Annotated in this window: 38 protein-coding genes; 28 read left to right on the top strand and 10 right to left on the bottom strand. The window is 69.0% G+C overall.

Annotation, left to right across the window (positions count from 1 at the left end; translation table 11 throughout):
* The first annotated feature begins 233 nt into the window (after window positions 1–233).
* The 14 genes from GRC12_RS10190 (at window position 234) to GRC12_RS10125 (ending at window position 13,511) form a co-directional block, all read left to right on the top strand.
* Window positions 234–1,259, top strand: a complete 1,026-nt coding sequence (locus GRC12_RS10190; protein ID WP_208778871.1) for a sigma-70 family RNA polymerase sigma factor — start codon at window positions 234–236, stop codon at window positions 1,257–1,259.
* Window positions 1,260–1,457: 198 nt separating this feature from the next.
* Window positions 1,458–2,399, top strand: a complete 942-nt coding sequence (locus tag GRC12_RS10185) for an ABC transporter ATP-binding protein (RefSeq protein ID WP_208778870.1) — start codon at window positions 1,458–1,460, stop codon at window positions 2,397–2,399.
* Entirely contained in the window at window positions 2,396–3,166 is a 771-nt protein-coding gene (locus GRC12_RS10180; protein ID WP_208778869.1) for an MlaE family ABC transporter permease, read from the top strand. Before GRC12_RS10185 ends, GRC12_RS10180 begins: the two co-directional genes overlap by 4 nt.
* 3 nt (window positions 3,167–3,169) lie before the next feature.
* A complete protein-coding gene (locus GRC12_RS10175) occupies window positions 3,170–3,973 on the top strand; it encodes an MlaE family ABC transporter permease (protein ID WP_208778868.1) in 804 nt (267 codons plus the stop codon).
* A 5-nt stretch (window positions 3,974–3,978) separates the two neighbouring features.
* Entirely contained in the window at window positions 3,979–5,211 is a 1,233-nt protein-coding gene (locus tag GRC12_RS10170; protein WP_208778867.1) for an MCE family protein, read from the top strand.
* The gene (locus tag GRC12_RS10165; protein WP_208778866.1) at window positions 5,208–6,245 is read left to right on the top strand and encodes an MCE family protein; all 1,038 of its coding nucleotides are present in this window, start codon (window positions 5,208–5,210) and stop codon (window positions 6,243–6,245) included. The genes GRC12_RS10170 and GRC12_RS10165 overlap by 4 nt, the downstream gene beginning before the upstream one ends.
* 203 nt (window positions 6,246–6,448) lie before the next feature.
* Window positions 6,449–7,489 (top strand): MCE family protein, encoded by a 1,041-nt coding sequence (locus GRC12_RS10160; protein ID WP_244372557.1) that lies wholly within the window; start codon window positions 6,449–6,451, stop codon window positions 7,487–7,489.
* Complete coding sequence (locus GRC12_RS10155) at window positions 7,486–8,604, top strand: MCE family protein (RefSeq protein ID WP_439959877.1); 1,119 nt, start codon at window positions 7,486–7,488, stop codon at window positions 8,602–8,604. The genes GRC12_RS10160 and GRC12_RS10155 overlap by 4 nt, the downstream gene beginning before the upstream one ends.
* Window positions 8,601–9,887 (top strand): MCE family protein, encoded by a 1,287-nt coding sequence (locus GRC12_RS10150; RefSeq protein WP_208778864.1) that lies wholly within the window; start codon window positions 8,601–8,603, stop codon window positions 9,885–9,887. Before GRC12_RS10155 ends, GRC12_RS10150 begins: the two co-directional genes overlap by 4 nt.
* Window positions 9,884–11,161 carry an MCE family protein gene (locus GRC12_RS10145; protein WP_208778863.1) on the top strand — a complete coding sequence of 426 codons (1,278 nt, stop codon included), beginning with the start codon at window positions 9,884–9,886 and terminating at the stop codon, window positions 11,159–11,161. Before GRC12_RS10150 ends, GRC12_RS10145 begins: the two co-directional genes overlap by 4 nt.
* On the top strand, window positions 11,134–11,658 hold the full coding sequence (locus tag GRC12_RS10140) for a hypothetical protein (protein WP_208778862.1): 525 nt from the start codon (window positions 11,134–11,136) through the stop codon (window positions 11,656–11,658). Before GRC12_RS10145 ends, GRC12_RS10140 begins: the two co-directional genes overlap by 28 nt.
* A 41-nt stretch (window positions 11,659–11,699) precedes the next feature.
* A complete protein-coding gene (locus GRC12_RS10135) occupies window positions 11,700–12,386 on the top strand; it encodes a hypothetical protein (protein ID WP_208778861.1) in 687 nt (228 codons plus the stop codon).
* A gap of 239 nt (window positions 12,387–12,625) precedes the next feature.
* Window positions 12,626–13,252, top strand: coding sequence for an IS110 family transposase (locus GRC12_RS10130; RefSeq protein ID WP_308286520.1), 627 nt, complete (start codon window positions 12,626–12,628; stop codon window positions 13,250–13,252).
* On the top strand, window positions 13,236–13,511 hold the full coding sequence (locus GRC12_RS10125; protein ID WP_244372562.1) for a transposase: 276 nt from the start codon (window positions 13,236–13,238) through the stop codon (window positions 13,509–13,511). Before GRC12_RS10130 ends, GRC12_RS10125 begins: the two co-directional genes overlap by 17 nt.
* Window positions 13,512–14,245: 734 nt before the next feature.
* On the opposite strand, the gene GRC12_RS10115 is transcribed toward GRC12_RS10125, so the two are convergent.
* The 3 genes from GRC12_RS10115 to GRC12_RS10105 all read right to left on the bottom strand — a co-directional run bounded on the left by GRC12_RS10115 (window position 14,246) and on the right by GRC12_RS10105 (window position 16,845).
* Entirely contained in the window at window positions 14,246–14,686 is a 441-nt protein-coding gene (locus tag GRC12_RS10115) for a VOC family protein (RefSeq protein ID WP_208778857.1), read from the bottom strand.
* Window positions 14,687–14,900: 214 nt separating this feature from the next.
* Complete coding sequence (locus tag GRC12_RS10110; RefSeq protein WP_208778856.1) at window positions 14,901–16,322, bottom strand: MFS transporter; 1,422 nt, start codon at window positions 16,320–16,322, stop codon at window positions 14,901–14,903.
* Between the two features lie 49 nt (window positions 16,323–16,371).
* Window positions 16,372–16,845, bottom strand: coding sequence for a MarR family winged helix-turn-helix transcriptional regulator (locus GRC12_RS10105; protein ID WP_208778855.1), 474 nt, complete (start codon window positions 16,843–16,845; stop codon window positions 16,372–16,374).
* 562 nt (window positions 16,846–17,407) lie between these two features.
* Here GRC12_RS10105 and GRC12_RS10100 point away from each other — a divergent pair.
* Window positions 17,408–17,947, top strand: a complete 540-nt coding sequence (locus tag GRC12_RS10100; protein ID WP_208778854.1) for a hypothetical protein — start codon at window positions 17,408–17,410, stop codon at window positions 17,945–17,947.
* 188 nt (window positions 17,948–18,135) lie between these two features.
* Here the strand turns inward: GRC12_RS10100 and GRC12_RS10095 are convergent, their stop codons facing one another.
* Entirely contained in the window at window positions 18,136–19,128 is a 993-nt protein-coding gene (locus GRC12_RS10095; RefSeq protein WP_244372560.1) for a 4,5-dihydroxyphthalate decarboxylase, read from the bottom strand.
* Between the two features lie 96 nt (window positions 19,129–19,224).
* Here GRC12_RS10095 and GRC12_RS10090 point away from each other — a divergent pair, with 96 nt between their 5' ends.
* The gene (locus GRC12_RS10090) at window positions 19,225–19,866 is read left to right on the top strand and encodes a TetR/AcrR family transcriptional regulator (RefSeq protein WP_208778853.1); all 642 of its coding nucleotides are present in this window, start codon (window positions 19,225–19,227) and stop codon (window positions 19,864–19,866) included.
* A gap of 228 nt (window positions 19,867–20,094) precedes the next feature.
* On the opposite strand, the gene GRC12_RS10085 is transcribed toward GRC12_RS10090, so the two are convergent.
* Window positions 20,095–20,721, bottom strand: a complete 627-nt coding sequence (locus tag GRC12_RS10085) for a TetR/AcrR family transcriptional regulator (RefSeq protein WP_208778852.1) — start codon at window positions 20,719–20,721, stop codon at window positions 20,095–20,097.
* 75 nt (window positions 20,722–20,796) lie between these two features.
* Between GRC12_RS10085 and GRC12_RS10080 the strand changes: the two genes are divergently transcribed.
* A complete protein-coding gene (locus GRC12_RS10080) occupies window positions 20,797–21,816 on the top strand; it encodes an NAD-dependent epimerase/dehydratase family protein (protein ID WP_208778851.1) in 1,020 nt (339 codons plus the stop codon).
* Window positions 21,817–22,001: 185 nt separating this feature from the next.
* On the opposite strand, the gene GRC12_RS10075 is transcribed toward GRC12_RS10080, so the two are convergent.
* Complete coding sequence (locus tag GRC12_RS10075; protein ID WP_208778850.1) at window positions 22,002–22,832, bottom strand: transglutaminase-like domain-containing protein; 831 nt, start codon at window positions 22,830–22,832, stop codon at window positions 22,002–22,004.
* A 215-nt stretch (window positions 22,833–23,047) separates the two neighbouring features.
* On the opposite strand from GRC12_RS10075, the gene GRC12_RS10070 reads away from it, so the two are divergent.
* The 3 genes from GRC12_RS10070 (at window position 23,048) to GRC12_RS10060 (ending at window position 25,343) form a co-directional block, all read left to right on the top strand.
* Entirely contained in the window at window positions 23,048–23,497 is a 450-nt protein-coding gene (locus GRC12_RS10070; protein ID WP_208778849.1) for a hypothetical protein, read from the top strand.
* A gap of 399 nt (window positions 23,498–23,896) precedes the next feature.
* A complete protein-coding gene (locus tag GRC12_RS10065) occupies window positions 23,897–24,976 on the top strand; it encodes a TRAP transporter substrate-binding protein (protein ID WP_208778848.1) in 1,080 nt (359 codons plus the stop codon).
* 142 nt (window positions 24,977–25,118) lie between these two features.
* Entirely contained in the window at window positions 25,119–25,343 is a 225-nt protein-coding gene (locus GRC12_RS10060; protein WP_208778847.1) for a hypothetical protein, read from the top strand.
* Window positions 25,344–25,533: 190 nt separating this feature from the next.
* On the opposite strand, the gene GRC12_RS10055 is transcribed toward GRC12_RS10060, so the two are convergent.
* Entirely contained in the window at window positions 25,534–26,169 is a 636-nt protein-coding gene (locus GRC12_RS10055; protein WP_208778846.1) for a TetR/AcrR family transcriptional regulator, read from the bottom strand.
* A gap of 239 nt (window positions 26,170–26,408) precedes the next feature.
* On the opposite strand from GRC12_RS10055, the gene GRC12_RS10050 reads away from it, so the two are divergent.
* The 6 genes from GRC12_RS10050 (at window position 26,409) to GRC12_RS10025 (ending at window position 35,718) form a co-directional block, all read left to right on the top strand.
* Entirely contained in the window at window positions 26,409–27,212 is an 804-nt protein-coding gene (locus GRC12_RS10050; RefSeq protein WP_208778845.1) for an SDR family NAD(P)-dependent oxidoreductase, read from the top strand.
* 42 nt (window positions 27,213–27,254) lie between these two features.
* A complete protein-coding gene (locus GRC12_RS10045) occupies window positions 27,255–28,376 on the top strand; it encodes a DUF5938 domain-containing protein (RefSeq protein ID WP_208778844.1) in 1,122 nt (373 codons plus the stop codon).
* 11 nt (window positions 28,377–28,387) lie between these two features.
* The gene (locus GRC12_RS10040) at window positions 28,388–29,932 is read left to right on the top strand and encodes an acyl-CoA synthetase (protein WP_208778843.1); all 1,545 of its coding nucleotides are present in this window, start codon (window positions 28,388–28,390) and stop codon (window positions 29,930–29,932) included.
* Window positions 29,933–30,153: 221 nt separating this feature from the next.
* The gene (locus GRC12_RS45455) at window positions 30,154–30,429 is read left to right on the top strand and encodes a hypothetical protein (protein WP_244372556.1); all 276 of its coding nucleotides are present in this window, start codon (window positions 30,154–30,156) and stop codon (window positions 30,427–30,429) included.
* Between the two features lie 127 nt (window positions 30,430–30,556).
* Window positions 30,557–31,501: an SDR family NAD(P)-dependent oxidoreductase gene (locus GRC12_RS10030; RefSeq protein WP_244372555.1), complete on the top strand. Its 945-nt coding sequence runs from the start codon at window positions 30,557–30,559 to the stop codon at window positions 31,499–31,501.
* Between the two features lie 329 nt (window positions 31,502–31,830).
* Window positions 31,831–35,718, top strand: a complete 3,888-nt coding sequence (locus tag GRC12_RS10025; RefSeq protein WP_208778842.1) for a carboxypeptidase regulatory-like domain-containing protein — start codon at window positions 31,831–31,833, stop codon at window positions 35,716–35,718.
* A gap of 351 nt (window positions 35,719–36,069) precedes the next feature.
* Here the strand turns inward: GRC12_RS10025 and GRC12_RS10020 are convergent, their stop codons facing one another.
* Window positions 36,070–40,203 carry a carboxypeptidase regulatory-like domain-containing protein gene (locus GRC12_RS10020; protein WP_208778841.1) on the bottom strand — a complete coding sequence of 1,378 codons (4,134 nt, stop codon included), beginning with the start codon at window positions 40,201–40,203 and terminating at the stop codon, window positions 36,070–36,072.
* Between the two features lie 494 nt (window positions 40,204–40,697).
* Between GRC12_RS10020 and GRC12_RS10015 the strand changes: the two genes are divergently transcribed.
* Window positions 40,698–41,732, top strand: a complete 1,035-nt coding sequence (locus tag GRC12_RS10015) for a helix-turn-helix transcriptional regulator (protein ID WP_208778840.1) — start codon at window positions 40,698–40,700, stop codon at window positions 41,730–41,732.
* An 820-nt stretch (window positions 41,733–42,552) separates the two neighbouring features.
* On the top strand, window positions 42,553–43,209 hold the full coding sequence (locus tag GRC12_RS10010; RefSeq protein ID WP_208778839.1) for a hypothetical protein: 657 nt from the start codon (window positions 42,553–42,555) through the stop codon (window positions 43,207–43,209).
* Window positions 43,210–43,533: 324 nt separating this feature from the next.
* On the opposite strand, the gene GRC12_RS10005 is transcribed toward GRC12_RS10010, so the two are convergent.
* A complete protein-coding gene (locus GRC12_RS10005) occupies window positions 43,534–44,097 on the bottom strand; it encodes a DinB family protein (RefSeq protein ID WP_208778838.1) in 564 nt (187 codons plus the stop codon).
* Between the two features lie 343 nt (window positions 44,098–44,440).
* On the bottom strand, window positions 44,441–44,785 hold the full coding sequence (locus GRC12_RS10000; RefSeq protein ID WP_208778837.1) for a MerR family transcriptional regulator: 345 nt from the start codon (window positions 44,783–44,785) through the stop codon (window positions 44,441–44,443).
* Window positions 44,786–44,858: the final 73 nt, after the last annotated feature.

Genomic DNA, 44,858 nt, shown 5'->3' with positions numbered 1-44,858 from the left:
CGCCGACCCCCTCCAACTCCCGCCCGGCGAGCGGGAGTACGGCGGAACCACTCGCCCCCGTACCCACCCCGAGTATCGACCTCCCCGTCGGTGACGTGCTCCCCAGCACCGGCCTGTGACCAGTAACAGCGCGGATTCGATGGCCTCCTCCCCCTCCACAACCGCGGCTACCCGGCGGTAATGTCGCAACCCGCCGGATCGGGACACCGGCGAGTGAGCGCGAAGGGGCCCTCATGGCGACGGAGATGCCTGCGGAGACGGACGCCACCGACGAGCGTTGGCGGCGCATGTGGAGCCACCGCGAGCAGTTGCTCAAGGTGGCTCGGCGCAGGTCGATGAGCCAGGAGGACGCGGAGGACGCCGTGCACGACGCGATGTTGCGTGCGGCGGAGCGGCCGGATCTCGATGAGGAGCGGCTCGGTGCGTGGCTGACGACGGTGACGATGCGGCTGTGTGTCGACCGGTACCGGCAGGTCAACCGCGAGGCCGAGGTCCGCGTCAGCCCGAGGTTGGTCGCGCCGGGTCCGGTGCCGGTGGAGGAGGCGGTGTGCGACCGGGCGGAGGCGAAGTGGCTTGCGGTGCGCAGCGGTGAGCTGCCCGACCGGCAGGCGGAGGCGCTGTGGCTGAAGTCGGAGGACCTGGACGTCGGCCAGGTCGCCGTGAAGATGGGACTGAGCTACCGCACCGTTGAGTCTCTGCTCGCCCGGGCCCGCCGAACCCTGCGCAACTCCCTGGCCGCGACCCTCGGCTTTGTGCTCTTCCTGCTCGGCCGCGGGCGCCTCAAGGCCGGCGGCAAGGCACAGGCTGTAGCGGTCGCCTCGACGGCGGCGACGCTGGCGGTGGCGGGGTTCGTGCTGCCGTACACACTGGACGGCGGCGGCACCACGAAGGCTCCGCATCCGTCGGTGACTCCCGGCGCGGCGGCCGTGCGGACCGACAGGACCGACAGGACGGGCACGGGCCGGGCCCAGCCGTCACCGGCCTCCTCGGCCACGTCGCCCCCTCCCCCGGCGGCCGGGTCCCCAAGCGACGGAACGCAGGTGGTACCGCTGTCGGTCACGCCTCTGCCGCAGGTCTCGGCGCCGACGGTCCCGAAGGTGCCGGGGATACCCAGCGTGCCGAGGGTGTCTGGACTGCCGAAGGTGACACAACTCCCCGACCTGCCCACCACGCCGGTCGAGTCCGCTGTCCCCTCCCTCGCGGTGCCGTCCGTCTCACTGCCGACCTCCGCCCTGAGCACGCTCCCATCGGTCCCATAACCCCCCTCACATAGGGCGCAGGCCCGCTCGAGCGGTCCCGTGGGCCACCTGGACCCACCCGCGGAGCCCCCTAGGACCACCACCAAACTCCGCCCCGCGGACCCACCTGAAAAAAATTCCGCTCCCGAGCGACGGACCGCCCGCCCCTCCCCGTAGAGCAGATGTCGGAGCAGCTCCACGGGCCGAGAGGTGGACCGGATGGGTGTCGAGATCTGTGTGGAAGGGCTGACCAAGTCCTTCGGTCACCAGGTCATCTGGCAGGACGTGTCGCTGACGCTGCCCGCCGGGGAGGTGTCCGTCATGCTCGGCCCCTCCGGCACGGGCAAGTCGGTGTTCCTCAAGACGCTCGTCGGGCTCCTGAAGCCGGACCGCGGCAGCGTGCGCATCGCGGGACGGGACATCACGAAGCTTCGCGAGCACGAGTTGTACGAGGTGCGGAAGCTGTTCGGCGTGCTGTTCCAGGACGGCGCACTGTTCGGCTCGATGAACCTCTACGACAACATCGCGTTCCCGCTGCGCGAGCACACCCGCAAGTCCGAGAGCGAGATCCGGCGCATCGTGCTGGAGAAGATGGACATGGTCGGGTTGATCGGGTCGGAGCTGAAACTGCCCGGCGAGATATCCGGCGGGATGCGCAAACGGGCCGGGCTCGCACGCGCCCTCGTCCTCGACCCCGAGATCATCCTCTTCGACGAGCCCGACTCCGGCCTCGATCCCGTCCGAGTCGCCTATCTCAACCAGCTCATCGTCGACCTCAACGCGCAGATCGACGCGACCTTCCTGATCGTCACCCACGACATCGCCTCTGCCCGCCAGGTCCCCGACAACATCGGCCTGTTGTTCCGGCGCGAGCTGGTCATGTTCGGGCCGCGGGAAGAGCTGCTGACCAGTGACGAGCCGGTCGTGCGGCAGTTCCTGAACGGGCGTATGCAGGGCCCGATCGGCATGGCGGAGGAGAAGGACGCCGCCCAGGTCGAGCAAGAGCTGGCCCAACTGGGCAACGGCACACAGACTCCCGGCAGCCAGGCTCTGACTCCCCGCCTGCTGCCGGGCCCAGGCATCCTGCGACCGCCCCGCTGGGACGCGATCGCCGAGCGGGAAGCGGAGTTGCGACGGCGGAAGGCGGTGGCGGACCTATGAAACTGTCACCGACCGGTGCGCTGCGGCAGTCGGGGAACCTGTTCGCGATGGCACTGGACGTCGTCCGGACGATGCCCCGACGGCCGTTCCAGGCACGGGAGTTCATCCAGCAGGCCTGGTTCATCGCGAGCGTCACCATCCTGCCGACCGCCCTTGTCTCCATCCCCTTCGGCGCCGTCATCGCGCTGCAGATCGGCAGTCTGACGCGGCAGCTCGGCGCCCAGTCCTTCTCGGGCGCCGCCTCGGTCCTCGCCGTTCTGCGCGAGGCCTCGCCGATCGTCACCGCGCTGCTGATCGCCGGTGCGGGCGGCACGGCGATCTGCGCGGACCTCGGGGCACGGAAGATCCGCGAGGAGATCGACGCGATGCAGGTCCTCGGTATCGACCCCGTCCACCGGCTGGTCGTGCCGCGGGTGCTGGCGTCCATGGTGGTCGCCGTCCTGCTCAACGGTCTGGTGTCCGTGGTCGGCGTCGCCGGCGGCTACTTCTTCAACGTCGTTCTCCAGAACGGCACGCCGGGCGCCTACCTCGCCTCCTTCACCACCCTCGCCCAGCTCTCCGACCTGTGGGCGGCCGAGATCAAGGCACTCGTCTTCGGGGCGATCGCGGCGATCGTCGCCTCGTACAAGGGACTTACCGCGAAGGGCGGCCCGAAGGGTGTGGGCGACGCCGTGAACCAGTCCGTGGTGATCACCTTCATGTTGCTGTTCGTGACGAACTTCGTGATGACCGCGGTGTACTTCCAAGTCGTCCCGCAGAGGGGCTGAGGCATGGCGCTGTTCGACACTCTCGAGGCACTGGGGCGCCAGCTCTCCTTCTACGGCCGCTCATTGGCCTGGACGGGCCGGACGCTGCGGCGCTACAGGAAGGAGATCCTGCGGCTGCTCGCCGAGGTGAGCTTCGGCCGCGGCGCCCTCGCGGTCGTGGGCGGCACGGTCGGCGTCATCGCGTTCCTGTCGTTCTTCACCGGAACGGAGGTGGGCCTGCAGGGCTACGCCGCGCTGAACCAGCTGGGCACCTCCAACTTCGTGGCGTTCCTGTCGGCGTACTTCAACACCCGGGAGATCGCACCCCTGGTGGCCGGACTCGCGCTCTCCGCGACCGTCGGCGCGGGTTTCACCGCCCAGCTCGGCGCGATGCGAATCAGCGAGGAGACCGACGCCCTGGAGGTCATGGGCGTGCCCTCGCTGCCGTTCCTGGTGACCACGCGGATGATCGCCGGCTTCGTCGCCGTGATCCCGCTGTACGTGATCGGCCTGCTGTCCTCGTACCTCGCCGCCCGCACCATCACCACCGGCTACTACGGCCAGTCGGCGGGCACCTACGACCACTACTTCTCCCAGTACCTCCCGCCGGTCGACGTCCTGTGGTCCTTCGGCAAGGTGCTCGTCTTCGCCGTCGTGATCATCCTCGTGCACTGCTTCTACGGCTACTACGCGAGCGGCGGCCCGGCGGGCGTCGGCGTCGCGGTGGGCCGCGCGGTGCGGACCTCGATCGTGGCGATCAACGTCCTCGACTTCTTCCTGTCGCTCGCGATCTGGGGCGCCAACACGACCGTACGGATTGCGGGGTGAGCCGAATGAGGGTACTGAGACTGCGGTTGTACGGCCTGGTGTTCCTTGCCGTCCTCGCCCTGCTGCTGTCGCTGTCCGTCGCGGTGTACCAGCAGGCGTTCACCCCGGTCGTGCGGATCAAGCTGGAGGCCGACAGCCTCGGCAACCAACTCGACCCGCGCGCCGACGTCAAGCTGCGCGGCCTGCTGGTCGGCGAGGTGCGCTCGGTGCGCGCCGACGGGACGAAGGCGACGCTCGACATCGCGCTCAAGCCCCAGTACGTCGCCGACATCCCCTCCGACGTGCGGGCACGCCTGCTGCCGAAGACGCTGTTCGGCGAGAAGTACGTCGACCTGGTCGCGCCCGCGCACACCTCGGCCCGGCCTATTCGCGCCGGCGACGTCATCCCCCAGGACCGCACCCGCGTCGGCATCGAGGTGCAGCAGCTGATGAACGACCTGCTGCCGCTGCTGCGGACCGTGCAGCCCGGCAAGCTCAACGCCACGCTCTCCGCCTTCGCCACCGCCCTCGAGGGCCGCGGCGACCGGATCGGCGACAACCTCACCCGCGTGGAGGCCTATCTGCACCGCCTCAATCCCCATCTGCCGTCCCTCACCGAGGACTTCGCCCGTCTGGCCGACGTCGCCGAGGTGTACGGCGATGCGGCCCCCGACTTGATGGAGATCCTGCGCGACACCCTCACCACCAGCCGCACCCTGGTCGAGGAGCGGGACCGGCTCGCGAGCGCGCTCACCACGACGGCGACGGTCGCGGACACCGCGGACGGCTTCCTCGACGCGAACGGCGACCGGCTGATCACCCTCGGCCGGGTCTCCCGCCCCACCCTGGAGCTCTTCGCCCGCTACTCCCCCGAGTACCCGTGCCTCCTGGCCGGCCTGGCCCACGAGGAACAGGCCTCCGATCAGGCCTTCCAAGGCGGCAGGATGCACATCACGCTCGAAGTCGTACGGCAGCAGGGCGCCTACCAGCCCGGGGAGGAGCCGCACTACGGCGAGCACTCGGGGCCGAACTGCCGTGATCTGCCCAGCCCGCAGGTGCCGTCCCCCGGAACGCACCTCAACGACGGCTCGAAACAAGGGACTTCGTCCCTGCCCGGCGTCTCCGCCACCCGGGCCGAGCAGCGGGCCGTCGGATCGCTGGTGTCGCCGGTGATGGGCGTGCCGGCCGACGAGGTGCCGCCGGTCGCGACGCTGCTGTTCGGGCCGATGGCGCGGGGGACGGCGGTGAGTGTGGCATGAGGACCACCCCGGCCCGGCAGACCACGGCTGCCCTCGTCAAGTTCAGCGTCTTCGCGCTGGTCACGATCGCGGCGACGGCCCTGCTGGCCGCCACCATCGTCAACGTCTCCTTCACTCCCGAGCACACCTACCGTGCCGTCTTCAGCGATGTCACCGGCCTGGAGAAGGGCGACGACATCCGGGTCGCCGGGGTGCGGGTCGGCGAGGTCGAGGGCATCCGGATCAAGGACCGGACGCTGGCGGAGATCACCTTCACCGTCGGCGCGGAGCGGCCGCTGCTCACCAGCACCCATGCGGTCATCCGCTACCGCAACCTGGTCGGACAGCGGTACGTCGCCCTGACCGAGGGCGCGGGCGACGGCGCCCGGCTGAGGCCCGGGGCCACCATCCCGCTGAAGCGCACGCAGCCCGCGCTGGACCTCAACGCCCTGCTGAACGGCTTCAAACCGCTGTTCGCCGCGCTCAGCCCGCAGGACGTCAACCAGCTCGCCACCGAGATCATCAAGACGCTGCAGGGCGAGGGCGGGACCGTCAACAGCCTTCTGGTGCACACGGCTTCACTCACCACGACACTCGCCGACCGCGACAAGCTGATCGGCTCGGTGATCGACAACCTCAACACCGTGCTGGGGACTCTGGACAAGCGCGGCACCCGCTTCTCCGGGCTGCTCAAGCAGCTGCGGCGGGTGATCTCCGGACTGTCCGCCGACCGCAAGCCGATCGGCAAGTCGCTGGTGAACATCGGCGACCTGACGGACGCCACCTCGGGGCTGCTGACGGACGCGCGGCCGCCGCTGAAGGACGACATCGCCCAACTGACCGGTCTCACCGGGACGTTGAACGACAACGAGAAGACCGTGGAGGGCGTGCTGAAGCGGCTGCCGAACAAGCTCAACGCACTGACGGGGACCGCGTCGTACGGCTCGTGGTTCAACTTCTATCTCTGTGACTTCGACGGCCGGATCGTGCTGCCGAAGACGAAGCAGGTACTGAGCCCCGACATGCACGTGGCGAAGGCGAGGTGCGGATCGTGACGCGCAAGCAGCGCCCCGAACCCCTGATGAAGGTCCGCATCGACCCGCCGAAGCTGCCGACCTTGCGGCTCCCCCGTCGGGCACCTCGCCGCAGCACACCGGAACCTCTGATGAGAGTTCGAATCGACCCGCCTAAGCTGCCCAGGCCACGGCTTCCCCGGCGAGCACCACGCCCCGGCAAGCCGCAGCCGAAGCCTCAGCCGATGATGAAGGTCCGCATCGAGCCGCCCAGGCTCCCGCGCATCCGGCTCCGGCGCCCCCGCCTGATCCCCTTCCGCGAGCACAACCCGGTGGTCATCGGTGCCGTGGGCCTCACCGTCCTCGCGCTGCTGACGGTGGCCGCGTTCAACGCCGACAGCCTCCCCTTCATCGGTGGCGGAAAGACGTACAGCGCGGCCTTCTCGGAAGCCGGCGGTCTCAAACCCGGCGACGAGGTGCGGATCGCCGGGGTGAAGGTCGGCAGGGTCGAGGACGTCGACCTGGACGGCGACCACGTCAAGGTGACCTTCAAGGTCAAGGGTGACCCGGCTTTCGGCACGCAGACCGGTGCGTCGATCCGGGTCAAGACGATCCTCGGCGCGAAGTACCTGGCCCTGCAGCCGAAGGGGCCGGGCCGGTTGAGCCCCGGCAGCGAGATCCCGCTGCGGCGCACGGTGGCGGCCTACGACGTCGTGCAGGCCTTCAGCGACCTCACCACCACCTCGGAGAAGGTCGACACCGAGCAGCTGGCGAAGGCCCTGGACACCATCTCCGCCACCTTCCAGGACTCGCCCGCTGAGGTACGCGCCTCCATCAAGGGCCTGTCGCGGATCTCCCGCACGGTGGCCTCGCGCGATAAGGCCCTCGGTGAACTCCTCGACCACGCCAACGGCACCACCGGTGTACTGGCCGACCGCTCCAAGGACTTCATCGCCCTCGTCAAGGACGGCAACAGCCTGTTCAAGGAGATCAGCAAGCGCCGTACGGCGATCCACAAGCTGCTGAAGACCTCGGCCACGCTCGGCATCGAGCTCTCCGGTCTGGTCGACGACAACGACAAGGAGATCGGGCCCGCCCTCAGGGGCCTGAACCGCGTGGTGCAGATGCTCGAACGCAACCAGTCCAGCCTGGACCGCAGCGTGAAGCTGCTCGCGCCCTACGTCCGGGTCTTCACCAACACCCTCGGAAACGGCCGCTGGTTCGACTCCTACGTTCAGAACCTCGTCGCCGCTCCGGTGGTCCCCAAGACGGGAGGCGGGCAGTGAGGAGGAACCTGGCTCTGGTCACCGTAGTGGCGCTGATCGCCGCGCTCACCTACGCACTGTGGCCTCGCCCGGGGAAGATCCACGTCACCGCGTACTTCCCGCGCACCATCGGCATCTACCCCGGCTCGGACGTCCGTGTCCTCGGTGTGCGCATCGGCGAGGTCGAGAAGATCACTCCCGAGGGCGGCCGGGTGCGCGTCGAGTTCGAGTACGACGAAGGGCGCAAGGTCCCCGCCGACGCGAAGGCCGCGATCATCAACTCCTCGGTGGTCAGCGACCGTTACGTACAACTGCTGCCGGTGTACCGGAAGGGCCCGGTCCTGCGCGACGGCGCCGTCATCCCTGCGAAGCGCACCGCCGTACCCGTGGAACTGGACCGCGTCTTCGACAGCCTGCACACCACGGCGGACGCCCTCGGTCCCAAGGGCGCCAACAAGGACGGCTCCCTGTCGCGGCTGCTCGGGGTCAGTGCCGACAACCTCGACGGGCAGGGCGAGAACCTCAACCAGACGGTCCAGGACCTCTCGCAGGCGGTCACCACACTGTCCGACGGCCGCAGGGACCTGTTCGGCACGGTACGGAACCTGCAGGTGTTCACGGCGGCACTGGCGGCTGACGACAAGAGCGTGCGCTCGTTCAACACCAGCCTCGCCACGGTCGCCGAGCAGCTCTCGGGCGAGCGCAAGGACCTCGCGGCGGCGCTCGCGAACCTCGCCACGGCGCTGGGTGACGTGTCCGCTTTCGTGAAGAAGAACAAGAAGTCGCTGACCTCGGACGTGAAGGGCCTCAGCAAGGTGACCAAGGTGCTCATCACCCAACGCGCCGCGCTGAACGAGCTGTTGACGGTCGCACCCGTCGGTCTGTCCAACCTGAACAACGCCTACAACCCGTCCTCCGGCACCCTCGACACCCGCAACAACGCCCAGCAGGCCCAGGATCCGGCCTCGCTCCTGTGCTCCCTGCTCAGGACGACGGGCGACGAAGGCGGCAAGAACCCCGACTGCAAGGAGTTGACGAAACTCTTCGACTCCCTGCCCGAACTTCCCACGCAGGGCAGCGCGGTGACGGGGACGACCGACAGGACGCTCGGCGGGATCCTGGGGGCGAGCGCATGAGCATACGACGCACGGCGGGAACCGTGACCTGGGCGGCGGTCGGCTCGCTGCTGCTGTCCGGCTGCGAGTTCAACGGCTGGTACGACGTCCCGCTGCCCGGCGGTGCCGCCGCCGACGGGCACGCGTACCACGTCACCGTCGATTTCCGCGACGTCCTGGACCTGGTGCCGCAGTCGGCGGTGAAGGTCGACGACGTGACCGTGGGCGCGGTAGAGAAAGTGCAGCTGGACGGCTGGCACGCGCGCGTACGGCTGAGGGTCGCCGACTCGGTGAAGCTGCCCGCCAACGCGGTCGCGGAACTGCGGCAGACCAGCCTGCTCGGCGAGAAGTACGTGGCACTCGCCGCCCCGACTGGCACGCCCCCCGTGGGCCGGCTGCGCGACGGCGACCGCATCCCGCTGTCCCGCAGCGGCCGCAACCCGGAGGTCGAGGAGGTGCTGTCCGCGCTGTCCGCGCTGCTCAACGGCGGTGGGGTGGCCCAGCTCAAGACGATCACCGTGGAGTTGAACAAGGCCCTGGACGGCCGGGAGAACCGGGTCAGGTCGCTGCTGAAGGAGCTGAACACGTTCGTCGGCGGACTGGACGAGCAGAAGGCGGACATCGTCCGCGCGATCAAGGCCGTTGACCGGCTCGCGGCGCGGCTCGGCAGGGAGAAGGAGACCATTGCCGAGGCCGTCGACACGATGCCGCCCGCGCTGAAGGTCCTGGCCGGCGAGCGGCGCAACCTGACGAAGATGCTCACCGCCCTGTCGAAGCTCGGCGAGACCGGCACCAAGGTGGTCGAGGCCTCGCACGACGACACGATCGCGAACCTCAGGAGCCTCCGGCCGATCCTGCAGCAGCTGAACAAGGCGGGCAGCGACCTGCCCAACTCCCTGGAGTTGCTGACCACTTACCCCTTCCCGCGCAACGCCACGGAGGCGGTCAAGGGTGACTACGTCAACCTCCACCTCACCGCGGACCTCGACCTCGCGGACCTGTACGGGAACGTGGCGGGCGGCCACTCCGGCGGGGGCAAGGGCGGTTCGCAGCCGCCGGACACGCCGGACGTGCCGGATCTCCCGGACGTCCCGGACGTCCCGGACGTCCCTCACCTGCCGAGCGTCCCCACACCGACCGCGCTGCCGAGCGCGCCAAGCCTGCCGACCCCCTCGGCCTCCTCGGGCGGCGGCGACGTGCTGTGCCCGCCCGTGTGCACAAGCGCCTACTCCACCGGCGCCCGCGCACCCGAGGGGATCGACCTCGCGCTCGCCGAGCTGATGCTGAAGGGGGTCCAGCCGTGATCACCCGTACCGTCAAGGCACAGTTGCTCGCCTTCGCGGCCGTCACCGCTGTCGGGGTGTCGTACGTCGGCGCCCAGTACACCGGCCTGCTGGACAGCCTCCTGGACCGCGGCTACACCGTGCGGGCCGACTTCGCCGACTCCGGGGGCATCTTCCCGGGCGCCGAGGTCACCTACCGCGGTGTGCCGGTGGGCCGCGTGGGCTCGCTGGGACTGACGGGCGACGACGGCGTGTCGGTCGCCCTCGACATCAGGGGCGGCGCGCCGCGCATCCCGGCGGACACCCTCGCCGTGGTCGCCAACCGCTCGGCGGTGGGTGAGCAGTACGTCGACCTGCAGCCGCGCACTTCGCACGGCCCGTACCTCCTCGACGGCAGCGCGATCCCGCGGGGCAGCACCCGGGTGCCACTGCCCACCACCGACCTCGTCCTCAGCCTGGACCGGCTGGTGAACTCCGTCGGCAAGAACGATCTCCGGGTCACCGTCGACGAGTTGGGCAAGGCCTTCAACGGCACCGGCCCCGACCTGAGCCGGCTGGTGGACTCCGGCAACGCGCTCGTCGAGTCCGCGTCCGGCTCGCTGCCCCAGACGATCTCGCTGATCGAGGACTCCCGGAAGGTCCTCAAGACGCAGGCCGACCAGGGCTCGTCGATCAAGTCGTTCGCGCACGACCTGGCGCTGCTCACCCAGCAGTTGAAGTCAAGCGACGGGGACGTGCGCAAGCTGATCGGCAATGCCACGCCGGCCGCGCAGGAGGTCAACTCCCTGCTGAAGTCGACCGGTCCGCAGCTTTCGGTCCTGCTGGCCAACCTGATCAGCGGCGGCCAGGTCACACTGGCCCACCTGCCCGGCGTCGAGCAGGCACTCGTCACCTTCCCGGCGTTGGTCTCGGGCAGCTACACGGTCGTGCCGGGCGACGGAACCTTCCACTTCGGCCTGGTGGTGAACGCCGACGACCCGGCGCCGTGCACCCAGGGATACGGCACGGCCCGGCGGGATCCCTCGGACACCGGTGCGCGCGCGGCGAACACCGACGCGCGCTGCACCGCTCCGCGCGGCGGCAAGACCTCGGTACGGGGCGCGCAGAACGCCCCCGGCGCACGCTCAGCTTCGGGCGGCTCGAACCAGGCGGCGTACGTCACGCCGTACGACCCGGAGACCGGCACCGCGACCGGCCCGGACGGGAAGCCCGTCGAGATCGGCTCGACGGGCGGACAGCAGACGGTGTTCGGAAAGGAGTCGTGGCAATGGTTGCTCGTCGGTCCTATGGCCTGACCGTGAAGGAACTCGGCGCGAACGGGAAGGCACTCACGGTCGGTCTCGTCGTGGCGACCCTCCTGACCACGGCAACCGCGCTCTGGCTGAGTCTGCGCCTCTACGACCAGCACGACAAGGACATGCGGCGCCAGGACATCCTGTCTGCCGCCCGCCAGTCCGCGCTGAACTTCACCACGCTCGACTACCGGCACTACGACCGGGACAGCGCCAACGTGCTCAAGGGCGCCACCGGCGCCTTCAAGAAGCAGTTCAGCGCGCAGACCCAGGACCTGACCAAGCTCGTCGCCGAGAACAGGTCGGTCTCCGAGGGGCAGGTCTTCGACGCCGGCATCGTCCGCTCCGACGCGCACTCGGCCCGCGTCCTGGTGGTCGCCGACAGCAAGGTCACCAACACGGCCGTGCCCAAGGGGGAGGCACGCACCTATCGGCTGCAGCTCGACCTGGTCCACCGGGACGGGCGCTGGCTGACCTCCGACGTCGAGTTCGTGGGCTGACCCGCACCACCGGTCACGCACCACCAGTGAGGAGTATGACGATGGCGAACCCGACAGCCCGCAGCCGGGCGATGAACGCGGCCGCCCGTGCGGCGGCCAAGCGCACCCGGCGGGTCGAGGACCCGAAGCAGCCCGAGGAACCCCTCACCGGGCGCACCCTGACGATCGACCCGCCGGCCCCGGACGGCTGGGAGGACCCGCCGGAGCCGTCACCCGAAGACCTGCCGGACGAGGCGCCGGCCCGCCCGTCCCGGCGGTGGCTGCTCACCGCGGTGCTCGGCGCCCTCCTGGTCATGGGCCTGGTCGCGGTCTCGGTGCTCGGCTGGCGGTACGGGCAGGAGCGGCGTGCCGAGAGCGCCCGGGAGCAGGCTCTGACGGCCGCGCGCAAGGCGGCGCCGGTCGTGCTGTCGTACGACTACCGGCATCTGGACCGCGACTTCACCCGGGCGCGTGATCTGCTGACCGGGCACTTCCGGGAGGAGTACGGGAAGACGACGGCGAGTGTGGTCGGCCCGACGGCGAAGAAGTACCACGGGGTGGTGAAGGCGTCGGTCACCGCGGCCTCCGTCGTCTCGGCGGCACCGGACAAGGTCACCGTCCTGCTCTTCGTCAACCAGGTCACGCAGAGCACCCAGGTCTCGGGCTCGCGCCTGGACCTGAACCGGGTGCGGATGACGATGAGCCGTACCCCCGACGGCTGGAAGGTGATCGCCGTGGACGCGCTCTGATCAGCCTCATCGGCCCGCCCGTTATGTTTCCGCGGTCCTGCAAGAGGGCCGCTGGCCTCCGGGCCCGGCATGACTGGTCCCCCCTCTGTCGAAGGCATGACCTGGGGGGTCGGGTCACCGGGTCCGAGGGGCGCCGTTGGAGACGCTGATGAGAGCCTCTGTGTGTCAAGCGGTCGTCGTGAGGGCCTTGTTGCCGGTCGCGTTTGAGGGTGCGATAGACCACGTTCGAGAGGCGCCGTTTGAGGGCCCTCCGTGCCTCCGCCGGTGTCTTGCCCTCGGCGATCTCGCGCAGCCGCGGCTGGATCTTGCACGGAGCCGCCCTTGGCCGCTTCCTACGCGCACACGGCGTGACAGTGATCAAGGTGAACCAGCCGGGCGAGGCCACCCGACGCCGCCGCGGCAAGACTGACGCGATCGATGCCGAAGCAGCCGCCCGAGCGGTGTTGTCCGGCCGGGCGACCGCCACAGCGAAACACGGTGATGGCCCCGTCGAAGCCCTACGGCTGCTACGCATGGCCAAGACCTCTGCGGTCAAGTCCCGAACCCAGGCGCTCAACCAGCTCAAGGCCGCACTCGTCACCGCCGACCCCGGCCTGCGCGAATCGCTGACCGGGCTGAGCCTTCCCAAGCTGATCCGCACGTGCCTCCAACTGCCCGACGCACAGGCGGACTCCGCGTCGGATACCGCTGCGTTCACCATGCGGCGGCTCGCCCGGCGAGTCGGGCAACTCGCCGATGAGATCGCTGAACTCCAGCAGCTCATCGCCAGGACGCTCAGGCACCGAGCTGGCCGAGCTCCTCGACGCCTACGGCGTGGGACCGAACACCGCCGCCACCTTGCTCATCGCGATGGGCGACAACCCTGAACGGCTGCACAGCGAAGCAGCGTTAGCCGCCCTCTGCAGCGTCAGTCCCGTTGAAGCCTCGTCGGGCAAGACCCAGCGCCGACGACTCAACCGGGGCGGCGACCGCCGGGCGAACTCTGCCTCTACACGATCGTGCTCGCCCGCCTGCGCTGGGAAGCCCGAAGCCGCACCTACGTGGAACGACGCATCAAAGAAGGCAAGACCAGACGCGAAGCCATCCGTTGTCTCAAACGCTACGTCGCCCGGGAGCTCCACCTGATCATCATTCGCTCCCACCCAGCAGAGCCCCGCGCCCATCGCAGCTTGACGATCCATAGGGGCATCAAGCGCGGCTAGGTCTTCCTCGGCACTGCCACTGCGGCGGCCCTGATCATCTGGCGCCGTACATGATCGGCCGGACCTAGTCACGGGGTTCCGCGAGAAGGTCGTCCACCACATGACATCGAATTGTGGGGAGCTGCTCAGCGACCGCCTCACTCATCATGGCTTCCCCTTCGGGGTCCACGTCTGGGCACCCCTCGCGAGTCGCGGCATCCGGCCACCGTGCGTACGCCACCCAGGTGCCGTCATCGGCCTGATGAAGACGTGATCCGTAGCTGCCGCAGTGCTTGTGCATCGCGCGTGTCACGCGATGCCAACCAGCTGCGAACTGCTGCTCCTTGCCTTCGTGCAGACGCCACCGGTAGATCACCGCAAACATGACACGACCTCCCCCTTTGACCTCCGTGCCTCCGGAATCCGGTGGGCGTGCCCTGCATACCCACCCACTCCAGATCGGAACTGTACATGTGAGCCTATTGAGAGGGGGCGGTCTCTGACGATCGCAACACGGCCACCACCGCAGCCGGCGGTTATGGCTCTGGACATGATCGGCCGGACAAGTCGCCGGCCCACCTGAGCCGGGCCCCGTTCGTCGCCCGGCTTGTGCTGCCCTCCGCGAAGGGTGCCGCCATCTGTACCGCGGTCCCGCGGTGCACGGATCCCCGCCACCGTTCAGCTGAGCTGCTCGGCGAGTCCGACGATGATGCCCTCGGGGCCGCGGACGTAGCAGAGCCGGTAGCTGTCCTCGTACTGGGCGATCTCGCCGACGAGTTCGGCGCCGTGCCGGCGCAGGCGGGCCACGGTGTCCTCGATGTCGTCGACGGCGAACATGACGCGGTGCGTGCCCACAATGTTGTGCGGCCGGTTGCGCGGTCCGGCGCTGATCGCCGCGGGGCTGTGGTACTTGGCCAGCTCGAGCCGGCCGTGACCGTCCGGGGTGCGGACCATCGCGATGTCACAGCGGACGCCGTCGAGTCCGGTGCACTGGTCGGCGAAGCGACCCCCGACTTCCGCCCTGCCCTCCAGCTCCATGCCGAGTTCCACGAAGAACGCGATGGCGGCGTCCATGTCCTCGACGACGATGCCCACGTTGTCCATGCGCTGAATGGCCATGGCGCATTTCTCCTTCTCCTCGTGCGGCCGGTGCTGGCCGCTGATGTCCCGGGGACGGAGCCGGTGCCACGTTCTCGACATCCCGCGCCACACATCTGAAGCGAGCGGCCTTCACCACCCCCATTCCGTTGACGCACGCCCACGGTTCGGTGGCACATGACAACCCCTGGAGCTGTGCTGGATTCCGCGAGGCAGGTGCTGTACATGGCCGCTGTCAGCATCGGGGGCGCGGGGACAGCGAACGATCGGCGATCGTGATGATGACCAGGGCGGCGCTGATGCCGACCATGGTCCAGGCGATCTGGTGGAGTCCGTGGTCGGTGACGTGCGTGTGGAACACGATGCCGGTGATGGCCGAGGAGGCGATCGAGCCCATGTACGCGAAGGTGCGCAGCAGACCCGAGGCGCTGCCGAGTTGTTGAGCGGGAGCCCGGTCGTACAGGGCGGTCTGGTTGCCGGCTGAAGAGGCGCCCATCGAGATGCCGAACACAATGGTGATGGCAACGAACAGGCCGATCCAGGAGGAGGAGGTCAACAGGAGAACGCCGGCCGATCCTGCCGCGCACAGCAGCGCGGCGGCGATCAGTGGTCCTCGTACGAGATTGCGCCGCGACACCGGAGAGATGACCACCGCGGACACGAGGGTCATGGGCAGCAGGAGCAGCCCGGATGCGCTCTCGGACAGGCCACGTACGGCCTCGGCCCATTGCGTGAGCCCGTACAGCACGATGTACACGCACAGCATCGCCAGGCCGAAACGCAGATAAGTCCGGGTCAGAGACCGGTTGGCCGCGAGCAGGCGCACGTCGAGGAACGGGGTGGCGGCACGCATCTCCCAAACCGCGAGCGCCGCTCCCGCTGCCACCGCGATGCCCAGCAGATACCAGTGGACGACGGGCAGGTCGTAGAGGAAAAGCAGCAGTGCGGTCATCATCGCACCGAAACCGAGGATGCCCGGCACGTCGAGGGCGGAGGCGACGCCACGCAGGGTGTGGTCGCGGCCTGTGGGGCTGTCACGGGGGATCCAGGCCAGTGTCGCGGCCAGGGCGACCAGTGCTACCGGCACATTCAGGAAGAACACCGACCGCCAGGTCAGGGCACCGACCAGGAGACCGCCGACGGGCAGTCCCAGCGACGCCGTGGCGGTGCCGGCTATCTGAAGTGCGCCGAGGACGTTGCCGGGCGGTTCGTCGAGACCGGCATCGTGGGCTCGGCGGCGGATCAGCAGCATCGCCGTCGGGTAGGCGCAGGAGGTGCCGAGACCGATCAGGATCCTGCTGATGAGCAGGGTGATCAGCTCCTGCGCGAGGCCGCCCACCGTGCCGCCGGCCGCCACCAGCACACTCCCGGTCAGAAAGACCCGCCGCGGACCGAACACCTGGGCGGCCTTGCCGGCCGTGGGCTGGGCGATAGCGCTGGCCAGATACAGTGCGGTCACCAGAGCTGCGGTCTGGCCGATCCGGACGTGCAGGCCGGCGGCGATCGGCACCAGCGCGGTAGCGATCAGTGAGCTGTTGATCGGATTCAGCGCCGAGCCGATCAACAACGGCGCAGTGAACCGCCAGGAGAACGGCCGCACAGCACCGCCCGCCTCGCTCCGGGCGCTTGCGACGACATCGGACTCCGGCTCATTCACGGCACGCCCTCCGTTCCTCGGGATGACGCTCGATGATCACGGGCGCTGGTCAGAACAGGTCGGCCAGCCGCTCGATCAGCGGCGCCGCCGCGTCGAGAGTTGCGATCTCTTCGGCAGTGAAGGACGTCGCCATCGCCGCGGCCATCCGGTCGGCGACGGCGCTGCGCTCGGAACTCAGCACGGCCCGGCCGGCCTCGGTGACCGTGAGCAGCCAGCGACGCCCGTCAGCGGGATCAGCGGTACGGGCCACCAGCCCACGGACTTCCAGGACCGCGACGGTGGCGCCCATCGCCTGAGGAGTGATCTGCTCACGCCTGGCCAGTTCCGCAGTGGTGACCGGACCCAGCCGTTCGAGCCGCGAGAGTGCCGTCAGCTGTGGGCCCGTCAAGTCGCCCTCACTCAGCGCTTCATGACTGCGGCGCCTGAACGTGCCGATGCTGATCCGCAGCCGCGTGGCCACCCCGATCAGCGCGGGGTCCGGCTCAAGGGTTTCGGCGCGTTCGTCCGATGCTCGCGGGTCCATATTAGAATACTAGCCTTGCAAGTTTGACTTTGCAAGACTAGCCTTCCAATAGGTCAGGGGGGAACGCGGTGCTGCCGCTACCACTGGCGTTCGATATCCGATGCTCAATCGAACGGCAAGTGGGATCAGCAGCACCTTCCATGCCCCTTGAGCTGCGCAAATTGGAGACGCAGAGCCTTCAAACGGATCGTTGACCGTTTGCAGGCCGACCTGGCCGTCATCGCAACAGTGCCGGTGCGCCGCCTGCGCCTTCCCCTATGCCGGTGCATCAGATTCTGGGAGCATTTACGCCGATCCAGGCGCCGGATCAAAATGGGGGTCTGTCGTGAAATCCGCTGTCAAGCTCTTCGCGGTCCCGCTCTCCGCAGTCCTCGTCGCCGGCTGCGGCGGCGCCAGCGGCTCGGGCAACTCCGGCGGTCCATCCAGGACTCCGGCGGCCACGGCCACCGCATCGGCGGGGATCCCGGGCTGCGCCCCGGAGTGCCTCTCGGGGGGTTCGGATCCCGGAAGCCTGCCTGCGGGCCCGCATCGGACGTCGCACTTCTTCAACGGGCAGCTGACGGTGACCTTCACAGGACGGTGGGAGAGCCATGAGGACCAACCCGTCGAGTTCTCCGTGGCGCCGGACGGCAATTGGGATCTGCACCGGGTCCTGTTCTGGTCCGACCTCATCCCGGTGGGTAAGGACCACATACGTGCTGCCGGAGTGTCCAGCACCGCGTCGGGGCTGGTGGCGTGGCTCAGCACCCGCCCGAACCTACAGGTCTCCAAACCCCGGAGCGGCAGGATCGGCAGCGACGCTCTCCCTGCGCAGGTGGTCGACATCGCGATCTCCAGCAAGGCGGTGAATGAGGTCTCCGACTGCCCAGTGCGGGCCTGCGTAGACTTTCTGACCTGGCCGAATTCTGGAGACAACGTCTATGGCCTCGCCGAGCCCGCGGTGCTACGGCTCCTTCTGTCCGACGTCAGATACGGAGGCAAGAGCCACCTGTTCGCCATCGGGATCGAGGGGAGGGACCAGGCCGACCTCAAGGTCTTCCTCCCCGACGCGGAGCACCTAATCGCCAGCGCCGCCGCCCCGGTCACCCCGGCACCCTCTTGACGCGCCGTCCCGACGGCCGCCGCCCCAGAGCGGCCCGGCCGCTCTCGCGGCAACCGCCCGAAGGTAGCCCCGCGGCCGTTCCGCTGGCCGTCCATTGACGACCAACCGAACGCGAAAACGGATCATTGCCACACTTCACAACACCGTGGCATGCGGAAGGAGGATGGGACGCAGCTTCTGACTCTGGCTCAGGTGTCGAGGAAGTCGGGGACGACGATGTCGCGGCTGGTCAGCAGGCGCTTGGAGAGGCCCTGCTCGTGGTGGTAGCGCAGGAAGGTGTCGACCGCCCTGCGGTTCGCGCGCAGGCCGTAGGGCCACCAGTCCTCGCCGAGCAGGCCGCGGTTGTGTTCGAACAGGCTGCTGAACCAGGGGGTCACCAGGCTCATGTGCTGCTTCGGGGCGTCCTCGAGGTATTTGCGTTGGGCCAGTTCCTTGGCCTCGACGAAGGCCCGGTAGACCGAGCGCAGATCCTCCGGCCGGTGCACCAGGTCCTTGCGGACTGCGACGATGTGCATCGGGGGGAAGATCCCGGTGCGCCGGTAGTAGTCGCGCTCGACGTTCTCGTAGTCGGGGAAGAGCCGGGCGATCTTCGTCGATCCGCGCACCATGGCCTGGGGCACGTCGACCGAGATGAGCGCGTCGATCTCTCCGGACTCGAGCATGGCACCCAGGCTCTGGCCGTCGCCGGCGTGCCGCACCCGCACGCCGTCCGGCACCGGCTGCGGCAGCCAGTCGAACGCAGGCAGGGGATGGTTGGTGCCGCCGATGACCCAGCGGCACTGCTCGACGCCCACGCCGTACTCGTCCGACAGGATGCCCTTGGCCCAGACGCCGGCGTCGTGTCCGAAGAGCGCGAACTCGCCAAGTGTCTTGCCGGCGAGGTCCTGCGGCTTGTCGATCCCCGCCTCGGTGTTCACGAAGACGGCGGAGTGGCGGAAGTTGCGGTTCGGGAAGATTGGCAGCGCCATGAACGGCGCATCGTCCCCCTCGAAGGTGCGCAGGAAGTAGGTCAGGCCGAGTTCCGCTATGTCGTAGCGGCCTTCGAGCATGTGCCGGAAGACGTCCGAGACCAGGGGCTCCGTCTCAAGGGTGGCGTCCACCCCGTCGATCTGCACGCGGCCGTCGAAGAGTGCCTCGGTGTGCTCGTAGCGGTAGGCGCCGATGGTCAGCTCGGTGCTCATCACGATCCCCACTTTGGTGAATGACCTTTCATTTTTACGATGGGCCCGCTACGGTCCCCTTGTCAAGATGAAAGATCATTCACTTTGAGGAGGGTCATGCCCCGCATCACCCCCGAACGCCGGGAAGCCAGGCGTGCGCAGATCATCGCGGCTGCGCGCCGGTGTTTCGCACGGGGCGGCTTCCACCAGACCTCGATGCCCGACATCGCCGCGGCAGCCGGCGTCTCCGCGGGAGCCCCCTACCGCTACTTCGCGAACAAGGAGGAGATCATCCTGGCCATCGCCGCAGACACCTTCCGGCTGATCTTCGAACCGATGCAGCAAGTGGCCGCGGCCGCCGACGCCCCCAGCCCGGGCCACCTCGTCGCCGCCTCGCTTCAGGCCCTGAATGCCGAGACCCTCACGGACGCCGCAGGACAGGCGGTACCGGTCGAGGAACTTCTGCAGTGCGTCGTGCAGACCTGGCCAGAACTGCTGCGCAACGACCACCTTCACACCCGCGCCCTGGAAGGCTTCGAAACAGTCCGCCGAAGCATCGCCGACGCCCTGCACCGCGGACAAGCGGCCGGCGCCGCTCCCACCGCGGACCCGGACAACGGCGCACGCGCCGTGATCGCCCTGCTCCACGGATACCTGCTCCAGCGCGTGGCCTTCGGCCTCACCGACACGCCAGGATTCAACGACGCCTTCCAGGCGCTGCTCGAGGCACCCGAACGCCCGGACACCACCCTCCAGTGAACGCCCCAGGCCCTACCGGCACATCCGCCGCACCCGCGGAAGCCGCACCCCCGCACCCGCCGGCACCATGATGGCCCACGCCTCCGTGGCGTCCCGCACACAGGCAACGGACGGCAGAACGAGATCAACACCCCAGCCGGGCCCCGGCCTGGGCAGTGACAGTAGCTGTAGCAGTAGCAGTGGCAGTGGCAGTGGCAGTGGCAAGATCACCACCACGACCTTGTCGGTCTACCGGTCACGGTCGGCCGGGGTCACATCGAGCAGCCGCAGCATCGCGGGCAGCAGGTCGCTCGCCAACGGATCCGAGGCGTCTTCGTCGATCGCGCCCTCCAGCGCGAGGCTTGTATAGCCGTGCACGAGTGACCACACCGCGTAGCTCGGTACCAGCGCGGGGTTCGCACTGTCCGGTCGTTGCGCATCCTGGCCGCGCAGGCCACGGTCCAGGGCGCGCAGCGCCCGGTGCTTCTGCTCGACCAGGTCAGGGTCGTTGAAGTCGAACTGGGTCATGCGCCACATGAGGTCGAACAGCGGGCGGTTGTCCCGGGCGAAGGCAACATATTCGGCCGCCAGCGCCGCGACGCGTTCCCCCACATCACGCCCGACGACATCCACCGCCTCCAGCCGCTCACACAGCTGGCGGTAGGCGCGCGTGGCGAGCGCGCCCAGCAGCCCGCGCGCGTCGCCGAAGTGGTGCTTGGGAGCAGACTGCGACACTCCCGCCCGCCGCGCGGCCTCGCGCATGCTGAACCCGGCGACACCGCTCTCGGACAGCACCTCCAGCGCGCTGTCGAGCAGCGCCGCGCGCAGATTGCCGTGGTGGTAGCGATCGCCGGCCCTCGGCCCCTCGGTCGTCATCGCCCTATCTTGACAGTGAGCAGACCCGCCGTAAACTGCTCACTGTCAAGATAGGGCGGATGGGTGGGATTAGGTATGACAGATACGGTCCTTGTCACGGGTGTCTCGGGGTTCATCGGCGCCCATACAGCGGCAGCACTTCTGCGTCGCGGATACGCGGTCCGCGGATCGGTGCGCTCACCGGCCCGCGCCGCCGAGGTGCGCGCCGCGATGGCACAGGCAGGCGCGGACGACACATCGTTGGAGATCCTGCAGCTCGATCTGCTCTCGGACGAGGGATGGGCGGCAGCGACCGCGGGCTGCCGGTTCGTCCTGCACGTCGCTTCCCCCTTCGTCACGACGAAGCAGAACGACCCGCAGGACGTGATCCGCCCCGCCGTACAGGGCACGACGCGGGCCATCGACGCGGCCCTCGACGCAGACGTGGAACGCGTGGTCGTCACCTCGTCTCTCGCGGCCGTGCAGTACGCCCCGGCGCGCCGCAATCACCTCTTCACGGCATCCGACTGGACCCCACCCGACCGCCGCCGCCTCGGTGCCTACGTGGTTTCGAAGGTCCGGGCCGAGCGCGCGGCGTGGGACATCGCCGAGCGACGCGGCGCGCGCAACCGGCTCGCCGTCATCAACCCGGGCGCGGTCATCGGCCCCCTCCTGTCCGACGACCCCGGAACCTCGGTCTCGGCGATCCAGCAGATCATGGCCGGCGCGCTGCCCATGGTCCCGGACCTGCGCCTGCCATGGGTCCACGTGCGAGACGTCGCCGACGCGCACATCGAGGCCATGACCTCCGAAACGGCGGGCGCCCATCGTACGATCGTCGCGACCGACCCGTCCTCGCTCATCGACGTCGCCGCGGTGCTCCGCGAGAGGCTCCCCCAGGCCAGCCGGAAGATCCCCACACGCGCGATGCCGACATGGCTCACCTGGGCCGCGAGCGTGTTTGAACCCCAGCTGCGCGACAACCGGTGGCTCATCGGCTCGGCCCAGCGCTTCGATCACGCGCCCGCCCAGGCGCTCCTGGCCCGCCCCCTCCACCCGATCCCCGATACCATCGAGGAAACCGGCCGCAGCCTCGCCGAACGCGGACTCATCTGAAGCCGCCCCGGAACCACGAGACGTGCCGAGCACCCAGGCCCGGGTGACGACGTCGCATCACCTCTTACCGGCGGGGGCGTTCACCAGCCCGCGCCACCCAGGTCAGCGCTCTCCGCAAGAGCGCCGACCGCAAGCGGCTGGACGGCGAGAGCGCCCGACGCCCGGCCGCCAGTCCCCGTATCCAGTCATCCGACCATGTCATGGGGCACGGCCAGGTCGTCCCGGGCGAACAGGCTGGTCAGGACCATCGGATCGTCCTGGGAGCAGGCGTCGGCGACCTCGTCGATCAGCCGGTCGTACTCGCTCCCCGTCTTGCCCTGATAGGCATCGGTCATGCGGCCCCATTCGTCCCAAGGCAGCATTTCCCTCTTGCAGAGCGCCGCGAGATCACGAACAGCGTTGCCGCTGATCTCGGCCGGTCCCCAGGCGAAATCGACACCTGCCACCCCGAACTTCTGGCCGTCGACCAAGCCTTGGCGATACTGAACCCACGCCTCGCCGCCGGTCAGGAACTCGCCCACAGCGAGATCCTCGGGACGCTCGACATACGTCGTGCCAAGGTGTTCGGTGTCGACGCGCACCCAGCGCCGCTGGTCGGTGTCCCAGTACTCGGTGATCCAGTGGTCGACGCCGCAGCCCTCCAGGAAGTAGGTCCCGAAGCCGCACCGGGCCCGCGAGGCGATACCCCTAGCCCGCAGGAATGCGCAGGCAATGGTGGCGAAGTGTCGGCAGGTTCCGACCACCCGTGAGTCAGGGCTGCGGGCCTGCCGCAGCGGGGCCGGGTCCAGGGCGATCAGGACGGCGATCAGCTCGCTGACCGGCCGAATGTTCTTCTCCGCGAGCCGCGCCTCACCGATCCCTGATGCGGCGGCGTCCACAGGCTGAATGACCAGGCCCTGCGCGGCGGCGCAGATGCCAACGGGATCATCCGGCAGGCTCTCAATGAACTGCAACTGCGTCGCGTCCAGGCTCGTGAAGGGTCCGGGCTGGGAGTAGTCGAGCACGTCGTCGGCCATAACCGAGCATGGTATGCGGCGGGTCTGACACTGATGCTGACACTCAGCTCCCGAGCAGCCCTCAGCCGGTCTACGGTTCTGCTGGAACGCGCCGGCATTTCGTGCCGCTGAGCACGCTCAAGCGTTCCCGGAACCCACCGTGGCGCCAGGTCGGTGACTACTGGAAGGTCGTCAGGATCCGCCCGTGAACGTGCGTGAACGAGCGAGGACGCGAGGTGACCATGACCCAATCAGCGACATCCTTCTTCGAAGAAGTGCGAGTGGTCTACGCGGAAACAGCCGCTGCTGCGGGGCTGACCGGCCCAACTGAGACCGAGCGCATCCTGCCGGTCTCCAGGTACAAGGGCGGCGGAGTGGAGTATGCCGTCTCGCTCGATGTCAGAGAGGGCGCGGTGGAGTGCGATGTCAGCTTCACGACGGATGCACTCTCCTTCACGGTGGACATCGAACCGCTGGCCATCGCAGCCGGAATCGTGGACAAGCGTGGCGGTATCTCATACAGCGCCCGGAATCTGAAGCAACTACACAAATCCCTTCTGGACCAGGCCTATTACGTCCGACGTGTTCATCCGCTCCTGACCGCCGACGCCGCCACGACCGAGGACCTGATGCGGCGTGCCCGTGCCCGCGAGTGGCACAGGCACCGCTCCACGCCGTCGCGGTAGGCCGACGTCCAGTTCGTGGCGTCGTCGGTGTACGACCCCTTCGTGGCTGCGCCGGAGCCGTCCAGTGGACCCTGCCCGTTGATTTCGAGCCGAGCCAGTCATCACCGGCTATGGGCCAAAGCCGTCGGCTGGACAGACCCGCTCCAACAGCAGGCGGGCGCAGAACTCGCGCCCGTCGGCCGATCAGACCGAAGAGTCGTGCACGCAGGCTTGGGCAACAGGCGCGTCGTCGGACTTCCGGGGGCGAGGGTCATCCCTTTAGGGGTGTTCCAGGCCACAGGGATGCGTGCGAGGTCCCCGGCCCCTACCGTCGAAGCAGGCGAACCATGAGCACGGGCCGTGCGCTGCGCCTGTTCACTCATCGGCTGTGAGCGGCCATCGAGAAGGAAGCGTGACGCCATGCGTTCCCGACGTACGACGGTAGGTGCCGCACTCAGCGCCGCCGTCGGGCTGATGCTGCTCACCGTCGGCTGTTCAGGCACAGGGAGCACGGGGAAACCCGCCGGCACCACACAGGGCAGCGGCACGGGTGGGACGGTCACGCTGTCGCTGGCGACGCCGATGGGCGCGAGCGACGAGTTCCGCGCCTTCCTCCAGAACGTCAGGACGCTGTCCCACGACTCGATCCAGATCTCCGCTGAGTTCAACGCCCACCATGAGGAGGGACCGGACTTTGAGGAACAACTATTCAATGACGTGCAGTCCGGACGGGTAGACCTGGCCGCCCTCGGCAGCCGGGTCTTCGACATCCGTCGGGCTCCGGCTCTGGGTGTCCTGACAGCGCCCCTGCTGATCAACAGCTTCGCCGCGGAGGAGAAGGTCCTCGGGGCACCGGTCGCCGAGCGCATGATCCGCGAGGTCGACGGCGGCGGTCTCACTGGCGTGGGCCTGCTCCCGGGCAGCCTGCGCCGCCCCTTCGGCGCCGGGACACCACTGCTGGGTCCGGACGACTACAAGGGACGCACGATCGGCATCCAGGAGTCCAAGGTCGCCGACTCCACCCTTCGCGCCCTCGGAGCAAAACCGCAATGGTTCGGCGCAGGCAGCTCGGTCGCCGCCTTCGACGGATTCGAGCAGCAACTCGTCTCTGTCAACGGCAGCCGCTACGACGAAGCGGGGATGATCGGCACCGCCAACGTCGTTCTGTGGCCACGTCCCATCGTCCTGGTCGCCAACACCAAGGTCATCGAGCGCCTCGGCAAGGACGAGCGCAAACTGCTGCAGGACGCGGCGCGAGAGGCAGTGCACGGCGCCGGCGCAGACTTGCGCGAACAGGAGCACCGGGCCTTGGAGAGCCTCTGCGCCCGGGGCCAGAAGTTCGCCACCGCGAACCCGGCCCAATTGACCGCACTGCGCAAGGCGGTGCAGCCGGTGTACGACCAGCTTTCCCGTGACCGGCGGACCAAGGAGTATCTCGAAACCGTCACCGCCCTTGTGCGGGACGTACCGGCCGAGCCGCCCGTATCCTGCAAGGACTAACGTGTGAAGCTTCCCCGTGATCGTGGACACGTGGAGACTGGGACCTGAGGTCGCCGACCCCTTTTGCCTGGCAAACGCCCGCGTGCAGGACGTTCTCCTGCTCCGGGGCGCGACGATTCGCGGCCCGAGGGGAACTCTCCAGGTGTCCGAACTCACGGTCTACGGAGGCCTGTACATGGGTCGTGCTTTGCCTGCAGGGACGGTCAACCTCCGCAGTGCCTCGATCGGCCGCATCGACGCCACCCTCACCGCCCGGGCCTGGACGCGGGCGACTACGCACCTGCACCTGGGCTGCGCCCGGATCGGAGGCTCGCTCCTGCTCGACGGCGCCCAACTGACAGCCCCGACGACAACCCGACCGCGGTGAGGGCCATAGCTTGTCGAAGTCGATGCGGCTGCCTCTGCGGATGCCGTCGACGGTGGTCACCACCGCCGTGGACGCATCCAGCATCCTGACATCGGTCGGCTTGACGACAATGCGCGTGCCCTTGGCTGCATGTCGCCTTGACGACGACACCTGGACCAGTGCTGACCCGTTTGCTGTCGCGCACGCCGGACTACGAGTGGGTGAGAAAGCGCTGCAGGAGTTGCTTCACGCTCGTCTGAAGATTCGCCGGGGCGGTGTCGTCACCGTTCAGAAACCTGAGCAGCGCCTGCTGGAACAGTCCGTCGAAGAGCGCGTACGCGGCCGCGGGGGGCACCGCTACGGGTGAGCCGGCGAGTTCCGCGTGGTGACTGACGATGCGCCAGATCATCTGTTCCAGGCTCTGGTCGATCTCGAGGACGTCGGCGCGGAACGATTCCTCGAACAGGCTCTGGTTGCGCAGGTCGTACCACAGCCGATGCATCGTGGCGTCCTCGCGCAACGTGCCGGCCATCGCCGCGCCGAAGCCGTCCCTGAGCTCCTCGGCCGAGCCGGCGGTGACGACGATCCGGTCGTAGCGGGTGACGCACTCCGCCTTGTACTGCCGTACGCAGTAGGTGATGAGCTCCACCTTGTCGCGGAAGTAGTAGTGCAGGACGCCGTGGGAGAACTCGGAATTCTGGGCGATCTCCCGCAGACTCGTGCGGGCATAGCCGAGCTCGGACAGCGTCCGCAGTGCGGATGTGGCGAGCTGTGCTCGCCGCTCGGCGAACTTGTCGACCTGGCGCCGCGAGATCCGCTCCTGGTTCTTGCCCACGACCTGGGTCACAGCTCGTCTCCCCGCCTGCCTCGGCCCTTCGGTGCACCCGATCGTACGGGCGTCCGCACCAGGTTAGCGCGGTCCACGGGAAGGCTCGGCAAAAATCTTGACAGTCGTCCAAGAAAGTCTTGACGACTGTCAAGAATTCTTGGACGCTGACGCTGCGTCCCCCTGGTCCGGGCGTCTGGCCTGCGGCTGAGCGTGCGGCGCTGTCACGCAGTGCAGTCATCTCAATGAGGAGATGTTCCATGAGTGTGTATGACCTGACCGGACGCAAAGCCCTGGTGACGGGTGGTGCTCGCGGACTGGGTGCCGGGATGGCCCAGGCGCTGGCCCGGGCCGGCGCAGCCGTCGTCATCGGCGACGTCCAGGAGGAAGTGGGCAAAGCGACGGCCGAGGCGCTGAGGGAGTCCGGGGCCACCGCCGGGTTCGTCTCCCTCGACGTGACTGAGGACGCGAGCTGGGAATCGGCCGTCTCGCAGACGGTCGCCGAGCTGGGCGGCCTGGACATCGTCGTCAACAACGCCGGGGTCGAGATCTCCGGTCTGGTCGTCGACCTCGACCCGGCCGAGGTGCGCCGGATGCTGGAGGTCAACGTCCTCGGGACGGCGCTGGGCATCAAGCACGCGTTCCGCGCGATGCGGCCCGGCGGCCCGGCCGGCGGCGGCGGTGCGGTCGTCAACATCGCGTCGGTCGCCGCCACCATTCCGTTCCCCGGCATCGCGGGCTACTCCGCGACGAAGTCGGCGGTCGACCGGCTCACCCGGGTGGCCGCGCTGGAGTCCGGAAAGCTCGGCTACGGCGTACGCGTCAACTGCGTCTACCCCGGACTGGTGCCGACCGAAATGGGCGCCAAGCTCGCGGCCGACATGGTGACCCTCGGCCTGTGGCCCAGCGCGGAGGCGGCCGTCGGCGACGTCATCGGCCTGACCCCGCTCGGCCGGCTCGGCGAGGTCGGCGACATGGCGGACGCGGTGGTCTTCCTCGCCTCCGACGGCGCCCGCTTCATCACCGGCGCCGGACTGCCGGTCGACGGCGGCATGGGCATGTGACCGTCCCCTGGATCCCACCCTCCTGCGAAAGGACGTATGACCATGAGCACTGACAAGCCCGTCGTCGTCTACGGCGCCTCCGGCTACACCGGCCGCCTCGTGTGCGAGTACCTGCGCGAGTACAACGTCCCCTTCATCGCCGCCGGACGCGACAAGACCCGTATCCAGGAAGTCCTCGACAAGGTCCCCGGCATCGACACAGTGGAACACGAGGTCGTCGAGGTCGAGCACGCGGTCGGACCGCTGACCGAGCTGTTCCGGGACGCGAAGGTCGTCTGCAACATGGTCGGCCCGTTCATCAAGTACGGGCCGGAGGTCGTGGAGGCGAGTCTCGCGGCCGGCTGCCACTACCTCGACACCACCGGTGAGCAGGACTGGGTTCTCGACGCCCAGGCCCGGTGGGGCGAGCAGTACGCGGACAGGGGCCTGCTGCTGTCCCCTGGCGTCGCGCAGATGTACACCACAGGAGAGATCGCGGCCAACATCTGCCTGGAGACGCCGGGGCTGGACACCCTCGACATCCTCGTGCTGTGGAAGGGGTTCCCGACCTACGCCTCCACGCAGACGATCTTCACCATACTGAAGGCCGACTGGCACTACCTGGAGGAGAACCAGTACAAGACGTGGGACCCGCTCACCGCTGTCGAGGTCGCCGTCCCCGGACGGCACGAAACGGCGCTCGCCTTGCCCTGGGGCGGCACCAGCCACCCGGTGTGGTTCAAGAACGACCCGAGAGTGGCGACCTGCAGGGTGCTCGGCGGCGTCATGGACCGCGCCGTCATGCAGGGCGTCGTCGACACGGTGAAGATGGTCGAGTCGCAGATCAAGACCCTCCCGGCCGACCAACAGGACGCCGCCCTGGCACAGGTGGCCGCCTCGGTCCAGGCCGGCATGCCGCCCCGGGAGAACCCGCGGATCAACACCTCGGTGGATTCCGTCCACGCATCGGGCCCGCTGGGCCGCGCCCACTGCGTGATTCACGGCAACAGCAATTACAAGCAGACCGGACTGCTCCAGGCCTACGCCGCCTACTCACTGCTGCAGCAGCCGCCCCGCCGCGTCGGCCTGGCCTCGGCCTGCCAGGCCTTCGGCCACCGCGAACTGCTCGGCGTGCTCAAGAGTTTCGGACTCGTCCTCGACCCGGTGCTCACCGTCCACAGCTGAAAGGTCCTGCCGTGCGTCTGACCGACTACCTCGACAAGGGCGCCTCACTGGGTCCCGCGGCGCCCTGCCTCACCACAGGGGACCGCACCCTCACCTACGGCGAGGTCCAGGAACTGTCCTGGCGGGTGGCCCGAGCCCTGGACCGGTCAGACGTACGGCCGGGCGACAAGGTGGCGATCCTGTCCGCCAACGATCCCACCGCGTTCTCCTGCGTCTTCGGAATCTCCCGGGCGGGCGCGGTGTGGTGCCCGGTCAACCCCCGCAACGAGGCCGCCGAGAACCGCGACCTGCTTGACCTGTTCGACTGCACCTGTCTGATCTTCCAGCAGGCCTACGCACCTCTGGTCGCGAAGATCCTCCCGGACCTGCCGAAGCTGACCACACTGGTCTGCCTCGACGGGTCCCCGGACCTGGGCATCCCCTTCGCGCGCTGGCTGGAGGGCGTGCCCGCCGAGCCCTGGGAGAGTGCACCGGTCGACGACACCGTGATGCTCGTCGGCACCGGAGGCACTACCGGCAGCCCCAAGGGCGTCATGCTCACCGACCGCAACATCGAGACGATGTCGGCGCTGACGCTGATGTGTTACCCCTTCGGCACCCGCCCGGTCTACCTGGCGCTGGCCCCGCTGACCCATGCCGCCGGGGTGCTGTGCTTCCCCGTCCTGACCCTCGGCGGCGAGATCGTCATCATGCCGGTCCCCGACCTCACCGACTTCCTCGCACACATCGAACGCCATCGCGTCACCCACACCTTCCTGCCACCGACCCTGATCTACATGCTTCTCGGCCACCCCGACCTGGCATCCACCGACCTCACATCCCTGCACTGCCTCTGGTACGGCGCAGCCCCCATGTCGGCGGCCCGGCTGGCGGAGGCCATCGACCGGATCGGCCCGGTGATGGCACAGCTCTTCGGTCAGTCCGAGGCGCCGATGATGATCTCGACGATGGCGCCCGAGGAGCACTTCCGCGCCGACGGCTCGCTCGCCGTCGAGCGCTTCGCCTCCGCCGGACGCCCCGCCCCGCTGGTGACCGTCGCCATCATGGACAGTACGGGCCGGTTGCTGCCGCCCGGCGAACGCGGCGAGATCGTCGTGCGCGGCTCACTGGTGATGGCCGGCTACTACAAGAACCCCTCGGCCACCGAGGAGGCCTCCCGCTACGGCTGGCACCACACCGGGGACATCGGCTACCTCGACGCCGACAACTACCTCTTCATCGTCGACCGCGCCAAGGACATGATCATCAGCGGTGGCTTCAACGTCTACTCGGCCGAGGTCGAACAGGCGGTGATGGAGCACCCGGCCGTCCAGGACTGCGCTGTCATCGGACTCCCGGACGACAAGTGGGGTGAGCGGGTGACGGCTGTCGTGCAGCTCCACCCTGGTCAAAGCGTCACTGACGACGAAGTGCGTGCTTTCGTGAAGGGCCGCATCGGCGGCGTCAAGGCACCCAAACAGGTCGAGATGTGGCCGGACCTCCCCCGGTCGAAGGTCGGCAAGGTCCTCAAGAACGAGGTCAAGTCCCGCCTGCTGCAGGAGAGTTCGCATGACTGACGGGTGCGGTCGGCCGGAGTCGGTCTGATCCCGTTCAACAAACCCGGCGCCGGCCGTGCCGGTGGACCCGGCGTCGGTGTCGGTCGAGACCGGGCTCGCGGACGTCGTCGCGCTCCAGCGGCGCCGCCAGGCCCGCATGTCGGCGAATGACGAGGAGAGCTTCTCCCTCGACACGCTCTCGGAGTACCAAGGGGCGCGACGCGGCCGGCCCGGCGCCGACGATGCTCGACGGGCTGATCAAGCCGGTGATCGAAGTCTGCGATCACTACGGCACGGTCCCCTGGCAGCTGACACCCCGCGTCATGCGTCGCTTCAGCGCCACCGTCGAGCCTGCGATCGATCCGTTCAACCGGTCACGCCACCGTGGGGACTTCGGGCCATGCATCCCGCCGTCCAGATACGCGGTCGCCTGCCGCGACTACGCGATGACGAAGATCACCTACCTTTCGCGAGTACGCGCGGCGGAGCTGTGCTGGGTCAAACCCCACGGATCCTGAACCACTCGGCCGTCCGCCCCGTTGAGGTGGCGAGTGAGGTCGGGTACGGGGGCGTTCGTACCGAGGGAGCCGCAGCGAACCGGTGCCGGCCTTCACGTCACCTCGGCCCGAAGGCCAGGTGAACCAGATGACGAAGGATCCCGTGAAGCCCATGAAGAAGGACGAGTTGACGATGAGCCCCTTCACCACCGCCGCCGCTTCCCCCACTCCGTGGCCGATCACCTCACCGCGGCTCCTGCAAGGCCGTACCGTCCTCGTCACCGGCGGAGGACGCGGCCTGGGCCGCCTTTTCGCGGCGACGCTCTCCGAGGCCGGTGCCCAGCTGGTACTGACCGGCCGTGACCCCGAGGCGCTCGAGGAGACGGCCGAGCTGCTCCAGGCCCGGAACACCCGGGTCCTGACCGTACCGGCCGACGTGACCGATCCCGCCGCGATGCCCAAGGTCGTGGAAGAGGCCGTGGACACCTTCGGGACAATCGACGTCCTGGTCAACAACGCCGGGGTGACCGGCCCCATCGGACCCTTCTGGGAGCTGGACCGGGAGGAATGGCAGGACACCGTAGACGTCAACCTCACGGGAACGGTACGGACCTGTCATGCCGTCCTTCCCGTGATGACCGCGCGCCGTGCGGGCCGCGTCATCAACATCACCAGCGATGCCGGACGGCACCGGTGGCCGCACCTGTCCGCCTACTCGGTCTCCAAGGCGGCGGTGAACAAGCTCACCGAGAACCTCGCCCGCGAACTGCGTCCCTACGGCGTCACCATGCTGAGCTACCACCCGGGCTTGGTGGAACTCGGGCTCACCAAGGACGGCATGGACACCTACCCCACCGGCGACGTGTGGCGCGACCGCAGTATCGAGTGGTTCATGGCCCAGCGCCGGGAGGGCCGTTTCACCGATGGCGAGCACTCCGCACGGACCCTGCTGCGGCTCGCGGCCGGGGAGGCGGACCATCTCTCGGGCCAGTACCTCACACCGGACACCGACCTCTGTGTTCCTTCCGGTCTTTCCGACTCCTGCGATCGTCCCAGCCGTTCCGACGGTAGTGGAGCGCTCACGGTGTCCTGACCGGACCCGCCGTCGGCCGGGCCGGTGGCGGGCGCGCGACGTGGGTCGCCGCACGTCCGCCACCTGGACCCCGCCAACTGATTGTCTGCGAGGACGGGGCTCGCCGTCACCGCAGCGGTCACCTGCCTCGGTCGAACTGAGGCTCTGCCCGCGGCTGTACGCACTCGGGTCCACCGTCACGTGCGTGTTCATAGGCCTCGCCTCCGCGGGCGGTGTCACGTCAACTGCGCGGACAGGAGTGACACGAGAAACAGGTATGACATGTACATGCCCTACGCTCCCGGTTGACCTTGCTCCTTCTCCCCCACGGAAGGTCTGGGAAAACTCGGATGACCAGAACGAACCAGAGACGAAAGTTCAGAACGAGCCTGGCGGTATGGCCCGTCCTTCTGAGCAGCCTGCTGGCGCTGGCCCTGGAGGCACCGTCCGCCGCGGCCGGCTCCGGCGACCCGGCACCGGCACCTTCACCGGCCCCGAACACCGCGGCAACGAACCCCGCGGCGCGGAAGACTGCGGCCGGCGCGGCGACCGCGGAGCCCGCGACCCGCCCCCTGTGCGCGCGGCCGAGCAGGCCCGGCGAGGTGTCCTGTTTCGCACTCGCCCGTGATGACGTACGGCAGGCCAAGGGTCTACAGCCCCTGGCGGCCCCGGCAGGGCTGGGCCCCGCCGACATCAAGAGCGCCTACGACCTGCCCTCCGGCACGGCCGGGTCCGGCGCCACGGTGGCCATCGTGGACGCCTACGACAACCCGAACGCCGAGGCCGACCTGGCCGTCTACCGCAGCCAGTTCGGCCTGCCACCCTGCACCACCGACAACGGCTGCTTCCGCAAGACCGACCAGCGCGGCGGCACCGACTACCCGCAACCCGACGCGGGTTGGGCCGGGGAGATCGCCCTCGACCTCGACATGGTCAGCGCAGCCTGCCCGCAGTGCTCGATCCTGCTGGTCGAGGCCGACGCGCCGAGCATCGAAAGCCTGGGCGAGGCGGAGAACAAGGCGGTCGCGCTCGGCGCCACCTACATCTCCAACAGCTGGGGCGCGAGCGAGAGCGCGATCGGCGACGAACCCGGCGACGCCTACTACAAACACCCGGGTGTGGCCATCACGTTCAGCACCGGCGACAACGGCTACGGCACCAGCTATCCGGCCACCCTCCCCTACGTCACGGCGGTCGGCGGCACCTCGCTGAGCCGCGATCCCGCGACGACCCGGGGCTGGACCGAATCCGCCTGGAGCGGCGCGGGCAGCGGCTGCTCGGCCTACCAGTCCAAGCCTTCCTTCCAGACCGACCGGGGCTGCGCCCACCGCGCCGTCGCCGACGTGTCGGCGGTGGCCGACCCGGCGACCGGGGTCAGCGTCTACAACACGTACGAGGACGGAGGCTGGGGCGTCTACGGCGGTACCAGCGCCTCTTCCCCGATCATCGCCGCCACCTATGCCCTCGCCGGGAAGCCGGGCGCCAAGACCTACCCCAATGCCTACCCGTACGCCCACACCGCCGCCCTGCACGACGTGGCCTCCGGCACCAACGGCACCTGTGACACGGCGAACCTGTGCTCCGCCGGCACCGGCTGGGACGGCCCGACCGGCCTCGGCACCCCGGACGGCAGCGCCGCCTTCACCACCGGCCCGTACGGCGAACTCACCGGCAGGGTCACAGACCCGGACACTGGCACCGGGCTCGCCGACGTCCGCGTCACGGCAGGCGCGAACGCCACCACGACCGCCGACGACGGCTCGTACGACATGACGCTCCCCGCGGGTACATACTACGTGAAGGCCGAGAGGTTCGGCTACGGCAGCACCGTCTCGGCCGACGTCGAGATCGGCGACGGTCAGACCGTCGGCCGCGACTTCGAGCTCGCCCAGCAGCCGCTCGTCACCTTCACCGGACGCATCCGGGACGGCTCCGGGCACGGCTGGCCGCTCTCCACGGGCATCCAGGTCGCGGGCCAGCCATCGACACGGACGTACACCGACCCGTCGACCGGCCGCTACAGGCTGCGGCTCCCGGCCAACAGCACCTTCACCCTCCAGATCGACCCCGTCTACGCCGGCTACCAGGTGACGACCGCCGACGTGACGACGGGGGCAGGAGCGGGCCACCGGGACTTCGCCGTGAAGGTCGACGCCGCGTCCTGCGTGGCGCCCGGCTACCGGCAGACGTTCAGCGCCCCCACCCAGACCTTCGACGCCACGTCGGCGCCCGCCGGCTGGACCGTCACCGGCAACGGCGGCGGGCACACCTGGCGCTTCGACGACCCGGCCGGGCGCGACAACCTCACCGGCGGCTCGGGCGGCTTCGCCATCGCCGACAGCGACCACTACGCCGACGGCGAGGACACCTCGCTCGTCTCACCCGTGCTCGACCTGACCGGCTACGACACGGCCGAGGTCCGCTTCGACACGTTCTACAAGAAGTTCGCCGACGCCTCCAAGGCGAACGTGGATCTCAGCACGGACGGCGGCCGGACCTGGTCCACGGTCTGGCGCCGTGACCTGGTAAACGCCGGGCCCGGCGCACAGACGGTGAGCCTCCCGGACGCGGCCGGGAAGTCGGCCGCGCGGATACGGTTCCGCTACCTCGCTGACAACGCGTACTACTGGCAGGTCGACGATGTCACCTTCGGCGGCGTGCGGTGTGCCCCGGTCCGGGGCGGGCTGCTGTACGGGACGGTGAAGGACCGCAACACCGGCGCACCGGTGGCCGGGGCATCGGTCCGCGGTCCCGCAGGCGCCTCGGCGACGACGGCCGGGGACGGCACGTACGCGCTCTTCTCCCCGAAGACGGGCCGGCAGCCGATCAGGGCCACCGCCGACCACTACGCCACGGTGACCAGGACGGTCCGGGTCAAGACCGACGACGCGACCCGCCTCGAACCGGTGCTGCGCGCCGGGCAGTTGTCGGTCAGTCCGGCGTCGGTCTCGCAGACCGTGCGCCGGGGACGGACCACGACGACAAAGGTCACCCTCCGCGACACAGGCTCGGCGCCCCTGACCGTGACACTCACCGAGCGGTCCGGCGACATTCCGGCCGCCACGGCCGCCGACGCCCCCGCGCAGTACGTGCCCGGCGACTACAGCCCGCTGCCGCTGACGGCGGCCAGGTCCTCGACCCGCTCGGGCACCAAGGCGGCGGCACCCGCCGCCTCCGGCTGGACCAAGGTCACCGACTACCCGACCGCCGTGATGGACAACGCGGTGGCCACCGGTCCGGACGGCCGTGTCTACTCGATCGGTGGCATCGACGGCACATCCCTGCTGAACGGCGGGAACGTGTACGACCCGGTCACCTCCACCTGGACGGCGATCCCCGGAGGCCCGGCCACCTCGCGCGAAGCCTCCGAAGCCGCCTTCCTCGGCTTGAAGCTCTACGTCACCGGCGGCTGGGACGCGACCGGCAGCCCCGTCGCCACCACCGAGGTCTACGACCCGCAACGCCACACCTGGTCCACCGCCGCCCGGGCGGCCACGCCCTACGCGGCGGCCGGCTCGGCGACCCTGGACGGCAAGTGGTACCTCGTCGGCGGCTGCGCGACCCGGTGCGGCACCACCACCGTCCAGGTCTACGACCCGGCCGACGACACGTGGGGCACAGCGACGCCGTATCCCGAGCCCATCTCGTGGCTCGGCTGCGGCGCCATCGCCGGCAAGCTGTACTGCGCGGGCGGCTACGCCGCAGGCGGCGGCACGCGGCACGCCTACACGTACGACCCGGGCACCGCCGCCTGGACCCGGATTCCGGACCTGCCGACCGACCTGTGGGGCTCCGCCCACACCGCCGTGGACGGCCGGTTCCTCGTCTCCGGCGGTGCCAGCGACCTGATGGGCGGCCGCACCGACGGCGGCTACGCCTACGACCCGGCCGCCCGAACCTGGACGCCCCTGCCTCCCTCCGCCAACGCCCTCTACCGCGGCGGCAGCGCATGCGGCTTCTTCCACGTCGGCGGCGCCCGCAGCGTCTACGACGCCGTCCCGGCCGTCGAACAGCTGCCGGGCCTCGACGACTGCGTCCCGACCACCGACGTGCCCTGGCTCACGGCTGACTCTGTCACCCTGCGGCTGCGTCCGGGCGCGCACGTGACCGTCACCGTACGGCTGGACGCGTCCGTCACGGCAGTGGACCGGACCGGCACGTACACGGCCGCGCTGGCGGTCGGCACGGACACCCCGTACACGTACCCGGTGGTTCCGGTGCGCATGACCGTGCGCTGACGTCGGCCGGCCGCCCCTCGTGCGCCGTCCGGCCGTGCTCCGAGCGAGTGCGACCGGACGGCGCGACGCTTCTCGATGGAACGGCCTCGGCGGTCCAGCATCGCCAGCGGCGGCGGCAATTGACCTCGCCCGGGTTCAATCCCCGGTCGGAGTTTCCCTTTGTGGGGCCTGTCATACGTTCGGGCCCGCTCCGCAAGGCGGGCGGACGTCATGGCCGCTGAGCATGAGCGTCCCGGTCGGCGAGCGGCCAACCCTCCTGGACCGCCGAGACCGTGAACGCCGACGGCCGGAAGGCCGGGGTGGGCACGTCCCGTTCGGGAGCGCGCCGCCCCGGCCTTCGGCCAGTCCTGCCTACTTTCTCTTGAGGGTGAAGTTCTTGATGACGGTGGACTTCTTCTTGATCGTCACCGTCGCGACGGTCGGCTGGAAACCGTCCTTGGCGGCTATGACGGTGAGCGGGTTGTTGCGGACGTCGAGCCACAGGGCATACCCGCCGCCGGCGTCCGTCGTCAGCGTGTAGCTCGTGGCCCAGGTGTCGATCTGGACGGTGGCCCCGGCGATCGGCGAGGTGCCGCCGGCGGTGGTCACCCCCAGCACCGTCCCCGTGATCTTGCCCCAGGTGCTGGGCGGGGCGACGTGCATCTCCACGGGGAGCCTGGGCACGGAGTAGGGAGTGTCGGTGCTGAAGGAGAGCTGGGCGGTGAAGTCTCCCGGCTGCGTCACCTCGGCCACGGAGGCGTCAAGCGTGATGGTCACCTTCGAGCTCTTACCGGGCTGAAGAGTCAACTGCTGCGTGCTCTCGCTCAACCAGCTGACATCGCTCGACTCTCCTTGGTCGTAACCCGGCAGCACCTCCACGGTCGTTGCGGGAGTCGCGGTCGCGACGCCGCCACCGACCTTGAAGAAGCCCAGCCCGCCTCCACCGCGGTAGGTGGCGGTGTCGGCGTTGGGGAGGGCGGTCCAGGTGTCGGCCTTCGGGTCGAAGGAGAAGCCCTGGTTGGTGATGCTGTTCCCGGTGACGCCGCCCGCGGTGACGAGCAGGCCGTTGGCGGAGGTGTACGCGGCGCCCCAGAGGGTGATCGGCAGGTCGGCGACCTGTGACCAGGTGTTGGCGGCGGGGTCGTAGACGTAGGAGTGCTTGACCTCGCTGGTGCCGTTGAACCCGCCGGCGCAGTAGAGCTTGCCACCGATGCCGGCGCAGGAACTCCAGGAGATCTGCTCCGGGTAGGCGGCCAGGGTGGACCAGTTGTCGGCGGCGGCGTCGTAGACGGTGACATCCGTGGAGCCGCAGGAGTCCGCCCCGCAGCCGCCGACCACGTAGAGCTTGCCGTCGAGCACGGCGCTGCCGGAGCCCGCATAGGGCTTGGGCGAGGCGGCGCCGGTGGACCAGGTGTCACTTCCCGGGTCGTAGATCTCCAGCTTCGAGTCGGGGGCGCCGCTGGGTCCCCAGCCGCCGACGGCGTAGAACTTGCCGTTGATGAAGCCGTGGGCGGGATCCTCCCGGGTGTCCGTCGCGGCGGCCTGCTTGGCCCAGGTGCCGGCGACCGGATCGAGGACGTACATGTCCTTGGTGTCGGCGCTGCCGTTGAAGCCGAAGGCGGAGTAGACCTTCCCGTCGTTGGTGGCGACAGCGTTGTCCATCAGCTTCACCGGCAGATCGGCGGCTGCCTGCCAGGCGTCACCGGCGGCTCCCGGGACCACCTTGGCGGTGGTGCCCGCGGCGGACGCGGCGGCCTTGCTCGACAACGGGGAGTACGTTCCCTTGACCCGCTTCAGCGGGGCGCCGCCCGCGGCCGCCATGGTGAACCCGCCGGGCTGTTCACCGAGTTTGACGGTGGCGGGTGCCGTGCCGGTGTTCTTGACGGTCAGGGTCTTGGTGGTCTGCTCGCCCCATCCGACCGACGCGGTGATGGAGGTCTTGTCCAGCGTCACCTGCCCGGCGCCGAGTGCGAAGTCCGCGCCGACCGCGCTGTCGGCCCGCACCTTCACCGTCTTGTCGAGCCCCGTGTAGTGCGGCTTCGCGGCGGTGAAGCCGTGGCTGCCGAGGGAGGAGAACAGGATGTAGAGGCCGTCGCCCAGGGCGGGGTCGTCGGGGGTGGCGAAAGTGACGGCGCTCTGCTTGCTGTCGTCCTTGTTCGTCACGGTGGCGCCGACCAGACCCGTGGAGGTGTTGGCATCCGTCACGGTGCCGGTGAGCAGACCGCCGGGGAGGGACGTGACGTGGCGATCGCCAATGAAAACGTTGTCGACCTTCCACCACCAGCCGAAGGAGCCGGTGAAGTGGAAGCGGAGTTGTACCGATGACTTGCCGGCGTAGTCGGTCAGCGGCAGCTCGACCTTCTGCGCGCCGAAGGTGGTGCCGGTTGCGGACCAGAGTGTGGTCCAGGTGGCGCCGCCGTCGGTGGTCGCGTCGACGTCCGCGCTCTGGCCCCCGATGGCCCAGTAGTCGTTGGCGAAGGCGACCTCGGGTGCGGAGTCGTCGGTGAAGTCGTATACGGGGCTGAGCAGTTGCGAGTCCTGGTGCACCCCGCCGCCGTAGTGGTCGCTGTCGACGATGGCGAACCCGCCGTCGCCGCCGGTGGTGTTGGAGCGCGAGCCCGGGTCGTCGAAGGTCCAGCCGCCGGTCGTCCCGTCGGCGTTGACCACGCTCCAGCCCTTCGGGGCGGAGTCGGTCGAGTCGAACGTCTCGGTGGTGCCTTCGTCCCGTACCGAGTAGCCGGCGGGCGCGGTGGCCGCCCACGGGTCGACCGGAACCGCGACGTTCAGACTCTGGTCGGAGTCCGCGACGGTGATCTTCTTGGTGGGCGATGTGTAGCCGGGATAGGCGCTGACCACGTGCAGGGTGTAGTCGTGGCCCTGGGGCAGCTTCAGGTCGTAGGCGCCCGTGAGCGGGTCGGTCCACACCGGGCCGCCGGGGACGCCGTCCGCGGTGATCTTGGCGTAGAGCGGCCAGCCGTGACCGGAGCCGTCGGTGACCTTGCCGGAGACCGTCCGGCTCGGGACCGGGGTGAGGGCGAAGTTCTTGGTGAGGGCGTCGCCGTCGCCGAGGGACACACCCGAGGCGGTACGGGTGGCGTAGCCGTACGCTTCGACGGTGATGTCGTAGCTGCCGACCGGCAGGACGAGCGAGTAGGTCCCGTCGGCGGCGGTGTGTGCGGTGCCGCCGCCCTGGGTGGTGACGGTGGCTCCGGCGACCGGCTTGCCGGTGCTGTCGTCGGTGACGGTGCCGGAGAGCTTCCCGTGCGGGCCGCTGCGGAACGCGGCCAGCCCGTCGGGGGTGCCCAGGCCGGTCGGACCGTCGTAGCCGGCACCGGCGGTGCACAGGTAGGCGGGGGTGCAGGTGCCGTTGTCACCGGCGGTCACGTCATTGAGACCGGTCCCGGAGGCGTACGGGTAGGAGTTGGGGTACGTACCCGCGACGGGGGTCCCGGCGGCCGCGTACACACCGGCGATGATCGGTGAGGAGGCGCTGGTGCCTCCGTACACCTGCCAGCCGCCACCGCCGTAGGTCTGGTAGACCGCGACGCCGGTGGCCGGGTCGGCCACGGCGGAGACGTCGGCGACGGTGCGCTTGTCGCATCCGGTGTCCGTCTGGAAGGCCGGCTTGGGCTCGTAGAGGGAGCAGCCGGATCCCGGGCCGAGGCCGCCCCGGTTCCAGACCGACTCGGACCAGCCGCGTGCGGTGCCGGAGTTGCGGACCAGGGAGGTGCCGCCGACGGAGGTCACGTAGGGGGAGACGGCGGGGTAGGCCACCCCGTAGTCGCTGTCGCCCGAGGAGGCGACCACGGCGACGCCGGGATGGTTGTAGTGGGCGTCGTACGTCGTCTCGTCCGGGGTCTCGCCGCTGCCCGGGGTGCTGCTGTAGTTGGTGCCGTAGGAGTTGGAGACGTACTTGGCGCCGAGCGCGACGGCCTGGTCGACGGCCGCCCCGAGGTCCTCGAAGCTCGGCTGGTCCGCCTCGACGAGCAGGATGTGCGCGTTCGGCGCGGCCGCGGAGACCATGTCCAGGTCGAGTGAGATCTCGCCGGCCCAGCCGGCGTCGGGCGCCGGGTAGTTGGTGCCACCGCGCTGGTCGACCTTGGTGAAGCAGCCGTTTGCCGTGGTGCAGGCCGGCAGTCCGTACTGCTCGCGGTAGACGGCCAGGTCGGCCTCGGCGGTGGGGTCGTCATAGGCGTCGACGATGGCGATCGTCTGCCCCGCACCGCCGTCGGCGGGAAGGCTGTAGGCGCTCTGCAGGTCGGCGGCGCCGTAGCCGCCGGGGGTGACGGAGGGGGACAGCAGGCCCTTGACAGCCTTGGTGTCGGTGCGACGCAGGGCGAAGCATGCGGCCTCGCCCTTCTTGGGAGTGGCGCAGGAGGGTTCGAGGTCGACTTTCTTCTTGGCCGACGCGGCCGACGCGGCCGATGCGGCCGATGCGGCCGATGCGGCCGATGAAGCGTGCGGCGCCGCCGCGTGGGCGGGTATCTGTATGCCCAGGACCGTCATTGCGGCGGCACTGAACAGGGTCAGGCAGGCGGCGGCTCTTCGACGTAAAGCCGAACCGGTTCTCGGTGAGGTGCGCAAAAGGTTACTCCTCGGTTCGCCTTGCTTGGGTCGACTCGCACGTGGTTCCCGGTCGACAGCGAATGCGGGCGGTTCACATTCGCCGCAATCAATTGGCGTACCTCGAAGCGCAATTAACAATAGGCCGCATGTTACATGTGCATGTCATGCGCCTGTTTCGTGAAAAAGGGGCCCTGGGTCGTGGCCGGAAATAAATCCCCACGCCAAGAGGGCCCACCGCTCAATAAACGCGTAGGGCCGTATTCCGCACGGTATTTGAATTTCAGTTGGTTGCACGCAGTCGGGTATCGGGTGACCTCTGATCATCCTGACCTCGGCGGACCGGCCTGACAAGATCCACCTTCTGCGGGCCCGCGCAGTTGCGCACTTGCGTAGCATCGGCGTGCAGTTAGTTCCGATCTTCCGAGGAGTCGCTGATGGACGTGTCCTCCTCAGACGCGTTGTGGGCAGGCACCGGTCTGGGCTCCCTCGCCCGGCAGGCACTGGAGTACCTGGTCAGCCATCCGGGCGCGGACGAGGACGCGGTCGCGGCGGGGACCGGCGTCTCGGCCGCGGCGGCCCGGACCGCCTTACGATCCCTGGAGGCCGAACTCCTGGCCGTTCGCATCGGGGGACAGCCCCCGCGCTGGAGCGCCGGCCCGCCCCGCTCCTCTCTGGGCGCCCTTCTGGCCCGTAAACGACAGGAGTTGGCCAGGGCGGAGCTGTACGCGGAACAGCTCGACGAAATCTATCGCACGGCCCCCGGACGGCAGATCGCCTCGGATCTCTTCGAGGTCGTCGAGAGCGATGAACAGGTCGGCGCCCGCTACGCCCACCTTCTGAGGAGCAGTCGGCACGAGGTGCTGCATTTCGCGAGACCGCCCTATGTGACCCGGCGGATCGCCCCTACGGACACGTCCACGGCTGCGGGCGCCACGGTCCGTCCCGGAGTCCGGCTCCGGTCCGTGTACGACAGCGACGGAATCGCCGACGACGGATGCCTTGAAACGGCTCTCCGGGGCGCCCCTGCGGAAGGGGAGCTGCGGCTACTTCCCGGACTGCCCATGAAGTTGGTCATCTTTGACCGCGTCGCGGCGATCATGCCGCTACGCAAAGACGATCCCGCCGCAGGCTCACTCGTGGTGCACTCCTCAACGCTGCTCGACGTCCTGACCGCCCTCTTCGAGAGCGTATGGGAGCGTGCGGTGCCCATCTCGCTGGAAAGCCGCCCCGCTTCGCACGCCGCGAGTCCCGAAAGACAAGAGGCCGCTCTGCACAGTCGGACGCGGGACATCCTTCGCCTGATGTCCGCCGGAATGAAGGACGACGCCATCGCACGCGCCTTGCGACTCAGCCGCCGGACCGTGCAGACCCATATCAGCGATCTGGGCAGACAACTGGGCGCACGGACACGGTTCCAGATAGCCCTAATGGCCCAGGAACGCGGCTTGTTCGGGGATACGGAGGGGTGAGTGTGGCCGTCACCCCGGCGCGACTACCCGTGGGCGTCCAGCGGTAGGCAGGCTCCTCGGCTGCCGGGCCACCTGTGTCGCCGCTCTCTGCCTGCCTGCAGCGCTCGGCGTCTTCAAGAAAATCCCAGCGGGGCGGGCCAACGAACAGAGCCCTGGGGAACCAGCCCTGCGAGCAACTCGCCGGCTGGCTGGCACGGCGTAGGTTGCTCCTGGTGATGCCGCTCGGCCCACTGAGAACTGCACATCCTCAAGGGGCAGCTCAAAGGGGCTGGCATGCCCCCTGCCGGGACTGAACCTGTCCCCGCTGCGCGCCGGGGCAAAGCCTCTGCGCGGTCGCAGTCACCGGCGTGGCTGCGTGCCCCGGCGATGGACAGCAGGGCCCATGTATCGCCGGCGGGCCGCGGGTCGTTCGGCGAATCCAGCTGCTCCGTCGTGGTCCCTGTCATCTTCCCGTCGCAGAGCCAGATGGAACAGCGCACTGGTGTCTCCGGCTTCGGCCGACTGTCCAGCCAATGCTTCGGCGTCGTCATAGGCGCCGGCTTCCTCCCGCAGGCGGGACAGACACCACGCACTTCCTGGAGTGGCCGACCGCCTTCTGGTCCACCGTGCGGATGGCGAACCGCGATTGAGTTGCGGACCGCTCACCAGCGGACTCTGAGTCGAATCCAGTTGATGCCTCGGGGGTCGATGGCGCACTGTTCAAGTGACGTTGAACGAGGGGCACGCAAGGGAGTCGATTGTGCTTCTCGGTGGCGGGTTGATGCGGAACATTTCGGTGGTGGGGGGTGCTGTGGCCGGGCGAATACTGAGGCGGGGGCGCGTGCTGGGCCTGGCGGCGTTGTTCTTCGTGGGCTCCACGGTCGTCTTCCTGGGCCTTGAGGGTGGCGGTGGCATCCTGCTGCACGTCACGCAGAGCGTCTGGCTGGACCTGCTCGTGTATCCCGTGCTTTATGTCCTGGCGTTCCTTCTCCTCGCGCTGATGGTGCCGAACATGGAGGAGTTTGAGGGTTGGTCCAAGGGCTGGGTCGTCCTGGCGATGATCCTGGTGCCCATTGCTGCTCTGGTGGTGACGTACCAGACCTACTCGGGCCTGGACCATCGGGCGCTGCACGCCCGAGGCCGGCAGGAGCGGGCGACGGTGACCGACGTGTACTGGGTCGACGGGGGTGCCGATCCGCCAGCTCACGTCGCGGAACTGGCGGATCCGTCGGGACAGCCGTTGCCGGGCACGGTGTCCGGGGACGGCCTGAAAGCCGGCCAGACCGTCACCGTCACGGTAGATCCCCGGGGGAAGATCCCGGTGCTGCTGGGCACTCCTTCGACAGGTTCAGGGAAGTTCCGGACCGCGGGCATCGCCGCGGGCGTCGAGATCCTGTTCCTTGCCTGGGCGGCCTACCGGGGTGCCGCAGACCGGCTGGCCACGAAGACAACCGACAATCCGAAGCCAAGGCAGAGGCCCGACGACGTTCGGACATGACGTACCTGTGGCATCGGCCCCAAGGTTCCTCAGCTGCTGCCCGAGCCGCTGCAGGGAGCCGCACTCGGCAACATTCGACCCGTGCCGGGCGGCGACTCCACGCTGCGGGTAGTCCAGATCCTGCCCGCAAGTCTGTGTTGCACGCCGGCGGAGATCGCGACCATCAGCAAGGCGCTGAGGGCTTCTTCACAGTCCGGCGTGTGCAGGACGGAGCGGCCCGCACCGTGGTCACCGTGCACCGTGTCCTTCGCCGCTGAACGTGAGCGATGCCGTTCCGTCTGCCTGCAGGAGGATTCCGAAGTTCGGTCGCGGGTTGCCAAGAGGTCATGTTCGGCGCGGTGCGGCCCTGTCCTGCCAGCGATAGAGGTCCCGTAGCAGGGAAACCTCGGCGCCGTGGTGGATCAGCTCCCTGTTGACATGCAGGACCCTGTTCTCCAAGGGAAACCGCTCGGGACCCACCGTGGGAGGATTGTCCAGGTCGGCGTCCGAGAGCTCGCGGACCCCCGCGTTCCATCTCCCATACATCTCATCGAGCTGTTTCAGCGCCTCATCAGCGGTCCCCGCGTAGGCGAATGTCTCGGAGTCGACGTCCTGGCCGCCGAAGTACCATCCGACCCGATAGCCCATGCACGAGACGATGACGTGCGCCAGCCGCCAGGCAATCGTGGTCACCGGAGCCGGCACCGGGGCCGGGGACGCGAAGTCCATCGTCCACTCCCCCGAACCAGCCGACATCGGCGCGGCCGACGTGCCACGCGGGCGGATGCTCCAACAGCCGCGTACCGGCTCCCAGAAGTACTCCTCATCGGTAAGACCGTCCAGCCGCGGCCGCAGGTTCTTACGCCAGTACCAGTCCAGTTGCTCCGCCAGCCGCTCGCTTCTTGTCATGTCCGCACACTACTGTCCCCCAACACGCCGCCGAACGCCCCCTACGACAACCTGCCGTACCGACCCGGGCTTTCTCACGCTGAGGCGCTGACCCGCCTGATCGACACTCAGCACCTCGTGCCGGTCAGCTCGGCGACCGCGTCGGACACTTCGTCGTCGGCGCTGCCGAAAGAGGTGCGATCAGGCAGCTGCACGTGAACGGCCAGGGACCCCGGCAGGTGTGTCGGGGTCCCTGTGCAGTGCCGTGGGTGTACTCGTTGCGGCCCGGCGCGAGGCGGCGGCGCAGGGCTGTGAGGGGGCCCGGTCCGCAGGTCGGTCGGCGGGGGCGCACCCGGCGTTCTTGTCAGGCTGAAGGCTTCGACGGCGGCTGGCCGCCTTGGGCCCGCAGTTGTTCGTTGATGCGCTGAGCTTCTTCGAGTTGGTCTTCGAGGATGACGATGCGGCAGGCGGCCTCTACGGCGGTGCCCTGGTCGACGAGTTCGCGGGCACGGGCGGCGATGCGCAGCTGGTAGCGGGAGTAGCGGCGGTGGCCGCCTTCGGAGCGCAAGGGGGTGATCAGGCGGTGTTCGCCGAGGGTGCGGAGGAAGGCGGGGGTGGTGCCGAGCATCTCGGCGGCCCGGCCCATGGTGTAGGCGGGGTAGTCATCGTCGTCGAGGATGTCGGTGGGCCGGGTACTGCGAGGGGGCATAGACCTCTTCTTTCGGGGATGCGTCGGGGGGCCCGGGTGCCGTCCTGGCACCCGGGCCCCGAGCTTTCAACAC

This window comes from Streptomyces griseorubiginosus, from assembly GCF_017614965.1.
Lineage (GTDB): Bacteria > Actinomycetota > Actinomycetes > Streptomycetales > Streptomycetaceae > Streptomyces > Streptomyces griseorubiginosus_B.
The sequence above is the reverse complement of the archived record's forward strand: the minus strand, read 5'-3'. Positions and strand labels throughout refer to the sequence as shown.

Bases quoted from the DNA above. Each gene is read 5' to 3' on its own strand.
- GRC12_RS10190 (WP_208778871.1), top strand. From the start codon at position 234: ATGGCGACGGAGATGCCTGCGGAGACGGACGCCACCGACGAGCGTTGG.
- GRC12_RS10185 (WP_208778870.1), top strand. From the start codon at position 1,458: ATGGGTGTCGAGATCTGTGTGGAAGGGCTGACCAAGTCCTTCGGTCAC.
- GRC12_RS10180 (WP_208778869.1), top strand. From the start codon at position 2,396: ATGAAACTGTCACCGACCGGTGCGCTGCGGCAGTCGGGGAACCTGTTC.
- GRC12_RS10175 (WP_208778868.1), top strand. From the start codon at position 3,170: ATGGCGCTGTTCGACACTCTCGAGGCACTGGGGCGCCAGCTCTCCTTC.
- GRC12_RS10170 (WP_208778867.1), top strand. From the start codon at position 3,979: ATGAGGGTACTGAGACTGCGGTTGTACGGCCTGGTGTTCCTTGCCGTC.
- GRC12_RS10165 (WP_208778866.1), top strand. From the start codon at position 5,208: ATGAGGACCACCCCGGCCCGGCAGACCACGGCTGCCCTCGTCAAGTTC.
- GRC12_RS10160 (WP_244372557.1), top strand. From the start codon at position 6,449: ATGATGAAGGTCCGCATCGAGCCGCCCAGGCTCCCGCGCATCCGGCTC.
- GRC12_RS10150 (WP_208778864.1), top strand. From the start codon at position 8,601: ATGAGCATACGACGCACGGCGGGAACCGTGACCTGGGCGGCGGTCGGC.
- GRC12_RS10140 (WP_208778862.1), top strand. From the start codon at position 11,134: ATGGTTGCTCGTCGGTCCTATGGCCTGACCGTGAAGGAACTCGGCGCG.
- GRC12_RS10135 (WP_208778861.1), top strand. From the start codon at position 11,700: ATGGCGAACCCGACAGCCCGCAGCCGGGCGATGAACGCGGCCGCCCGT.
- GRC12_RS10125 (WP_244372562.1), top strand. From the start codon at position 13,236: ATGGGCGACAACCCTGAACGGCTGCACAGCGAAGCAGCGTTAGCCGCC.
- GRC12_RS10115 (WP_208778857.1), bottom strand. From the start codon at position 14,686: ATGGCCATTCAGCGCATGGACAACGTGGGCATCGTCGTCGAGGACATG.
- GRC12_RS10105 (WP_208778855.1), bottom strand. From the start codon at position 16,845: ATGGACCCGCGAGCATCGGACGAACGCGCCGAAACCCTTGAGCCGGAC.
- GRC12_RS10095 (WP_244372560.1), bottom strand. From the start codon at position 19,128: ATGAGCACCGAGCTGACCATCGGCGCCTACCGCTACGAGCACACCGAG.
- GRC12_RS10090 (WP_208778853.1), top strand. From the start codon at position 19,225: ATGCCCCGCATCACCCCCGAACGCCGGGAAGCCAGGCGTGCGCAGATC.
- GRC12_RS10085 (WP_208778852.1), bottom strand. From the start codon at position 20,721: ATGACGACCGAGGGGCCGAGGGCCGGCGATCGCTACCACCACGGCAAT.
- GRC12_RS10080 (WP_208778851.1), top strand. From the start codon at position 20,797: ATGACAGATACGGTCCTTGTCACGGGTGTCTCGGGGTTCATCGGCGCC.
- GRC12_RS10075 (WP_208778850.1), bottom strand. From the start codon at position 22,832: ATGGCCGACGACGTGCTCGACTACTCCCAGCCCGGACCCTTCACGAGC.
- GRC12_RS10065 (WP_208778848.1), top strand. From the start codon at position 23,897: ATGCGTTCCCGACGTACGACGGTAGGTGCCGCACTCAGCGCCGCCGTC.
- GRC12_RS10050 (WP_208778845.1), top strand. From the start codon at position 26,409: ATGAGTGTGTATGACCTGACCGGACGCAAAGCCCTGGTGACGGGTGGT.
- GRC12_RS10045 (WP_208778844.1), top strand. From the start codon at position 27,255: ATGAGCACTGACAAGCCCGTCGTCGTCTACGGCGCCTCCGGCTACACC.
- GRC12_RS45455 (WP_244372556.1), top strand. From the start codon at position 30,154: ATGCTCGACGGGCTGATCAAGCCGGTGATCGAAGTCTGCGATCACTAC.
- GRC12_RS10030 (WP_244372555.1), top strand. From the start codon at position 30,557: ATGACGAAGGATCCCGTGAAGCCCATGAAGAAGGACGAGTTGACGATG.
- GRC12_RS10025 (WP_208778842.1), top strand. From the start codon at position 31,831: ATGACCAGAACGAACCAGAGACGAAAGTTCAGAACGAGCCTGGCGGTA.
- GRC12_RS10020 (WP_208778841.1), bottom strand. From the start codon at position 40,203: ATGACGGTCCTGGGCATACAGATACCCGCCCACGCGGCGGCGCCGCAC.
- GRC12_RS10015 (WP_208778840.1), top strand. From the start codon at position 40,698: ATGGACGTGTCCTCCTCAGACGCGTTGTGGGCAGGCACCGGTCTGGGC.
- GRC12_RS10005 (WP_208778838.1), bottom strand. From the start codon at position 44,097: ATGACAAGAAGCGAGCGGCTGGCGGAGCAACTGGACTGGTACTGGCGT.
- GRC12_RS10000 (WP_208778837.1), bottom strand. From the start codon at position 44,785: ATGCCCCCTCGCAGTACCCGGCCCACCGACATCCTCGACGACGATGAC.